This window comes from Actinophytocola sp. (assembly GCF_036378875.1).
GTDB lineage: Bacteria > Actinomycetota > Actinomycetes > Mycobacteriales > Pseudonocardiaceae > Actinophytocola.
Map to the genome: position 1 here is coordinate 1 of NZ_DASUVO010000115.1, position 49,154 is coordinate 49,154.

Sequence of the window (49,154 nt, forward strand, 5' to 3'; positions counted from 1 at the left end):
GACCTGCAGCACCGGCCAGGGTTCAAGCGCGGCATCAGTCCAGGCTGCTGTCCTCCGGACGTCCCCTCGCCAGCTGAGCCAAAGCGTCCACACTGGACTCCAGCACCTCCACCGGCGGTGCGGAAACCGCCAGGCGGACCGCGTTCGGGGCGCGGCCCTGGCCGACCGTGAAGGCGGCCGCGGGCGTGACCGCGATGCCCTGCCGCGCGGCGGCGGCCACGAAGGTCTCCGCACGCCACGGTTCCGGGAGTTCCCACCAGCAGTGGTAGGCGCGCGGGTCGGACCGCACCGTGAAGCCGGCCAGCCGGTCGGCGACGATCCGTTGGCGGGCAAGGGCATCGGCCCGCTTGGCGGCCTGGATCGTGGCCGCGGTCCCGTCCGTGACGTACAGGGTCGTCGCCTCGATGGCGAACCGTGGGGCCGACCAGCCGCCGGCTCGCAACGCGCTCGCCACCCGTTCCCGCAATGCCGGTGGCGGAAGGGCGAAGCCGAGCGTCAGGCCTGGCGCGATGCGTTTCGACATGCTGTCGACCAGCACGACGTGGTCCGGGGCGTGCGCGGCCAGCGGTGGCTGGTCGGCGTCCGACTCGCTGTGCAGGAACGCGTAGATACCGTCCTCGATCGCGGGCAGGTCACGCTCGGCCAGCACCTCGGCGAGCGCCGCGCGGCGGTGCGGCGGCATGGTGACGCCGAGCGGGTTGTGCAGCGTGGGTTGGAGGTAGACGGCACGGACCGCGGCACCTCGCACCGCCTCCGGCGCCAGACCGTGCTCGTCCATCTCCAGCGGTACCAGGGTGACGCCCAGCCGTGCGGCCACCGCCTTCACCACCGGGTACGTCAGCGCCTCGACGCCGAGCCGGCCGCCGACCGGTACCAGTGCGGCGATCGTGGCGGCGATCGCCTGCCTTCCGTTGCCGGCGAACAGGATCCGCGCGGGGTCGGGGCCCCAGCCCGCACGGGCGAGCAGCGTGGCCGCGGCCTCGCGGGCCGGCGCGGTGCCGCTGACCGTCACCGGCGGCAACGCGCCAGCCAGCAGTTCTGGCCGCAGCAGACGCACGAGGCTGGCGGACAGCAGCGCCCCCTGTTCCGGCAGCACGGAGAAGTTCAGCTCCAGGTCCACCAGGGCGCCGCCGGGTTCGGCCGTCGCGGGCTCCGGCGCTGGGGCGGCCGCACGCACGTACGTGCCCCTGCCGACCTCACCCACCGCGAGGCCGCGCCGCACCAGCTCGCCGTAGACCCTTGCCGCGGTCGACGTCGCGATCCCGCGTTGGCGCGCGAACCTTCGCTGCGGCGGCAGGCGCTCACCCGGCCGCATCCGCCCGGCGGCGATGTCGGCGGCGAGAGCGTCCGCGATCGTCAGGTAGTCCATGCGACCTCGCATTGCACCGAGTGCATTTGTTTCTATTGCACCGAGATTGTGCCGCGTTTAGCCTCGGATCATCAAGGAGAGGAGCGGCTTTCGTGACTACCGCCGACCTGAACGGCATCACCATCGGCTACGACGACGTCGGCACGGGCCGGGACGTGCTCGTCCTGGTGCACGGCCACCCGTTCGACCGCTCGATGTGGCACCCGCAGCTGACGCAGGTCGCCGACCTGGGCTGGCGCGTGATCGCCGCGGACCTGCGTGGCTACGGCGAGACCACGGTCGTGCCGGGCGTGACGCCGCTCTCGACGTTCGCCGGGGACATCGCCGGGCTGCTCGACCACCTCGGCGTCGAGCGGTTCGTGCTGGGCGGCCTGTCGATGGGCGGGCAGATCGTGCTCGAGTGCCACCGGCTGTTCCCGGCGCGGATCCGCGGGCTGGTGCTGGCCGACACCTCCGCACAGGCGGACACTCCGGCTGGGCGCCGCGGCCGCACCGAGATGGCCGACCGGCTGCTGCGTGAGGGTATGGCCGGTTACGCCGCCGAGGTGCTGTCGAAGATGGTGGCGCCGCGCAACCTCGCGGAGGTCGGCGAGCACGTGTCGCGGATGATGCGGAACGCGTCACCCGAGGGTGCGGCCGCGGCCTTGCGTGGCCGGTCCGAGCGGCCGGACTACACCGACACGCTCGGCACGGTGAACGTGCCCACGCTCGTGGTCGTCGGCAGCGACGACGAGTACACCCCGGTCGCGGACGCCGAGTACATGGCCGACCGAATCCCAGGCTCTACGCTGGCGGTGATCGAAGGGGCCGCGCACATGCCGAACCTCGAACGGCCGGACGAGTTCGGCAAGGCGCTGGCCGGGTTGCTGTCGGAGGTGAGTCGATGAGCCCAGCTTGCGGAGCGAATCATCAGGGTCCAGGACGGCGCCGGGCCCGCGGAGGGCGCCGGTGGAGCGGAGCCTGCGGAGCCATGAGCGGAGCTTGCGGAGCGCATCATCGAGCACTGCGGCGCCACGCAGCGGGAACGGCGGCGTCATGATTGTGCTTGTCACCGGTGCGAGCAGTGGGTTCGGCGCGGCGATCACCCGCCGCTTCGCCGACGATGGCGCCCACGTCGTGGCCGCCGCCCGCCGAGCCGACCGGATCCCCACCGGTGAACGCGTGCTGCCGCTCGCTCTCGACGTGCGCGACGGCGACGCGGTCCGGGAGGCGATCGACGGCCTGCCGGCCGAGTACACGGAGATCGATGTGCTCGTGAACAACGCCGGTCTGGCAAAGGGACTCGAACCGGCGCACCAGGCCGACCTCGGCGACTGGGACCAGATGCTGGACACCAACTGCCGGGGGCTCGTGCACTGCACCAGGGCCGTGCTGCCCGGCATGGTCGCCCGCGGCCGGGGCCACGTGGTCAACATCGGGTCGGTCGCGGCCACCCACGCCTACCCCGGCGGGAACGTCTACGGCGCGACGAAGGCGTTCGTGCACCAGTTCAGCCGCAACCTGCGCAGCGATCTGCACGGCACGGGCGTACGGGTCACGTGTGTCGAGCCGGGCATGTGTGAGGGCACGGAGTTCTCCCTGGTCCGCTTCGACGGTGACGCGGGCCGCGCGGACGCGGTGTACGAGGGCCTGCAGGCCCTGACGGCGGAGGACATCGCGGAGACCGTGCACTGGGCGACCAACCAACCACCGCATGTGAACGTGAACATCATCGAGCTCATGCCGGTGGCACAGTCGCCCGGCCCGTTCCAGGTGTACCGCAAGCCGGTCTGACGGAGGACCGGTCCGTGTCGACGGCTGACCGTTACCGCCGCTTCGCCGACGCCGAGGCACGTGGCGGGTCGCCGTGCTACGAGGAGTGGGCGCTCGGCGTCGCGGCCGACGGCGAGTTGCTCGCCCTCCTCGATGACCTGCCGGTCGCCAAGCGGCAACCGAACCTGCTGTTCGCGGCCGCCCGCTACAGCGGCATCCCCGCCGGCCCGTTCCCGGACTTCCGGCGTGCGCTGCTCGCGGACTGGCCCGCCGTGCGGAAGGTCATGCTCGCCAGGCGGACGCAGACCAACGAACCGGGCCGCTGCGCCGTCCTGCTGCCCTTACTGGCCGCCCTCCCCCAGCCGCTGGCCCTGCTGGAGGTGGGCGCGTCCGCCGGGCTGTGCCTGTACCCGGACCGGTACAGCTACCGCTACGGCGACCACCCGCGGCTCGACCCACCCGCCGGGCCCGCGAGAGCGGTGCTCGACTGCGAGATCACCGGCCCGGTTCCGATCCCCGCGGCACTCCCCCGCGTCGTGTGGCGGGCAGGCATCGACCTGAACCCGCTCGACGTGGCGGACGCCGACGACGTGCGCTGGCTGGAGGCCCTCATCTGGCCGGAGCACGACCACCGTCGCGCCAGGCTGACGCCGGCGATCGAGATCGCCAAGGCCGAACCGGCACACATCGTGACCGGTGACCTGAACGAGAAGCTGACCACGCTCGCCGCGGCGGCGCCACGCGAAGCCACGCTCGTGGTCTTCCACAGCGCCGTTCTCGCCTACCTGGACGCGGAGAGCCGGGCCGAGTTCGTCGACACCGTGCGGGGCCTGAACGCGCGGTGGATCGCCAACGAGGGACCCGGCGCCCTGCCGGTGACCGCACCACCGTCACCCGAGCCGGAGCGGGCCCTGTTCCTGCTCACGCTCGACAGCGAGCCGGTCGCCTACTCCGCCGGGCACGGCCAGACGCTGCACTGGCTCTAGCCGATCGCGGCGAGCAGGTCACGGCAGGCCTGCTCGCAGTTGCGACACGCCTCCGCGCAGACCCGGCAGTGCTCGTGCATCGCCGCGTGGGAGCCGCACTCGTCACCGCACGACCCGCACACCGTCACGCAGGCCGCCAGCAGTGCGCGGCTGATGTTCGCGTCGTAGCCGGTGTGGCGGGAGAGTACTCGTGCCGTCGCCTCGCACACGTCCGCGCAGTCCATGTTCGCGCGTATGCATTTGGTCAGGTCCGCGACCGACTTCTCCGACAGGCAGGCATCCGCGCAGGAAGTGCACGTTTCGGCACAGGCGATCAGGGCGTCGATGGCCACCGCGAGCTTGCCGCGGTCCACGTTGATCTCGGCGGGGTGGGTCTCGAGCATTGACATGGTTGTCGTCGTCATGGGCAGGTGGCTACCCACCATCCGCGAGGCGCATACCCTGGCGCTCAGCGCCGGGACATAGGATGTTCTACGTCCACGACGGAGGGGCGACCATGGGGCCAACTGATCTGCGTGGCGTGTGGGCCACGGTGCTGCTTCCGCTGGAAGCCAACGACGACATCGACTTCGGTCGCCTGGAGGCCGAAGTCGATGTCCTGCTCACCACCGGTGTGCACGGGATCTACACCAACGGGAGCGCCGGCGAGTTCCACACGCTCGGCGACGCCGAGTACGACCGGCTGCATGACCTCGTCGCCACCCGTTGCCGTGCCGCCGGGATGCCCTTTCAGCTGGGCGCGGGCCATCCCGGCGGACACCGCTCGCTGGAGCTGATCCGCCGCGCCGCCGCGTTGGAGCCGGACGCCATCCAGGTGGTGCTTCCCGACTGGCTGCCGTTGACCACGGAGGAGGTCCTTGCCGCCGTCGACCGGATGGCCCGAGTCGCCGACGGGTCCCGCTGGTGCTCTACAACCCGCCCTGCGCCAAGACGCGGCTCGACCCGACGTCGTTCGTCCGGTTGGCCGACGAGGTGCCCACACTGATCGGGATCAAGGTGCCCGGCGGGGACGACGCGTGGTTCGGCCGGATGACGGACGACCTCGGGACGCGGCTGGCGATCTTCGTCGCCGGACACGCGCTCGCCTCCGGGGTCGCCAGGGGTGCGGCCGGCTCCTATTCGAACGTCGCGTGCCTGAACCCGACCGGCGCCGTTCGGTGGTACGAACAGATGCTCACGGACCTGCCCGCCGCACTGGACGTGGAGCGGCGGCTCCAGCGGTTCTTCGCCGACCACATCACGCCGCTGTCCCGGCAGGGTTACTGTGACCCGGCCCTGGACAAGGCACTGGCCGCGATCGGCGACTGGGCGCCGGTCGGCACCCGGGTGCGCTGGCCACATCGCTTCGTTTCGGCCGACGTCGTGCCGGCGCTGCGCGACGCGGCGCGTCAGGCCGTGCCGGAGCTACTCGAACACGCGCCCGGTCAGTAGCCATTTCCGTTGCGGGGCAGCGGAGTTTCGGCGATGTGTCCCCGACTCTTGACCTCCCGGCGACACCGCCCTATGGTTCTGCCATTCATAGGACGTCCCATGTCCTATGTCGTCCAACGAAGTACGTGCGCTCAGGAGGTGCGGGTGTCGAAAACTCCGCCCGGGTCCGGTCAGTCCTTCAGCCGTCGGGACATGTTGCGTTTCACCGGCATGGCCGGGGTCGCGGCCGCCTTCTCGTCCAGTCTTGCCGCGTGCGGTGGACCAGCCTCCACGAACGCCACGGGCAACACGGTTGACTCGATCACCGCGGTGATCGGGTACGGCAACAACCAAACATGGGACCCGTTACAGTCGGCGTCCGCGTTCTCAGTCGCCGCGTTCCTGCACACCTACGAGTCCCTTGTGGAGGGTGACCCGATCAGCCGGGAGTCCTACGCGGGCCTCGCCAAGGAACTCCCGAAGGACGTGACCGGCACCAGCTTCGACGTGGTGCTGCGGGACGGCGCGAAGTGGCACGACGGCCAGCCCGTCACCGCCGACGACGTCGTGTTCACGTTCACCCGCGTGCTCGACCCGACCGAGAACGTGCTCGTGCGCACCTTCTTCACCCCGTGGCTGAAGGAGGTCACGAAGACCGACGACAAGACCGTCACGTTCACGCTCAACCAGCCGTTCCCCTATGTGCTGGAACGGCTCCAGTCCGTGAAGATCTGCCCGAAGCACGTCTTCGAAGGTAAGTGGGCCGACGCGGCCGCCGGCAAGGTGGTCGGCTCCGGACCGTACAAGGTGGTCGAGCAGGCCCCGTTGTCGTTCACCAGCTTCGAGAAGTTCGCCGAGTACAACGGCCCGCGCCCGGCCGTGTACAAGAAGATGCTGTGGAACTCGATCGTCGAGGCCGCCCCGCGCGTCGCGAAGATCTCCGGCGCCAAACCGGCCGCGCAGATCGTCGAGAACATCCCGGCGGCCAACGCGGAACAGTTGCAGAAGGACGGTCGCACCGTCCAGTTCGCCGACGGCGGCAACAACCTGTGGCTCATGTTCAACACCACACACGCACCGTTCGACAACAAGCTGGTGCGCCAGGCACTGCACCACGCCGTCGACCGCGAGAAGATGATCAAGGTTGGTCTGAAGGGCAAGGGCACGGCCGGCACCGCGTTCATCAACCCCAAGCTGCCGGAGTCCCAGCCCGCGGCCAACGACCTCGGCTACGACCCCGACAAGGCGAAGGATCTGCTGAAGCAGGCCGGTGTCACCAACCTGTCGGTGACGCTGTCCACGTCGAACACCACGCTCGTCGCCGACTGCGTGAACGTCATCAAGGAGGGCTGGGACGCGATCGGCGTCACGACCACTCTGGACTCACAGGACACGAAGGCGCTGTTCTCCAAACTGGACGGCGGGTTCGACTTCCAGGTCGTGGCCACCACCTCCAACCCGCAGCAGTTCGGCAACGACCCGGACCTGCTGGTGCGCTACTACTACAACACGGGTGCCGGCGTGGCGGCCAAGTACGCGAAGTGGGCAGGTCCCGACCAGCAGTCGCTTCTCGCGCTGCTCGACGAGGCCGCCGAGGAGACCGACGAGGGCAAGCGGAAGAAGACCACCAAGAAGGTGCTCGACGTACTGGCCGACCAGGCCGTCGTGTACCCGCTGGTGTTCACACAGCTCGGCACCGCGTGGGACCCGAAGGCCATCTCCGGCGTGCGGGCGCAGGGCTACCCCGGCATCAACCTCAACCAGGCGAAGCCAGGGACAACCGCGTGATCATCCTGCGGATGCTGCTCGGGCGTGTGCTGTCGCTCGTGCCGCTGGTGCTGGGCGTGACGTTGTTCGTGTTCATCGTGATGCGCTTCTCTCCGGTGGACCCGGCGGTCGCGGCGCTCGGCGACACCAATCCCACGGACGCGCAGCTCGAGCAGTTCCGCAGGGACAACGGCCTGCTCGATCCGTGGCCGATCCAGTATGGACGGTTCGTGTGGCAGCTGCTGCACGGCGACTTCGGGGTCAGCGTGATCACCAAGCAGTCGGTGGGTGACACGATCGCGACGGCGTTGCCGCTGACCGTCCAGTTGACACTGATGGGCCTGGTCATCGCGATCGTCCTGGGACTGCTGTTCGGCATCACGTCCGCGCTGTACCGGGACCGGTGGCCGGACCAGCTGATCCGGGTCGTGTCGCTGGCGGGGATCGCGGCACCCGCGTTCTGGATCGCGTTGCTGCTCGTGCAGTGGCTCGCGGTCGGCGAGGGCCTGTTCCCCACCAGCGGCTACATCAGCCCGCAGGACTCGTTCTCCGGCTGGCTGAACTCGATGACATTGCCGGCGATCGCGCTGGCCGGGCCGGTGACCGCCCAGCTGACCCGCATCATCCGCACGTCCATGGTCGAGGAACTGGACAGGGACTACGTGCGGACGGCACGCGGCGGCGGACTGTCGCCCGTCGTGGTGGTGGGCCGGAACGTCCTGCGCAACGCGCTGGTCACCCCGCTCACCGTGCTGGGCCTGCGGGTCGGCTACCTGCTCGGCGGCGCGGTGGTCATCGAGACGATGTTCGCGTTACCAGGCATGGGGCAGAACATGATCCAGGCCGTCACCGACGGCGACACCTCGAAGGTGCAGGGCTTCGTGATCACGATCGCGCTCATCTTCGTGCTGGTCAACCTGATCGTCGACATCCTCTACGTGATCGCCAACCCACGCCTGCGGAGCCACTCGTGATACGCCCCGGCCTGACCGAACGACTCAGCCGGGGCGCCCGGTTCCGCCGCCTCAACCTCCTGTCGTGGGTGTCGGTGGCGATCCTCGCGCTGCTGGTCCTCGCGGCGGCGCTCGCGCCGCTGATCACCAACCACGACCCGTACCTCACCGGCGACGACGTCACCGGTCCTGGCGGCGAGTACTGGTTCGGCACCGACTCCTCCGGCCGCGACATCTACACCCGCCTGATCTACGGCGCCCGGTGGTCGCTCACCGTCGGTCTCGGCGCCGTCGCGATCGCGCTGATCGCCGGCGCGGTCATCGGCGCCGTCGCCGCCACCTCGAACCGGCGGGTCGACGGCGTCATCATGCGGGTGCTCGACGTGGTGATGGCGTTCCCCGGCATCGCGCTCGCGGCCGTGCTGGTCGCGGTGTTCGGCCGGGGGCTGCCGGTGCTGATCCTCGCGATCGGCTTCCTGTACACGCCACCGATCGCGCGGGTCGTGCGCGCCAACGTGATGGCCCAGTACAGCGAGGACTACGTCGCCGCCGAACGTGTCATCGGAGCCAAACGCCAGTACATCCTCACCCGGCACGTCGCGGTGAACTGCGCGGCGCCGATCCTGGTGTTCTGCACGGTGATGGTGGCCGACGCGATCGTGTTCGAGGCGTCGCTTTCGTTCATCGGCGCGGGCATCCAGGCCCCGGACCCGTCGTGGGGCGCGGTGCTGTCCAACGGCAAGGAACTGGTGCTCACCGGCGGCTGGTGGGCGACGCTGTTCCCCGGCCTGCTGATCCTGATCACGGTGTTGGCGCTCAACATCCTGTCCGAGGGCATCTCCGACGCGTGGGCGACCCCGTCGGCGCGACGGGCGAAGGCCGGCCGTGCGGCGAAGAAGGCCGCCGCCGCACCGGAGGCGACCGAGGAGCGGGCCGAGCCGGTGCTGCCGATCGCGGGACTGCGTGAGGCCGGCGAGCGGCTGGCCGAGCACGCTCGCGACCTCGACGACAGTCCGAGCGTGCTCGACGTCGAGCACCTGTCGATCGCGTTCGCCGACCGGCACGACGGCGTGCGCGTGGTGGACGACGTGTCGTTCTCCGTGCGGTCCGGCGAGGTGCTGGGGCTGATCGGCGAGTCCGGCTGCGGCAAGACCATCACGTCGCTCGCGATCATGGGCCTGCTGCCGGACACCGCTCGGATCTCCGGCCAGATCCGCTTCGCACAACAGGACCTTCTCGCGCTGAGTTCCCGTCAGCGACGCCGCCACCTCGGCCACGACCTGGCGATGATCTACCAGGACGCGCTCAGCTCGCTCAACCCGGCGATGACGATCCGCGCGCAGCTCAAGCAGTTCACCCGGCGCGGCGGCACCCGCACGCCGGCAGAGCTTCTCGAGCTGGTGAACCTCGACCCGGAACGGACGCTGCGGTCCTACCCGCACGAGCTGTCCGGTGGGCAGCGGCAGCGGGTGCTGATCGCGATGGCGCTGTCCAGGAGCCCCAGGCTGATCGTCGCGGACGAGCCGACCACGGCACTGGACGTGACCGTGCAGGCGCAGATCATGAAGCTGCTGCTGCGGCTGCAGGAGGAGCTCGGGTTCGCGCTCATCCTGGTCTCACACGACCTCGCGCTCGTGTCCGAAGTGGCCGATCGCGTGGTGGTGATGTACGGCGGGCAGGTCGCGGAGACCGGCACCATCGCCCAGGTCGTCGGCGAGCCACGCCACCACTACACCCGAGGCCTGCTGTCGGCGGTGCTGTCCCTGGAGGAGAACCAGGCACGGCTCACCCAGATCAAGGGTGTCGTGCCCTCCCCCGCCGACTTCGCGCCCGGCTGCCGGTTCTCCGACCGGTGCCCGGCCGCACGCGCGATCTGCCACGAGAAACCGCCGGCCCACGACGGAGATCCGCTCAGCCACGTGTTCGCCTGCCACTTTCCCGCCGAGCAGCCGGTGGTGACGTCATGAGTTTGCTGGAACTGGACGGTGTCCACGTCGTACACCGGATTCGGGCGCGCCGGTTGTTCGGGCACGACAACGTGTACGCGCTCACCGACGCGCACCTGTCGCTGGACGCCGGCGAGACCGTCGGCGTGGTCGGCGAGTCCGGCTGCGGCAAGTCCACTCTGGCCAAGGTGATCGTCGGACTGCAGCGCCCGACCCAGGGCACCGTCCGGTACGAGGGCGAGTCCCTGTGGGAGATGACCGCCTCGGCGCGGGCGGAACGGTTCGGTCGCAACGTCGGCATGGTGTTCCAGGACCCGACGACCGCGCTCAACCGGCGGCTCCCCATCGCGAAGATCATCCGGGATCCGCTGGACGTGCACCGGGAAGGCACGCCAGAAGAGCGGGACGACCGTGTCCGCGAGCTGATGTCGTTGGTGGGTCTGCCGGACAGCGTCGCCGACGCCGTGCCGGGACAGCTCTCCGGCGGCCAGCGGCAGCGCGTGGCCATCGCGCGGGCACTCGCGCTCGGGCCCAAGCTGCTGGTCGCGGACGAGCCGACCTCCGCGCTCGACGTGTCGGTGCGGGCCCAGATCCTCAACCTGCTGATCGACCTGCGGGAGCGGCTCGGCCTCGCGATGGTGTTCGTGTCCCACGACATCCAGACCGTCCGCAAGATGAGCGACCGGATCATCACGATGTACCTGGGCCGGGTCGTCGAGGAGGCGCCTGCCGCGGCCGTGCCCGCGAGCACACACCACCCGTACATGCGGGCGTTGTTCTCCGCCACGCCGAGCCTGCGACACGCCGTACAACCCATCGTCCTGAGTGGACCCGTGCCGTCGGCGACGAACCCGCCGAGCGGCTGCAACTTCCGCACCCGGTGCTGGAAGGCCACCGACGAGTGCGCGGCCGAGCTGCCACCACTCGCGACGGCCGGCACCGGGCACACCTATCGCTGCGTTCACCCCGAGCAATACCAAGGAGGCCGAAAGTAAGCGAAAACCCTGTCAGCAGGCGGCCGAACTACGTTTCGCCGATGGGCAAAATTTCGGCCGGATTGGTATCTACAAGCACTGTGAGGACGTGGTCCGTGAAAGCACTTCTCACCGCTCTGTTGTCGGTCGTGGTGGCCGCGAGTGTCACCCAGTCCGTTGCCGCCGAGCCGGCGCCCGCGCCGGCCTTCGACCAACAGGTGCTGTTCAAGGCGGCCAACGAGCAGGGCTACGGCTGCTTCCGCATCCCGGCGATCGTCAAGAGCAAGAAGGGCACGCTGTTGGCGTTCGCCGAGGGGCGGGTCGACAACTGCGGTGACACCGGCGACATCGACCTGGTGCTCAAGCGCAGCACCGACGGTGGCCGCACCTGGTCGCCGCTCCAGCTCGTCAACGAGGGCGGCGGCGACACGCACGGCAACCCGGTGCCCATCGTGGACAGGGTGACCGGCCGGATCTTCCTGTTCACCACCTACAACGCGGGCCGGGACGACGACAAGCCGTGTGCGACCCCGTGCCCGCGCTTCCCGCACCTGCAGTACAGCGACGACGACGGCGCGACGTGGTCGACGCCCGTGGACATGAGCAGCAAGGTCAAGCTGCCCGAATGGGACTGGTGGGTCGCCACCGGTCCGGTGCACGGCATCCAGCTGACGAGGGGACGCCACGCCGGCCGGCTCGTGTTCGGGATCAGCGGCGAGGTCGCAGGCGGCACGCAGGCGTACGCCAACGACGCCGCGCTCGTCTACAGCGACGACCACGGCCGCACCTGGCAGGTCGGTGCCAACGGCCGGACCGAGTTCCCGCCCGGCGGACGGTTCACGCAGAAGCCCCAGGAGATCACGGTCACCGAGCTGGCCGACGGTTCGGTGTACGCGAACGGCCGCGACCAGGGCGGCACCTCGGTCGGCAACCGGTCCTACGCGGTCAGCCGGGACGGCGGCAAGACCTTCAGTACACCGTGGACACCGATTCCCGACCTGGTGACCCCGACCGTGCAGAGCGCGGTGCTGCACCTCGAACGACCCGGTCCGGACCGGGTCCTGTACTCCGCGCCGTCGGACACCGACCGCCGCCGCTGGATGATGATCCGCTCGTCCTACGACAGCGGCCGCAGCTGGGAGAGCGCCGAGCAGGGCACAAGGATCACGAACGACTGGTCCGGCTACTCGGACATGGTGCAGATCAGCTCGGAGCGCGTCCGCAACGCCGAGATCGGCCTGCTGTACGAGGGCGGCCCGGTCGACGCCCGCGACGAGATCAGGTTCGCACGCTTCACGGAGGACTATCTCGGCTACCGCAAGCCGGTGGGACCGACCACTCCGGACACGTCGAAAACCCGTGCTGACACGTACGTCCTCGGTGGCGCGACCCCGGTCGCCGGGAAGTTCGGTCCCGGCCTGGAACTCGACGGCGTCGACGACTACCTGCGGGTGCCGTACGACCCGGCGCAGCTGCCCGGCGACGGCGACCTCACCTACACGGCGTGGTTCCGGTACGGCGCGTCCACCGGCCAGCAGGCGCTGCTGTGGTTGGGCGGCATGGGCACGACCGCGCCGCAGCTGTGGCTGCGTGGCGAACCGGCCAGCAACCGCCTCGTGGCGAACCTGACCACGGCGAACGGCAGCTCGCAGCTCACCACCACCTCGGCCTACAACGACAACCAGTGGCACCACGTGGCGTTGCAGCGTGCCGGCGGACAGCTGCGGCTGTGGATCGACGGCGCCGAGGTGGCGTCCGGCCCGGCCGTCGCGGGGTCGGTGAGCGAGCGGGTCGCGTTCCAGATCCACCTCGGTGAGCGACAGGACTACCTGCAGCGGTTCGACGGCACGTTCGACGAGGTCCGCCTCTACCGACGCGCGCTGTCCGCCGACGAACTGAACCAGATCCGGGCGTCCAATGCGGACATTCGCGACGGCCAGGTGCTGCGCCTGCCGCTCGACTCGGTGAAGGCACTGCCAGGTCAGGGTTGCACGTCCGTGCCGTTCATCTCCGGCACCGAGGGCTACCACACGTTCCGCATCCCCGCCGTGGTGCGGGCGAGGAACGGTGACGTGCTGGCCTTCGCCGAGGGCCGGGTCGAGTCGGCGGGCGACACCGGCGCGATCCGGGTCGTGTCACGCCGCTCGACGGACGGCGGCTGCACGTGGGGCCCGCTGACCGTGGTGTCGGAGAACGGCGACGCGACCGCGGGCAACCCCGCGCCGGTTGTGCTGCCGGGTGGCGACATCGTGTTGCTGACCACCCGCAACGGCCGGGTCACCGAGAAGGAGATCATGTCCGGCACGGTGTCCGCACAGGACAGTCGACGTGTTTTCGTCCAGCGCAGCAAGGACAACGGCCGCGGCTGGTCACCGGCACGCGAGATCACGTCCGTGGCGAAGAAGGCGGACTGGCGCTGGTACGCCACCGGCCCGGGGCACGCGATCGTGCTGCGGAACGGGCGGATCGTCGTGCCGGCCAACCACTCGTCGGCGCCGCCTGCCGGCTCGACCGACGTCGGCACCGAGGCCAAGTACTACGGCGGCCACGACCTGATCAGCGACGACGGTGGCCGCACCTGGCGGATCGGGTTCTCCGAGGACCGCGGCGACGCCGGTGTCGCGTCGAACGAGACGACGGTCGCGCAGCTGCCGGACGGCCGGCTGTACTTCAACAGCCGTAACCAGGGCAGCGCCGCGAACCGGGTCGACGCGTACAGCACCGACGGCGGCGCGACGCTCGCCGCGCCGTACCAGCCGCAGCCCGGTCTCTCGATCCCGAAGGTGCAGGCCAGTGTGCTGCAGACCGTGCGGCCGGACCTGCTGCTGTTCTCCGGCCCGTCGAACCCGACGGCGCGGCGCTCGATGGCCGTCCGGGCCAGCTCGGACGGCGGCCGGACGTGGCGGCAGGCGCTGCTCGTCTCCGACGCGCCCGCCGCCTACTCCGACCTCCTGCAGCTGTCCGGCTCGACCGTCGGCCTGCTCTACGAGACCGGCGTGACCGGCACCTACGAGACGATCACGTTCCGGCAGCTGCCGATGCGTGACCTGGGCTAGCCAGATGCGCGACCAGTACTCCTCGACCGGCGAGCCGCTCCTCCTCCGTGAGCGGCTCGCCGGTGAGGGCGTCGGTCGCACCGGCCGGAACCGGCACGGTCACCTCGGTCTCGTTGTGGTTCAGCAGGAACAGCCACTGTCCACGCAGGACGGACTCGACGCCGGCTGGCAGCTCGGGTGTCGGCACCCCGGCGTCTTCGAGTGCGCGCGCCAGCACGGCGGCCATCGCCTGCTCGTCCGGCCGGGTGCCGAGGTAGGTGGCGACACCATCGCCGAACGTGTGGCGCGTGATCGCTGGCCGGCCGGCCAGCTCACCGCCGGTGAACGTGTCGAGCACCTCGGCGCCCTCGGCCGCGATCCACTCCGACCAGAGGGTGCCCGTGGCGCCGGAGCCGAGCGCGACCGTCCCGCCGGCGGGCAGCGGCCAGAACTCCTCGACCACGAGGCCGAGCAGCTCACGGAACGGGCCGGGATAGCCGCCGAGGTGAACGCGCTCATTGCCGTCCACGATCCCGGAGAAGTACGACATGACGAGGTGTCCGCCGGCGCGGACGTACTCGACGAGCCGCGCGGCCACCTCGGTGTCGACCGCGTACAGGTTGGGCACGACCACCAAGCGGTACCTGCTCAGGTCGGCGGTGGGTGCCACCACGTCCACCGCGACGTTCGCGTTCCACAAGGGACGGTAGTGCGCGAAGTTGGTGTCCTCGAACGAGAGGTCCGAGGCCGGCAGGGCGCTTCCTTCGAGGGCCCAGCCGCTGGACCAGTCCGCCACCAACGCGGCATGAGCGCTCACATCCGCGCCCAGCAACGGTTCCAGCTTCGCCAGCTCCGCGCCGAGTGCCGAGCTCTCGGTGAACACGCGGCTGTTCTCGCCGGCGTGCGGCACGATGGCCGAGTGGAAGCGTTCCGCGCCGCCGCGGGACTGTCGCCACTGGAAGTACATGACGGCGTCCGCGCCGCGTGCGACGGCCTGGTGGCTCCACAGCCGCATCTCGCCAGGGGCCTTCGGCGCGTTGCGTTCACGCCAGTTCACCGCGCTCGGGGCCTGCTCCAGCAGCAGCCACGGTCCGCCGTGCAGCGAACGCATCCAGTCGTACATGAACGCCGCCTGGACGACCGTGTCGCGGTCGTGCGGGTCCGGGTAGGAGTCGTAGGACACCACGTCGAGGTGCGGGGCCCACTCCGTCGCGTCGATCCGGTGCCACGCGCCGACGAAGTTCGTCGTCACCGGCACGTCCGGCGTGACTCGGTTCAGGATCTCCTTCTCCATCAGGTAGCACTCGAGCAACGCGGCGGAGGAGAACCGCTTGTAGTCCAGGACCTGCGCGGGGTTGCGGAACGTCGGCGCGGTGCGCGGTGGTGCCACCTCGGCCAGGTCGGTGTAGCGCTGGGACCAGAACGTGGTGGACCACGCGTCGTTGAGCGCGCTCACATCGCCGTATCGGTCGGCGAGCCAGCCGCGGAACGCGTTCGCGGACACGTCGCAGAAGCACTCCGGCACATGGCAGCCGTACTCGTTGTTCACGTGCCACATGGCCAGCGCGGGGTGGTTGGCGTAGCGGGTGGCGAGTGCCTCGACGAGACGGGCGGCGTGCTCCCGGTAGACCGGGCTGGACGGGCAGTAGTGCTGCCGTCCTCCTGGGGACAGGACGGTGCCGTCCTCGCGACGCGGCAGCGTCTCCGGGTGGCGGTGCGCGAGCCACGGTGGCGGGGACGCGGTCATGGTGGCGAGGCAGACGTTGACCCCGTTGGCGGACAGCAGGTCCATGACCCGGTCGAGCCACCCGAAGTCGTACACCCCCGGCGCGGACTCGGTCATCGCCCAGCCGAAGATCCCCACGGACACCATGGTGACGCCGGCCGCCTTCATCAGCGCGACGTCCTCGGCCCACACCGACTCCGGCCACTGTTCGGGGTTGTAGTCGGCCCCGAACCCGAACGCTCCGAGGCGGTGCCGCACGACTGAGCTCACGACGATCCTCATCTCAACTCGCGAATGACATAGGACATAGGACGTAGGATGTTGGGCGACCGTATGCCGGCTCGACTCCGGTCCGCAAGGGAGACACTTTGACACAGCTCTACGGCGGCGTGGTGCCACCCGTGTGCACACCCCTGACCCCGGAACGGGAGCTCGACGTGCCCTCGTTGGAACGCCTTGCCGCGTTCCTGATCGAGGGCGGCATGCACGCGTTGTTCGTCACCGGCTCGACCGGTGAGGTCGCCTACCTGCCGGACGAGACCCGTTACCGGGTGCTGGAGGTCGTGGCGGGGGTCTCCTCGGGGCAGGTGCCGGTGCTCGCCGGCGTCATCGACACCACCACGCCGCGCGTCATCGAGCACGCGAAGGCGGCCAAGGCGGCCGGCGCCGACGCGCTGGTGGCGACCGCGCCCTTCTACGCACCGACGGACCCGGTCGAGTTCCCCGGGCACTTCCGTGCCATCCGAGCAGCGGTGGACCTCCCGCTCATCGCCTACGACATCCCGGTGTCGGTGGGTCACAAACTGCCAACCGACCTGTTGTTGACGCTCACCCAGGACGGCACGATCGACGCGGTGAAGGACTCGAGCGGCGACCTCGACGGCCTGCGGGCGCTGCTGGAGTCGGACGTCCCGGTGCGGTGCCTGACCGGCTCGGAGGTGCTGGCCGACGTCGCGCTCTTCCTCGGCTCCCACGGCCTGGTGCCCGGCCTCGGCAACGTCGACCCGCACGGGTACGTACGCCTGTACGAGGCGGCCCTGCGCGGCGACTGGGACGCGGCGAAGACCGAGCAACAGCGGCTGCGGAAGCTGTTCCGGATCATCTTCGTCGGCGACGGCCGCATGGGTCGGTACTCCTCGGCGATGGGCGCGTTCAAGGAGGGCCTCGTGGCCCGCGGCGTCATCGCGGGCGGCACGACGAGCCACCCGATGATCCCGCTCGACGACACGGAACGCGCGTCGGTGCGAAGCCATCTCGCGGAAGCGGGCCTGCTCTAGAGTTTGGCCAAGGAGGTCTGAGTGACGGAGCAGCAGCACATGCCGGCGAAGCTGGCCACGAGGATGAGCCGGGCGATCCGGGACGAGATCACCGCGCTCATCCTCAACCGGGGCCTGCGCTCGGGCGACCCGCTGCCGACCGAGACCGAGCTCGTCGAGGCACTCGGGGTCAGCCGCAACTCGATCCGCGAGGCACTCAAGGCGCTGCAGGCGTTGGACATCGTGGAGATCCGGCACGGCTACGGCACCTACGTCGGTCGTCTGTCGCTCGACCCGCTGGCCGACGGGCTGACCTTCCGCGCCCTGCACGACATCGGCAAGGACCTCCGCTCGATGGAGGAGATCCTGGAGGTCCGCGAGGCGCTGGAGGCCGCGCTGATCCGCCGGGTGGCCGCGACCGTGCCGGAGGAGGACCTGGTCGCGCTGGACGAGGTCACCAAGAAGATGGCCGAGCGTGCCAGGTCGGGACAGACGTTCGCCGAAGAGGACCGCGAGTTCCACGAGCTGCTGTACCGGTCGCTGAACAACGCGCTCGTGACACAGCTGCTGCGTGCCTTCTGGGACGTCTTCCACCGGGTCAACCACCGGCTCGGCGTCACCGACCCGAACCCGGCACAGACCGTCCGCCGGCACCGGGCCATCGTGACCGCACTCCGCAAGCGGGACGTGGCCCGCGCTGAGCACGCGATGGTCGAGCACTTCCGCAACCTGGACGCCAGGATCGCGCAGATAAAGTCGACCTGAGAGCCGCGGCGGGCCGCCTCCCGGCAAGCGGGAGACGGCCCATGGTGAAACGTCGACTACGGGAGTGACGCGGCAGCGGAGGCGATCGCCGAGGCGAAGGTGCTCACCTGCGTGTACACGCCCGGGGCCTGCGGGCGCGCACAACCGATGCCCCAACTGGTGATGCCGACCTGGACCCATGCGTTGTTGTTGTTGCGGCGGAACATCGGGCCGCCGGAGTCACCCTGGCAGGTGTCCACACCACCGGAGTTCCAGTTGCCGGCGCAGATCTCCTCGGCGGCGATCAGACCGCTGTACCCGCTCGCACTGCGGCACTGCGTGTCGCTGATGAACGGCACGTTCGCCTTGAGCAGGAAGCGCTGCTGCCCGCCACCCTCGGTGGCCGCGCCCCAGCCGGCGACGGTGAACGTGCCGCTGTCGAACGCCGTCGACGTGGCGATCGGCAGCGTGGCCAGGTTGGTGATCGGCGAGTTCAGCTTGATCAGCGCCCAGTCGTCGCCGTTCGGATAGCCGGGCGCCTGGTGGACATAGGTCGACCTGCGGGTGATCCGGCTCGAGGACTGGAGGTCGACGACGCCGGCGGTCGCCGTGATGCTGGTGTTGTTGCCGGTGCCGCTGACGCAGTGCGCCGCGGTCAACACGATGCTCGGGGTGTACAGGGCGCCGCCGCAACCCATCGACAGGCGGACCATGAACGGGAACTCGCCCTGTGCGGCGCGGGTTCCCCCGATGACCTGGACGCCGACGTCCGACGGCGGCGGTGCGGCCACCGCCTGTCCGGCGGCAGCACCGAACACGGCGGCCGCGCCGATGGTGACCAGCGCGGTTCTGCGCAGGGCGGATCTGATTCTGGACACGGGAAGGTTCCTCTCGACAGACCGGATCTCGGACAGCAGGGGTGTCGAAACGGAGGTAGTCGACCGATGACCACTGGCTGTGGCCGAGCAGCGATCCTCCGTATCTGATCTCACCCGGTCAGGGACACCGGCCACAAGACTGCAAAGCGGTCAACTACCGTTCGTCCGAGCGGGTCCGCGACGAAGGAGGGGTGGATGGCCAGAGTCGTCGTCACCGGTGGGAGTGGGAAGCTCGGCCGGGCCGTGGTCGCCGAGCTGCTCGAGCACGGCTGGGAGGTGCACAACCTCGACCTGGTCCCCTCCGGCGCGAGCCAGCACACACGGGTCGACCTGACCGACTACGGCCAGGTCGTCGAGGCGCTGACCGGCATCGACGACCGCTACCACGGGGTGGACGCGGTGGTTCACCTCGCCGCGATCCCGGCGCCTGGCCTCACGGCGAACGCGGCCACGTTCGCCAACAACGTGCCGTCGACGTACAACGTGTTCGCCGCCGCCCGGCTCGCCGGGATCAAGAACGTGGTGTGGTCGTCCAGCGAGACCGTGCTCGGCCTGCCGTTCGAGACTCCGCCGCCGTACGTGCCGGTCGACGAGGAGTACCCCGGCCGCCCCGAGTCGACGTACTCGCTTGGCAAGCTGCTCGACGAGACGATGGCCGCCCAGTTCTGCCGCTGGGACCCGACGTTGAAGATCATCGGCCTGCGGTTCTCGAACGTGATGGACCCGCAGGACTACGCACGGTTCCCCGGCTTCGACGCGGACGCGCGGGCCCGCAGCTGGAACCTGTGGTCCTACATCGACGCCCGCGACGGCGCGCAGGCAGTGCGCCTCGCCCTCGAGTACGACCGGCCCGGGTTCGAGGTGTTCGTCATCGCCAACGCCGACACGGTCATGTCGCGACCCAACCACGAGCTGCTCGCCGAGGTGTACCCGGACGTGCCGCACAAGCGCGAGTTCGGCCAACACGAGACCCTGCTGTCCATCGACAAGGCGAAGCGACTGCTGGGCTTCGAGCCGAGGCATTCGTGGCGTCAGGAGAGCGGTTCCTGACCCGGTTCGACCAGCCGGTGCCGGTAGGCCAGCGCCACCAGCTGGGCGCGGTCGCGAGCGCCCAGCTTGGCGAGCGCACGGCTGATGTGGGTCTTGGTGGTGGCCGGGCTGATCACCAGCTCCCGGGTGATCTCCTCATTGGACAGTCCATGCGCCGCGAGCGCGACCACCTCCCGCTCGCGCGCGGTGAGCTGGGCGAAAACGTCGTGGTTGACCGCACCCGTCGGTGTGGTCGCGCGGGCGAGCAGCCGTCTCGTCATGCCGGGTGACAGGAGCTCCTCCCCACCGGCGACGACCCGGATGCCGTGGAGCAGTTGCGCCGGGTCGGTGTTCTTCAGCAGAAACCCGCTCGCGCCAGCGTTCAGGCCGGCGATGGCGTAGTCGTCCTCGTCGAAGGTCGTCAGGATGAGCACGCGCACGGCGGACAGCGCCGGGTTCGCGGCCACGCGCCGGATGCCCTCGATGCCGTCCACACCGGGCATCTGGACGTCCATGAGGATCACGTCCGGCACGGTCGTCGCCGCCAGTTCCGCCGCCGCGGCGCCGTCGCTCGCCTCACCGACCACCGTCATGTCCGGTTCGTTGTCGATGAGCATCCGGAATCCGCCACGCACCAGGGCCTGGTCGTCGGCGATCACGACCCTGATCATGAACGTCCCTCCTGGACCGGTAGCACGCACCGCACCTCGAACCCATCCTCCACTCGCCCGGCGGTCAGGGTGCCGCCCAGTTTCTCCGCGCGGGCCCGCATGCCGTCGATGCCGTGACCACCAACGGTGGTGTGCTCCGCGTGCGGCTTCCCGTCGTCGCGCACCACGATCTCCAGCGCGTCACCGTAGACCAGTTCGAGGCGCACCGAGGTGGCACGCGCGTGCCGGCGCACGTTGGTGAGCGACTCCTGGATGATGCGGAACGCCGCCAGGTCCACGGCCACCGGCACGGTCCGGTTCTCGCCACGCACCACCAACGTCACGCGCATCCCCGCGGCGTCGAGCAGCTTGTCGAGCTTGGCGAGGCCGCCGGTGGCCGTGCGCATGTCCGGTGACCGCATCGCACCCAGCAGCACCTGCACCTCGGCGAGGCCGTCGTCGCTGATCCGCTTGATCGTGTGCAGTGCCTCGGTGGCCTTCTCGGGGCGGCGGCCCACGATGTGCGCGGCCACCCCGGCCTGCACGCTGATCGCGGCCATGGTGTGGCCGAACACGTCGTGCAGCTCGCGCGCGATCTCGAGACGTTCCTCGGCGGCCTGCCGCCGGGTCTGGTCCGAGCGGGCCTCGGCGATCCGTTCGGCCCGCTCCCTGGCACCCGCCGCGAAAGCGCGGTGGGAGTGGACAGCGGCGCCAAGGGCGGTCGCGGCGGCTTCCAGCGGCACGGCGTTGAAGACCTGGTCGCCGAACCACTCCCCGTCGAGCGCGAACCGCACCGTCAGCACCGTGACGGTCGCGGTGAACAGGCCGCCGACCACGCCCGCCTTCCACCCCCGGTGCGCGGCGAGGGTGTAGCAGCCGATCAGCGACGCCGTGCTGATCAGCCGGCCGGGGTAGAGGAGGAACCACCCGACCGTGATCATGTTGACCGCCACCAGGCAGGCGACGGGACAGCGCCGCCGGACCGCGATCGCCGCCCCGGCCGCCACCGCGAGCGCGACCGCGCCCCAGTCCAGCGCGCCCTCCGGTCCCGGCGGGCCCCAACCCAGCAGGCCGGTCAGGAGCACGAGGGCCGCGATACCGGCGCCCAGTGCGGTGTCGAGCACGTCACCCCTCCACTGTGATCAGCGCGCGCATGCCGCGTGCCGCGAACATCGTGCCAGTAGCCACATCCCGGACCCAGGTGACCAGCGCGTACTCCCCCGGCGGCAGGTCCGTGGACAGGACCGCGGACCGTCGAGGCGAGAGCGGCACGACACCCGTGGGGCCGCCGGTGAACAGCGAACCGGCCGGTCGTCGACCCGCGTCGACCTCGGTGAAGAACGCGTCGAGGTCGACGAGCGTGGTGCCGGCGCGGACGGGCATCAGCATGGCCTCGTTGTGCTGGCACGACTGGTTGATCACCTGGACGGGACCGGACAACGTCGCGGGCGTTTCGAACACGCCGTCGCGCAGGACGATCCGCGCCGCCGGTGCCGGTGTCCGCCCCGCCTGGCTCGGCAGGACCCGAACGCGGTGCACGCGCTCGGCGAGGTCCGGCAGCCCGACGTCCCGAAAGTCGATCAGGTAGTGATCGCCGGGCGCGACCCGCAGCGTCGCCGAAGCCGGGACGTGTGCGACGGCGACACCGCCGAGCATCTCGACATCACGGGCGACGGCCCGGCCGCCCTCGACCGGATCGTCGCCCATGGCGCGGGCGAGGGCGTCGAGGTACCGCTCCAGGGTGACCCCGGGACGCGGGCGCACGAGCCCGACCCACGCCCCGCCTGGATCGGTGGATCGGACGTGGAGGGTCACCGGCCCGGCCGGCAAGGTGGCGGGCGCGGCGAACCCGTCCGGCGTGACGGCGATGTGCACGTCCCGGACCGGGGCGGCCTGCGCGGCGGGGGCGACGGCGACGAGCGCACCGAGAAGTGCGGGGATCAGAAGAAGTCGTTTCATGGCGACGACTCTGCTGTTCCGCACCGGGTAACCGCGTCAGCCCGACGCCGACACCGCGGCCGTACCGCTGGGGTATGACGCTACCGCCCTGGTCGTACGCGAAGGTTGCCGCGCCGGGCCGACGCGCCGACGTGCGCTTCTCCGCAGGATTCTCGGCATGAGACGACGCGACTTCCTCGCCCTCACCGGGCTCCTCGCCGGACTCGCGCTGACCGGATGCGGTGATGTGGAAGGCAACGCCGGCAGCCTGACGTTCCGCAACCCGCTGCGCATACCGCCCCTGCTCGACCCGCGAGCCGACGGCGACGGCGTCAAGCGGTTCGCACTCGAGCTACGCCAGGGCAGCGCCGAGTTCCTCCCCGGTAAGCGGGCGAGGACCTGGGGCATCAACGGTGACTACCTCGGCCCGACTCTGCGTGCGCGCCGCGGTGACCGGGTGGCGATGGCCGTGACGAACACCCTCGGTGAAGCGACGACCCTCCACTGGCACGGCATGCGGCTGCCCGCACGCATGGACGGCGGTCCACACCAGATGGTCCAGCCCAGCGAGACGTGGAGTCCGGAATGGACGATCGACCAGCCGGCCGCCACGACCTGGTACCACCCGCACCCGCACGGCGAGACGTCAGAACACGTGTACCGCGGCCTGGCCGGCATGTTCATCCTGGACGACGACGAGGACGTCGACCTGCCATCGGACTACGGCACCGACGACGTCCCGCTGATCATCCAGGACAAGAAGATCACCGCGGACGGTCGGCTCGACGAGGACTTCGGCGGCACGTGGGGCCTGCTCGGCGACCAGATCCTGGTCAACGGCACGTACGACCCGCACTTCCGGGTCACGACCACCCGAGTCCGCTTCCGCCTGCTCAACGCGTCCAACGCGCACGTCTTCCACCTGGGCTTCGCCGACGACCGCGAATTCCACGTCGTCGCGAGCGACGCGGGCCTGCTGGCGAAACCCGCGCCGCTGAACCGCCTCCGGATCAGCCCGGGCGAGCGATTCGAGATCGTGGTGGCGTTCGAGCCGGACGAGCAGGTGGTACTGAAAGCCTTCAGCGGCGACGAGACCATCGACAGCGGCGACTACGACATCCTGAAGCTCGCCGCCGCCGCGCGCCTGGCCCCGTCCCCCGAGCTGCCGCGCGACCTGGTCGCGCTCACCCCACCGGTCGCGGGCAGGAAGGTCCGCCGCTTCCGGCTCGGTGGCTCGAACATCAACGGGCAGAACATGGACATGAACCGGATCGACGAGGTCGTGCCCGCCGGCGCCCGCGAGCTCTGGGAGCTGGACAACGTCACCTACGAGCACAACTTCCACATCCACGAGGTGCGGTTCCGGGTGCTCGACATCGACGGCGCACGGCCTCCCGAGCACCTAAGCGGCCCGAAGGACACCGTGTTCGTGCCCGACGGCGCGCGGATCCGGCTCGCCGTCGAGTTCGGACACCACGTCGACCCGAAGACCCCGTACATGTACCACTGCCACATCCTCAAACACGAGGACAACGGCATGATGGGCCAGTTCGTGATCGTCGAGCCGGGCACGGAAGACGAGGTGCCGCGTCCGTCACCCAAGACGGGCCATGGCCACTGACGGCCACGCGTGCCACCCCGCCTACTCGATCTCCGCTCGGACGAGCGGTAGTTGACCGATTTGCAGTCTTGTGGCCGAGGCCCTCAACAGGTGAGATCAGCAACGGAAGATCGCTGACCGGCCACAGCCAGTGGTCATCGCGCCGTCCTCCGCCTTTCTCGACACCCCTGCTGTCCGGATACCGGACTGTCGAAAGGACTTCGCCGTGACAAGATTCAGAGCCGCCCTGCGCAGAGCCACCCTGGCGACCGTTGGCGTCGCCGCCGCGCTCGGCGCCGCCGCCGGACAGGCGGTCGCCGCCCCCGAGACGCCGTCGAACGACGTACAACCCCAGGTCATCGGCGGCACGCGTGCCGCGCAGGGCGAGTTCCCGTTCATGGTCCGCCTGTCGATGGGCTGCGGCGGCGCCCTGTACACCACCGACGTCGTGCTCACCGCGGCGCACTGCGTCAGCGGCACCGGCAACAACACCAGCATCGGGGTGACCGCCGGCGCCGTCGACCTGCAGGACCCGAACCGCGTCACCCGCACGTCCACCTACGTCTACCAGGCGCCGGGCTACAACAACCCGAGCGGTGACGACTGGGCGCTGATCAAGCTCAACGCGCCGATCACCAACCAGGCCACGCTGCCGATCGCCACGTCGACGGCGTTCGACAGCGGCACGTTCACCGTCGCCGGCTGGGGCGCCGCCGTCGAGGGCGGCGTCCAGCAGCGGTACCTGCTGAAGGCGGACGTGCCGTTCATCTCCGACTCGCAGTGCGCCAGCGCCGGTGGCAGCTACGCCGACCTGGTGCCGGCCGAGGAGATCTGCGCCGGCAACTGGAGCTCCGGTGGCGTGGACACCTGCCAGGGTGACTCGGGCGGCCCGATGTTCCGCCGCGACAACAACAACGCATGGGTCCAGGTCGGCATCACCAGCTGGGGCATCGGCTGCGCCCGTCCCGAGAACCCGGGCGTCTACACCCAGGTGAGCAACTTCGCGTCGGCCATCGCCGCGGCCGCCGCGTCGCTGCCGGGCACCCAGCCGCCGCCGGGACGCACGTTCGAGAACACGAACAACGTCAACATCACCGACAACGCCACCGTGTCCAGCCCGATCACGGTGTCGGGCGCGACGGGCAACGCGTCGGCGAACACCAACATCGAGGTGCACATCGTGCACACCTACCGCGGTGACCTGGTGGTCGACCTCGTCGCCCCGGACGGCTCGGTCTACAACCTGCTGAACCGCTCCGGCGGCAGCGCGGACAACGTGGACCAGGTGTTCGTGAGAAACGTGTCGAGCGAGGTGGCCAACGGCACCTGGAACCTCCGGGTCCGGGACGCGGCCACCGCGGACACCGGCTTCATCGACAGCTGGAAGATCAGCCTGTAGCACTCTTGTCGAGGGCCGCTTCCGACACCGGGAGCGGCCCTCGGCCCCAGCAGTCCACGGTCACTGCGCGGCGGCCTCCCGCAGTGGAAGACGGACCTGGAAGTGCGTGTCGCCCGGCTCGGACTCGATGCGCATGTCGCCGCCGTGGCGGTTGACGACCACCCGCCACGACACGTCAAGGCCCAGGCCCGTCCCCTTGCCGACGCCCTTGGTCGTGAAGAACGGCTCGAACACGCGCCGCTTCAGGTCCGGTGGCACGCCGGGGCCGGTGTCGATGACCTCGACGAGCACGTTGTCGCCGTCGCGGGCGGTGCGGATCGTCACCGTGCCGTCGCCGTCGACGGCGTGCAGCGCGTTGTCGATCAGGTTGGTCCACACCTGGTTGAGCTCCGCCGGGTAGGCCGGCACGTGCGGCAGCGACCGGTCGTAGTCCTTCACGATCCGCACGCCGGGGCCGATCTTGCCCGACATCATGACGAGCGTCGCGTCCAGACCCTCGTGGACGTCCACGTCCTGGTGCGGGGTCCGGTCCAGCTGCGAGTACTGCTTGGCCGCGCCGATCAGTTCGGAGATCCGCTTCGTGCTCTCCTTCACCTCGATCAGCAGGTTCTCCGTCTCCACCGTGTAGGCGAGCCAGCGCAGCGCGGGCTCCAGGAACCCGGGGTCGACCGCGTTCGACAGCTCGTCCAGGTCGGAGGTGGTGATCCCGGCCGCCACGAACACGGGGGCGAGGTCCCAGCCGCCGTTGACGTCGCGCTCCTCGAGCCACTCGCCGAGCTCGTCCTCGCGGTCGGCCACCTGCATGGGCGTCAGCTCCTCGGTCGACGCCATCCGCTCGATGAACTTCTCCTGGATCTTCGTGAGCCGGTGCAGCTGCAGCCCGTCGAAGTGACCGTCCGCCAGCATCGCCAGCTTGTGCCGCATGCCGGCGAAGCGCTCCCGCAACGTCCCGGTCGCCCGCACGGCCGCCGCGGCCGGGTTGTTCAGCTCGTGGGTCAGACCGGCGGTGAGCTTGCCCAGCGCCAGCAGGCGCTCCCGCTGGGCGATCAGCTCGTTCGCGTTGTTGAGGCCGACGAACATGCCCTGCAGCAGGTGCACGGCCATCGGGAACCACTGCCGGAACTTCGCCGCGAACTCCGTCGCCGGCAGCGCGAGGAACTCGCAGTCGGTGACCGCGCGGACCGTCGCCCCGTACACCTGGTCGACCTGGTCCTCGAGGTAGAACTGCGTCGCGCCGGCGTAGACCCCCGGCTGGTCCGTGCGCGTGATCTCCACCTCGTCGCCGCGGACCTTGCGCAGGAGCGTCAACGTGCCGGACAGCAGCACGTAGAAGCACTCCGCCTGCGCGCCCTCGGCCAGCACCGTCTCCCCCGCCTTGTAGGAGACGACGTCGGCGCTCTCGACCAGCCACGCCAGCTGCGCGTCGGTCAGGTGCTCGAACAGGAACAGCTCGCGGAGCTGAGCTGGCGTGGTCACTGCTCCTCCAGGAATCGGTGCACGAGCGTCACCGCCATCGCGCCCTCCCCGACCGCCGACGCGACCCGCTTCACCGACTGGGCCCGCACGTCGCCGGCCACGAACACGCCAGGCACGCTCGATTCAAGGTAGAACGGGTCGCGCTGCAGTGGCCACCCCGCGGGCCGGCTCCCGTCGACGAGCAGGTCCGGGCCGGTCCAGACGAACCCGCGCTCGTCGCGCGCCACCACGCCGTCCAGCCAGTCCGTGCGGGGCTCGGCGCCGATGAAGATGAACAGGTGGCTGGTGTCGACCGTCTCGGACGTGCCGTCGACGTGGTCGAGCCGCAGCCGCTCCAGGTGGTCGTCGCCGTGCACCTCGCCGACCGTCGTGCACGTGCGGACGTGCACGTTGGGGATGGCCTCCAACTGCTGGATGAGGTAGTGCGACATCGACGACCGCAGCGACTCGCCACGCACCACCAGCGTGACCGACCGCGCGTGCCGCGAGAAGAACACCGCGGCCTGGCCCGCCGAGTTCGCGCCGCCGACGATGTAGACGTCGCGGTTGAGGCACTCGGGCGCCTCGGTCATCGCCGAGCCGTAGTACACGCCGCGACCCGACAGCTCGTCGACGCCCGGTGCGACCAGGCTCCGGTACGACACGCCGGTCGCGAGGATCACCGCGTGCGCGGCGATGCTGCTGCCGTCTCCGAACCGCACCACCCGCGCGGAGCCCTGCACGTCCAGCGAGACGACGTCCCGCGCGGTGAGCATCTCCGCGCCGAACTTGACCGCCTGGCGTCGTGCCCGGTCGGTGAGCTGCGCGCCGGACACACCGTCGGGGAAGCCGAGGTAGTTCTCGATGCGTGAGCTCTGCCCGGCCTGTCCGCCCGCGGCCTGCCGCTCCACGAGGACGGTGCGCAGCCCCTCGGACGCGCCGTACACCGCGGCGCCCAGCCCGGCGGGGCCGCCGCCGACCACGATCAGGTCGTAGAAGTCGGTCGCCGGGTCCACGGTCAGCCCGACCGCGGTCGCGATCTCGGCGTCGGACGGGGCCAGCAGCGCGCGGCCGTCGGCCGTGATCACCACCGGGATCTCGGTCGGGTCGGCCGCGGCGGCGTCGAGCAGGCGGCGGCCCTCCGGCTCGTCGATCGTGTAGTAGCGGTACGGCACGGCGTTGCGGGCGAGGAAGTCGCGGGCGGCATAGGTCGGCGCCGACCAGCGGTGGCCGACGATCTTGATCTCCTCGACGGCGGCGGCGCCGGAGCTGCGCCACGTCTCGATCAGCGCGTCCACGACCGGGTAGAGCTTCTCCTCCGGCGGGTCCCACGGTTTGAGCAGGTAGTGGTCGACGTCCACCAGGTTGATGGCCTGGATGGCGGCGTCGGTGTCGGCGTAGGCGGTGAGCAGCGCGCGGCGGGCGCGCGGGAACAGGTCCATGGCCTGCTCCAGGAACTCGATGCCGTTCATCTCCGGCATGCGGTAGTCGGCGAGCATGGCCGCCACCTGCTCGCCCCGCAGCTTGAGCTCCTTGAGTGCCTCCAGGGCCTCCTGACCGGACGACGCCCGCACCACGCGGTGCCCTTCGCCGTACCGGCGGCGCAGGTCGCGCGCCACCGCTCTGGACACGCCAGGGTCGTCGTCGACGGTCAGGAGTACCGGTTTGTTCACTGCGCTATTCACTCACACAGCCACTTCGTCCACGTAGCACCACCGCCAGTCCTCGCCCGGCTCGAACGACTGGACCACCGGGTGCCGGGTGTGCGCGAAGTGCGCGGTCGCGTGCTTGTTGGGGGACGAGTCGCAGCAGCCGACGTGCCCGCAGCTCAGGCACTCCCGGAGGTGGACCCACTGGCCACCGACGGCGAGGCAGTCCGTGCAACCCTCGGTCGAACTCGGCGAGACGTCGCGGATCTCGGCGACGTGCGTGCATTCAGCCATGCCCCCATCCTTCCACCGCGCCGGGGAGTTGATACCCGGCGCGCGGGTTGCCAAGGCTCCGGCGGCGGACGTACAGTCCCGCTGTAAACGTTCTCGTAAACGTTTACAGCCACTCACAGGGCACCTGCCAACGACGCGAGGAAACCCATGGCCGAGGCCAAGAAGTCAACGCTGGCGCTGGTCGCCGAGCGGGCCGGGGTGTCCATCGCGTCGGTGTCTCGAGTGATGAACGGGTTGCCGGCGTCGCAGCGGGTCACCGACCAGGTGCGGGCCGCGGCCGAGGAACTCGGCTACGTGCCCGACGCGTCGGCGCGATCGTTGAAGATCGGCAAAACCGAGCAGATCGCGCTGGCCGTCGCGGACGTCGGCAACCCGGTGTACGTCGCCATGATGCGGGAGATCTCGCGGGTCGTGACCAAGGCCGGCTACCGGCTGGTGCTGTCGTCGACCGGGAGCGACCCGGCCGACCAGATCGACCTGCTGGTGAGCCTGAACAAGGGCTACGCGGACGGGCTGATCATGAGCCCGCTGCGGGTCCCGGCGGAGTTGGGCGCCCAGCTGCGGTCGAGCCGCTTCCCCATCGTGATCATCGGGTCCCTGCCCCCCGGGGTCGAACTGGACAACGTACGGGCCGACTCGGTCACCGGCATGGCGCTGGCCGTGAACCACCTCGCCGAGCTGGGACGTGAGCGCATCGCGTTCGTCAACGGCCCGGTCGACACCGTGCCGGGGTCGGCCCGCCTCGGCGGCTACCTGAAGGCGCTGGCCGCCCTCGGCCTGCACCACAACGCGGACGCGCAGGTCAGCGCGAAGGACTTCACCTACAAGGCCGGCCTGAGGGCCGCCGCCACGCTCCTGGAACAGTCCACTCCGGACGCGATCGTGTGCGCGAACGACCTCCTGGCCGTCGCCGCGTTGAACGTGGCCACCCGTCGCGGCCTGCGGATCCCCGCCGACGTCGCGATCGTCGGGATGGACGACACGGACATCGCCGACCTCGCGAACCCGGCGATCACCAGCGTGGACCTCGGCGCGACCAAGCGCGCGAAGGCCGCGGCCAAGCTCCTGCTGCGGCGGCTCGCGAAACCGGACGCCCCGGTGCGGAAGATCGTCATCGAGCCGACCCTCACCGTCCGGGGGTCCACTGTGGAGCCTGACCGGTGACCGCCGTCGCCGCACCGGCACGCCGCCGGCGCAGGCGAGGCGACGGGCGGGACGCGTGGCTACTCGTACTGCCGGCGCTCGTGCCGGTCGTGCTCGTCAGCGTCTACCCGCTGGCGCAGGGCATCCTGCTCGGTTTCACCGACGCGCGTGCCGGTCTCAACCAGGCCGTGCACGTCAACGGCGTGGACAACTACACCCGGTTGCTGGGCAACGAACTGTTCTGGAGCTCGTTTCGCATCGGGCTGATCTGGGCGTTCGGCGTCACGATCCTGCAGTTCCTCGCCTCGCTCGGGCTCGCGCTGCTGCTCAACCTGAACCTGCGGCTGCGGTGGCTCGCCCGCACGCTCGCGCTCGTCCCGTGGGCCATGCCGCCCGTCGTCATCGCGATCATGTGGCGGATGATGCTCAACCCGACCTACGGGCCGGTGAACGACGCGATGCGGACGCTGGGGCTGCCAGGGGACATCAACTGGTTGGGCGACTTCTCGACCGCGCTGCCCGCCGTGATCGTCGTCGGTGTGTGGGCCGGCATGCCGCAGACCACGGTCACCCTGCTCGCCGGCCTGCAGAACGTGTCGCCCGAGTTGCACGAGGCCGCGGCCATCGACGGCGCGGGAGCATGGCAGCGGTTCTGGCACGTCACCATGCCCGCGCTGCGACCCGTGGCCGTCGCCATCACGTCGCTGGACCTGATCTGGAACTTCAACTCGTTCGCGCTGGTGTTCGTGCTCACGTCCGGTGGGCCGGGCGGTGAGACCATGCTGCCCGCGCTGTTCGCCTACAACGAGGCGTTCAAGTACGGCAACTTCGGCTACGCGGCGGCGATGGGCAACGTCATGGTGATCGTGATCGCCGCGTTCCTGTTCGTCTACCTGCGTGGCCAGGCAAGGAGCCGTGAGTCGTGACACGGAGCGCAGCTTGCGGAGCGAACAGATGACACAAACCCTCGCTCCGCCCAGCCCGCCGCGGCCGACCGTGCGCAAGGTGGCCGAGCCGCCGGCGCGCCGCACGAGAACGTTCACCAGGCCGCTGCAGTATCTCGCACTGTTGGGGTACATGGTCTTCCTCGGCTTCCCGCTGCTGTTCCTGCTGTCCACGTCACTGAAGACACCGCGCGAGCTGCGGTCGACGGACTCGTCGTTCCTCCCCGAGAAACTCAACTGGGACAACTTCGGCAACGCCGTCGAGAAGGCGAACCTGGCACAGGCGGCCGGAAACAGCCTCTACGTGGCAGCGCTCACCACGGTGATCGTCACCGTCATCTCGCTGCCCGCGGCCTACGCGCTGGCACGGTTCCGGACCAAGCTGCGGGGCGTCGCGACCGTCTGGATCCTGCTCAGCCAGGTGTTCCCGTTCATTCTCATCGTGATCCCGGTGTTCCTGGTGCTCAAGCAGGTCGGGCTCGTGAACAACCCGCTGGGACTGGTGCTGGTCTACACGGTCTGGTGCCTGCCGTTCGCGTTGTGGATGCTGCGTGGCTACGTGGCCGCGATCCCGGTCGACCTCGAGGAGGCGGGCGCGATCGACGGCGCGGGCCGGCTGCGGGTGCTGCGCTCGATCGTGCTGCCCCTGCTGGCGCCCGGGCTGGTGGCCACGAGCCTGTTCACGTTCATCTCGTCGTGGAACGAGTTCTTCTTCGCCCTGGTGCTGATCCAGGACCCAGGCCTGCAGACCCTGCCACTGACCCTCGCGCGGTTCTTCGGCGCCGAGGGACAGGTACAGCTCGGGCAGCTCGCGGCGGCCTCGCTGCTCGCGACCATCCCGAGCCTCGTGTTCTTCCTGATCATCCAGCGCCGGCTCACCTCCGGGCTGATGAGCGGCGCCGTCAAAGGCTGACGAGTTGAAGGAGAAAACCCATGAAGGGTAAGGCGTTACTCGGCATCGGTGCCGTGGCCGCCCTGGTGCTGTCGGGATGCGCGCTGAACGGCGGGGAAAGCTCGAACGAGGGCGAGTCGACCAGCGGTCCGGTGACGCTCACCTTCCAGAGCCTGGCGTACCAGGACTCCACGGTGGCCGCGGTGAAGGACATCGTGGACACGTGGAACTCCGACAACCCCGACATCCAGATCAAGCTCACGCAGGGCACGTGGGACAACGTGCACGACCAGCTCGTGACCCAGTTCCAGGGCGGCACGGCGCCGGACATCATCCATGACGAGTCCAGCGACATCATGGGCTTCGCCGAGCAGGGCTACCTCGCGGACATCGGCAAGTACCTCAGCGCCGACGTGAAGAGCGCTGTCAGCAAGGACGTCTGGGACACCGTGACCACGGCCGACGGCAAGGTCATCGCCGCGCCGACACTGCTCCAGACCTACGTGGTGTTCGCCAACACCGACGCGTTCACGACGGCCGGGGTCGAGGTCCCGTCCGGTAAGGAACTGTCCTGGGACGACTTCCAGGGCGTGGCGAAGCAGCTGACCGCGAACGGGAAGTTCGGCGTCGGCTGGGGTCTGAAGCAGCCGACCGCCGCGGTGATGAACACCGCGCTCGGCTTCGACGGCACGTTCTTCGACACGAAGGACGACGGCTCCGCGACGATCCATGTCGGCGACAACGAACTGGCCGTGCCGGAACGCATCCACGCCATGGCGTACGACGACAAGTCACTGGACCCGGTGTCGCTCACACAGTCCGGCACCGACGTGCTGCCCAACTTCCTCGGCGGCAAGTACGCGATGTACGTGGGCGGCAACTTCCTTGCCCAGCAGATCACCGAGTCGGCACCGACCGGTTTCAAGTGGACGGTGCTGCCGCCGCTCGCCGGTTCGGCCGGCGCGACGCAGGCGGCGAACCCGCAGACCATGTCGGTGTCGGCGCAGAGCAAGGCGCCCGCGCAGGCGGCGAAGTTCATCGACTACTTCTCCTCGGCGGAGAACCAGGCGAAGCTCGCGCAGGGTGACTGGCTGATCCCCGCGTCCAAGCCGGCGCGCGACGCGGTGGCGGCGGAGACGAAGAGCACTCCGGTGTGGACACCGATCCTCGCCAGCGGCGAGGACCTGGCCGGCGCGCCGTTCCAGAAGGCGAAGAACTATCCACAGTGGAAGGATCAGTTCGCGACTCCCGCGCTGCAGCAGTACCTCGCCAACTCGATCAGCCTTGACGACCTCAAGAAACAGCTGACCGACGGTTGGTCGTCGATCGGTTGACCACGAAGGGGGAATTCTCATGAACCTGCTCGAGGACAAGGCGACGGGCGCACTGTCCGGCGCCGCGGTGGCCGACGCGCTCGGCGGCGCGGCGGAGGGCAACTCACCGGAAGCCATCCGCGAGCGGTACAACGGGTTCATCGAGGGCGTCGTGCCGCCGTTCCTCCCGGACTGGCGGCACGCCCGCCCGATCGCGCCCTACCACAAGGGCGACGGGCACGTCACCGACGACACGCTGATGACCACGGCGCTCGTCGAGGTCTACGACCGCGTGCGTGACCACCTGGACGCGCACGCCATCGCCGACCACCTCGTGCCACTGCTTATCGGCGAGCGCCGGTGGATCCCGGAGCTCGAGACCGAGACGATCCTGCTCCAGCGGATCTTCCTGGCGGAGAAGTGGCTGGTCGCGCGTCTGCACTACGGTCACATCGACCCGCGCGAGGCGGGTGTGGGTAACATCGTCAACTGTGGCGCGGCCATGTATGCCGCCCCCATCGGCATCGCGAACGCGGGCTCACCGGCCGGCGCGTACGCCGAGGCCATCGACATCGCGGGAGCGCACCAGTCCAGCTACGGCCGTGAGGCGGCCGGTGTCTACGCGGCCTGCGTTGCGGAGGCCATGCGTCCTGGCGCGACGGTCTCCTCGGTGGTGGAAACCGCGCTGCGGCTGGCGAAGGACGGCACGCGGGACGCGATCGAGGCGGTGACGGCGGCGGCGAGCAAGCTCACCGACTGGCGCACGTCACTGGCCACGATCCGGGCGTCCGTTGAACCGTTCGACACGGTGGGGCCGAACTACCGGGCACCTGCCCGCGACGCCCGGATCCCGAGCCGCACCAAGTCAATCGAGGAGCTGCCGGTGGCCCTGGGCATGCTGGTGGTGGGCGGCGGCGACTACCGGGAAACGGTGCTGGGCGCGGTGAACTACGGCCGTGACTCGGACTCGATCGCGGTCATGGGCGGCTCGATCGCCGGCGCGCTCGGTGGGCGGGCGGCCGTGCCGTCCGACTGGGTCACGACGATCAGCGAGGCGAGCCGCATGGACATCACGGCGACGGGTCCGACCATGGCCGAGGTGGCGAAGGACGTCTGGGCCAAGGACCAGGAGCGCTTCGCCCAGCGCGCCTCGCTGTTCGGCTCACTGGTGGACGCCGCGTAACGATGCTCCGTCTCACGTGGACCCAGCCGGAGGACCTGGTGCCGCACGCACTGCGGGCGGCACTCCTGGACGGTGTGGACATCGACGACCTGGCGACGCGCTGGGTCGCGGCGGGCGGCACGCGCGTCGCGCCGGTGTCGGGCGCTTCCCCGGACCCGGCGCCGCCGGCTCTGCGCGCACTGGCTCGTGAGGTTCTGTCGCAACTCGACGAACGGGAGGCGCCGGAGGCGCTGCGCCGTGCGGAACCCGATGGTCTGGAAGAGATACTGACGCTCGCGCCGCCGGTCGATGCCGTCCCACCGCCGGCCGACGATCTCGCCGACCGTGTCCACGGCGCGTGGCTCGGCCGGGCCGCCGGCTGTCTGCTCGGCAAGCCTGTCGAGAAGATCCCCCGCGAGGGCATCGAGGCCATCGCCCGGAGTACCGGCAACTGGCCCATCTCCCGGTACTTCACCGAGATCGGTCTCGACGGCGAGGTCGCCGCCCGCTACCCGTGGAACCGGCGCAGCCGGCCCACCAGTCTCGCCGAGAACATCGACGGGATGCCCGAGGACGACGACCTCAACTACCCGCTCATCGCGCTCGACCTCCTCGAACGACACGGCGACGCGTTCACCACCGACGACGTCGCCAACTCGTGGCTGTCGAACCTGCCCGGCGGGCGGGTGTTCACGGCCGAGCGGATCGCCTACCGCAACCTCCTCCTCGGCCACGAACCCGAGGTCGCCGGCGCGGTCGGCAACCCGTTCCGCGACTGGATCGGCGCCCAGATCCGCACCGACGTCTACGGCTGGGCCCACCCCGGCGCCCCGATCACGGCGGCCCGTCTCGCATGGACGGACGCCCGGCTCTCCCACGGGCGCAACGGTGTCTACGGCGCGATGTTCGCGGCCGCCGCCTGCTCGGCCGCGGTGACGGCGGACGACGTGCGAACGGTGATCGAGACCGGACTTTCGGTCGTGCCCGCGGCGTCCCGCTTCACCGGGGCGATCCGCATGGGCGCGGAACTCGGCGCCACCGCGATGTCCACAGCGGACGCTCTGGACGCGATCCACGCCCGCTACGGCGAGTTGCACTGGGTGCACGTGCTCAACAACGCGGCCGTGTTGGCGTTCGCGCTCGTCCGCGGCGCGGGAAACTACAGCACGACGATCACCACGGCGGTCACCGGTGGCTGGGACACCGACTCCACGGCCGCCACGGCGGGCTCACTGGTGGGAGCGCTCACCGGCGCGAAGGCCCTGCCCGCCCAGTGGACCGACCCGCTGCGCAACCGGCTGGCCACGAGCGTGCCCGGCTTCGACGGCATCGGCTTCGACACCCTCGCCACCCGGACGTTAGCGCTCACCGGGCGGGCTCCATGAGCGGAGCTTGCGGAGCGAATCGTCGATGTCCAGGACGCCACCGAGCCCGCGGAGGGCGCCGGAGTAGCGGAGCCTGCGGAGCGTTCCGGCGCCACGCAGCGGGTGAGGTGGCGTCATGAGCATGGTGGTGGTTGGTAGCGGCAACGTCGATCTGGTCAGCCAGGTCGAGCGGATCCCGTCGCCCGGCGAGACCGTGCTGTCGACCGGGTTCGCCACTCATGCCGGCGGCAAGGGCAACAACCAGGCCACCGCGGCCGCGCGTGCCGGCGCCCACACCACGTTCGTCGGCGCGTTCGGCGACGACGACAACGGCAACCGTCTCCGCGCGAGCCTCGCGGAAAGCGGCGTGCACCCACTCGTTCGCACCTCGACCGAGCCCACCGGGACGGCACTCATCACGGTCGCGGCGAGCGGAGTGAACTCGATCGTGGTCAACGCGGGCGCGAACGCGACGCTGACCGGCCTCACCGCGGACGAGCGGCAGGCCGTCGCCGGCGCCAGGGTCGTCCTGCTGCAGCTGGAGGTCCCGCTCGACACGGTCATTGAGGCCGCTCAGGTCGCCACGGGCACCGTCGTGCTCAACGCCGCCCCCGCCCAGCCGCTCCCCCGCGACCTGCTCGACGCCGTCGACCTGCTGATCGTCAACGAGCACGAGGCCGCCCTCCTCGGTGGCGCGGACCATCTACTCACGGTCGTCCCGCGGCTCGTCGTCACGCTCGGCGGCAAGGGCGCGTCGATCCGCACCAGGGACACCAGCGTCGAGGTGCCGGGCATTCCCGTCGACGTCGTCGACACCACCGGAGCCGGCGACACCTTCTGCGGGGCGCTCGTCGCGAAGCTCGACGAGGGCGCCGAGCTGGAACCCGCGGTCCGGTTCGCTACCGCCGCGGCCGCGCTGTCGGTGGGCCGCGCCGGCGCGGTGCCCGCAATACCGACCAGGCGGCAGATCGACGACCTCCTGCGGCGCACCGACCCGGACGAGGCCAGCACGAACCTGCGCGACCCGCTGGTCCCCCGCCCGATCGACCTGCCCACCACCCTGCCTCTCGACGGCGAGCTGGATCCCGAGGTCGGCGACATCGCCAAGATCTTCGCGGCGCCCAGCGCCCCGGCGGACTGGCCGGCGTGGCGGGCGGCGCTGACTCGCTGGCGCGAGGAGGCACACCGTCGCCTCGCCTACCGCGGTTCCCAATACGACCGACCTGAGACCGCGTGGACGGCGTCCTGCTACAGCGTCGCCCTCGTGTGGTTGTGGGACGAGCGGCTGTTCGACCGCGCAGCCGGGCGGTTCGACGTCGCCGGCTTCCTCGAGCGGACCGCCGACCACGGCGGCTTCGACGGTGTGGTGCTGTGGCACGCCTACCCGGTCATCGGCATCGACGACCGCAACCAGTTCGACTTCTACCGGGACGTGCCTGGACTGCGGGACGTGGTCGCCGACTTCCAGGCCCGCGGCATCCGGGTGTTCCTCGACTACAACCCGTGGGACACCGGCACCCGACGCGCGCCGGGGGACGACGCCACCGAGCTGGCGCGGCTGGCCACCGAGCTTGGCACGGACGGGATGTTCCTCGACACCATGAAGGAGGGCGACTCCCGCCTGGTGTCGGCGCTGCTCACCAACTCCCCGCCGCAGGTGCTGGAAGGCGAGTCGCGGCTGCCGAACGCCCGGATCGAAGACCACCAGCTGAGCTGGGCGCAGTGGTTCGCCGACAGCACGGCACCCGGCGTCCAGCGGGCCCGCTGGTACGAGCGGCGACACATGACCCATGCGACCCGGCGCTGGAACCGCGACCACAGCGACGAACTGCAGTCGGCGTTCATGAACGGCACGGGGATGCTCGTGTGGGACGCGGTGTTCGGTGTCTGGGTCGGCTGGAACGAGCGCGACAAGGCAACGCTGCGCCGGATGCTGCGCGTGCAGCGAACGCTCACCTCACTGCTCGTCGCCGGTGAGTGGACGCCGCTCGTGGACGCCTCGGCCGAGGCGATCGCCGCCGGCGTGTACGCGTCGCGGTTCACCGGTCCTGGCCTGACGTTGTGGACGCTGGTGAACCGCGGCCACACCGACTTCACCGGGCACCCGCTCACCGCTGTGACAGGGGGCAGGCAGTGGTTCGACCTCGCCGCGGGACGGCGGCTCGGGCACGATGTGAACGCTCCCGCGATCACGGTGCCGGCACGCGGGGTAGCCGCCGTCCTCGCGGTGGAGGGAGCCGAGCCCGACTGGCTGGGCGACCTGCTCGACGCCGCCGCGGCGGACCCAGGAGGCGACAGCACGACGTTCCCCGCCCGCACCGCCCGGCGTGTGCACGTTCACCCGACCACCGCACGCCCGACCGTCCCGACCGTGCGCGTCGAGGGCGGACCACGCTCCCTGCTCATGACCTATCGGCGCCGCGAGACCGGCGGCTACCAGGGCGCGCCGTACATCGAGGAGTGGAAGCCGCTCCCGCCGCGCCTGCACGATCCGAGACGGGAGCTGTCAACGGTCACGCTCACCGACGTCGAGGTCGCGGCACACGAGGTGACCGGGCGGGAGTTCGCGGAGTTCCTGGCGGACACCGGCTACCGGCCGGCGTGCGAGAACCGGTTCGCGCCACCGGCCGGCGACGGACCGGTCACGATGGTGGGCCTCGACGACGCGCGTGCGTATGCGAGGTGGGCGGGCGCGCGGCTGCCGACGGAGTTCGAGTGGCAGGTCGCGGCAGGGCAACCCGGGTTCCGGCGGGCCACTCCCCTGGTCTGGAACTGGACGGAGAGCGAGCACACCGACGGGATCACCCGATTTGTCATGCTCAAGGGCGGCAGCGACCATCAGACGGTTGGATCGGAATGGTATGTCGACGGCGGTCCGCGCGACCCGTCGTTCAGCCTGAAGTTCCTGGTGCCGGGCCTCGGGGTTGAGCGTTCACCGTCGATCGGCTTCCGACTCGCGTGGGAGGTTCGATGACCGAACTGCCGCTCGCCGGTATCCGGGTGCTGGACGTGTCGACCCTGTTCGCCGGCCCACTGGCGGCGACGTTCCTCGGGGACTTCGGCGCCGACGTGATCAAGGTCGAACACCCGCGCAAACCGGACGCCGCCCGCAACCACGGCCCCGCGAAGGACGGCGTCAACCTGTGGTGGAAGACGCTGGGCCGCAACAAGCGCACGATCACCCTGGACCTCGGCAGAACGGACGGCGCCGAGCTGTTGTTGGCGCTCGCCGAGGAAGCGGACGTGCTGATCGAGAACTTCCGGCCGGGCACGCTGGAGCGCTGGGGCCTCGGTCCCGCACAGCTCCACAAGGCGAACCCTCGGCTGGTGATCGCGCGGGTCACGGCGTTCGGCCAATTCGGCCCGTACGCGGCGCGGCCCGGGTTCGGCACGCTGGCCGAGGCGATGAGCGGGTTCGCCGCGCTCACCGGCGCCCCGGACGGCCCGCCGACGCTGCCCCCGTTCGGTCTGGCCGACGGCATCGCGGCGCTCGCGACCTCCTACGCGGTCATGATCGGCCTGCGTACCGGCGTGGGCCAGGTGATCGACACGGCGATCATCGAGCCGATCCTGATGCTGCTCGGCGGCCAGATCACGGCGTACGACCAGCTGGGTGTGGTGCAGCCGAGGACGGGCAACCGCTCGGTGAACAACGCGCCCCGCAACGTCTACCGCACGCTCGACCGCCAGTGGCTCGCGGTGTCGACCAGCTCGCAGTCGATCGCGGAGCGCGTGATGCGTCTGGTGGGGCGCCCGGACGTGGTCGAGCAGCCGTGGTTCGCCTCAGGCCACGAGCGGGCACGGCACGCCGACGAGCTGGACGCGGCCGTGTCGGCGTGGATCGCGGCCCGGCCGGCAGACGAAGTGGTCGCCGAGTTCGAGAAGGCCCAGGCGGCGGTCGCGCGGGTCTATGACGTGCGCGGGGTCGTCGCGGATCCGCAGTACCAGGCGCTGGGCACGGTGCAGACGGTCCCGGACGACGAGCTAGGCCCGGTCAGGATGCAGAACGTGCTGTTCCGCATGTCGGCGACGCCGGGCCGCATCCGCTGGGCTGGCCGGCCGCACGGCGCGGACACCGAGGAGATCCTCGCGTCGATCGGCGTGACCCGGGAACAGGTGGCCGCTCTACGAGAGAGCGGGATCGTGTGAGCGTTCCTATTACCGGGCTTTACGTGCCCGGTGACCGGCCTGACCGCTTCGACAAGGCGGTCGCGACCGGCGCGGACCTGGTGATCCTCGACCTGGAGGACGCGGTGGCGCCGGACCGCAAGGCGTTCGCGAGAGACGCGGTCGCCACGTGGCTGGCACAGGCGAGGGTCGAATGCGTTCTCCAGGTGCGGGTGAACGCGCACAACGCCGAGGATCTGGCCGTGCTGCGCGAGCTGACAGGATTCGAGGTACGCCTGCCGAAGGTCGAGTCCCCGGCTCAGGTCGACGAGGTCGTGGCCGCGCTTCCGGGTGTCCCGGTCACCGCGTTGGTGGAGAGCGCGTTCGGTGTCGAGCACGCGACCGACCTGGCCGCCCACCCGGCGGTCACCCGGCTGGGCCTCGGCGAGTCGGACCTGGCGAGCGAGCTGGGCACGCGGACGGACGCGGTGCTGGACCACGCCCGGGTGCGTCTGCTGTACGCGGCACGTGCGGCCGGGCTGCCTTCACCCATGCTGTCGGCCTACCCGGCGATCAAGGACCTGGCGGGGCTGCGGGCGGACACTGTGCGTGGTCGTGATCTCGGTTGGGTGGGCCGGGTCGCGATTCACCCGACTCAGCTACCCGTCATCGCCGAGGTGTTCCTGCCGTCCGAGGAGGAACGCCGCTGGGCCACGGAAGTGCTGGCAGTGGGCTCGCGCGGGGTGTCGACGCTCGCGTCCGGCGAGATGGTGGACCCCGCGATGCTGGGCCGCGCGCGGGCCATTCTTGCCCGTTTCGAACAGAAATTTGCACACCGCAGGTGACCGTTCACGCCGCCCATGACAAAGTTCGGGTATGCGGGGTGACGTACGTGAGGTGTTGACGCACTGGCTGGGGGCCGACGTGCACGCGGTCGAGGAGCTGTCCGACGAGGCGCTGGAGGAGCTGCGCGCCGTGCTGGTGAGCGCGAAGGAACGCCAGGCGGCGTCGCTGCGGGCGGCGTCCGACGAGGCGTTGCGGCAGATGCCGCCGGTGCTGCGGGGCACGGTCAGCAAAATCCTGGGGCGCTGATGGGTGAGGATCTCGCCACCAGAGCGGAGCTGGTGAAGCTCGCCCGTGCGCTCGGCGCGTCCGCCGACGAGGTCGCGTTCGCGGCGGCCCTGCCGCACACGGCGATCCGCCGGCTGCGGGAACGCGCGGTCGGTGTTCTCTACGACGAGCACCGGTCGGCGTTCCGGCGCGTCGCCGCCATCACCAGGCTGCTGCCGACGGCGGTGAACGTACGCATCACGCTGCGGGCGTTCCCGCCGCTGCTGGCCGCCAGGGTGGCCGGCGAGATGCCCCCGGAGCGCGCGGCGGAGCTGGCCAACCGGATGCCGGTGGACTACCTGGCGGAGGCGTGCCTGCACCTGGACCCGCGCCGCGCGACGGCGCTCGTGCAGCTGGTGCGGCCGGACAGCGTGCTGGCGATCGTGCGTGCGCTGGTCGACCGCGGCGAGTTCATCACCCTGGGCCGCCTGCTGGACTCGGCCACCGCGTCACTCGTCCGGGACGTGGCCGCGACCGTGCCGACGGACGCCCTGCTGCGGATCGGCTTCTACGCGGAGTCGGACGAACAGCTCACCCACGCGGTGGCCCTCCTCCCACCGGCCCGAATGCGCGCGATCGTCCGCGACGCACTCTCCGGCCCACCCGAACTGCGAGCGGCGGGCCTGCGCCTGGTTGGCCGCCTGACGGACGACGAACTTCGCGGCCGCCTAGCCGAATACGCGACGGAGTCGACCGACGAGACGCTGATTTCGATACTGCAGACCGCCATCGACACCGGCGCGGTGCGGGAACTGCTGGTCGCGGTGGCCGCCATGGGCGAACCGGCCCAGCGCCGGGTGCTCGCACTGTCCGCGCTCGCGGAGCCCCGCACGCTCGGCCACCTGGTCCGCGGGGTGGAGCGGCACAACCTGTGGCTGCGCATGGCCCCGACGATCACTCTGATGGACCCGGACCTACGCCGCCGCTTCGCCGAAGCGGCCAACCTCGGGTAGGTCCCGCTGAAAGCGACGCGCGCCGAGGCGGCCGGTCACGTCTCGGCTACCGAGGCCCGGCACCTCTCGCGGCTCCGGGATCATTGTCTTTCCGGCGGATCCGGCTCACCTTCCGCGGCCACCGGCTGAAGTCCGATCGGCTCAGGCGCCGCACACATCCGCGCCGCCATCCCACAGCTCCTGCATCGGACCGACCTCACGCATGGCCACACCGACCCGACAGTCGCGCGGGACGCCGTGCTCGACCGGCTCGGCATCCCGCCGGTGCTGCTGTCGACGGCGACGTTCGACCCGGTCTTCGACTCGACCGAGACCCGCAAGGCGCTCGCCGGCTCCGGTGTTCACATCCTCAACCGCCGCTACCACCCGCGGTGCCGAGCCGGCCAGCCTCGGGTAGGGCGATCCTTCTCGCCCACCGAGCCTCCACCTTTCGCGGCCCCTGGACAGACTCACGCATGGCCACACCGATCCGACAGTTCACATCCTCAATCGCCGCCACCACCCGCGGTGCCGAGCCGGCCAGCCTCGGGTAGGTCGACCCTTCTCGCCCACCGAAGCCTGCACCTTTCGCAGCCCCTGGACCGACCTCACGCATGGCCACACCGAGAGTTCGCATTCTCCGTCGCCACCCGGCTTCGCCGACCCGGCCAGCCTCGGGTAGGGCAGCGCTTCTCGCCTACCGAAGCTACCGCCTCCCACCGCGAAGCGCGGCCGACCTCGGACAGCTCACGTCTCGGCTACCGAGGCCTGCACCTCTCGTGGTCCCCTCGACAAGCGCGGTTCCGGGATCGCCGTCCGTCTCGCGGGTTCCGCCTCCCCTTCGGCGGCCACCGGCTGCAGCAACGGCCCCGCATCTCCCAGCAGCTCGCGCGCCGCGGTCAACCGCTCCGCCATCCGCCCACGCAGCTCACGCAAACGACCGACCTCCCGGGTGGCCGCCGTGATCCGGCAGTGCGCGTCCTCCTTCGCCGCCGCCACTCGCTGTTCCGCCTCGGCCGTGCCGTCGCGGACCAGCCGTTCCGCCTGCTCGGTGGCCTCCCGCACCTGCCGTTCCGCCTGCTCGGTGGCCTCCCGTACCTGCCGTTCGGCTTGCTCGGTGGCCTCCCGTACCAGGCGCTCGGCCTCGGTCTCCGCGGTGACGCGTTGTTCCGCCAGCTCCCGCATGGCCTCCGCGCGTCGGCGGGCCATGGCGATCTCGAAGTCCGACTCGACCCTCTCCCGGCGCCGGGCGGCCTGTGCGTCCAGCTCGGTGCGGCGGCGGTCGGCCTCGGTGGTCATCCGCGTCGCGTCGGCACGCGCCTGTTGCAGCAACGTGCGGTGTTCGATCTCCGTCTCGCGGCGGGCGCGGTCCATCTCGGCGAGCGCGCCGGCGTAGCGAGCCCGTAGCCGGCCGGCCGCTTCCTCCGCGACGGCCCAGCTGTGCTCGGCGGCCGCCTGCGCCCGCGCGGTGATCTCCGCGGCTTCCTCCTTGGCCAGCTCCACCATCCGCCGCAGCCGAGGCGGCACCGCCTCGGGGGACACCGGCGTGCGGGACATCTCGTCGACCTGCCGGGCAAGCCGGGCGTTCTGCGCACGCAGCTGCTCGACCTCCCTCGCCAGCGACGCGGCGAGCCCGGCGTTCGCGTCCCGGTCGGCGCTGACGAGCCGCAGCTCGTCCTCGACGGCACGCACGTACGCCCGCACCTGTCCTCGCCGGTAACCACGGAGCACGACGTCGAAGTCCGTGCGCAACGGCACCAGTTCCTGGACGTCACTCACCCGGCCATCACAACCTTTCGCCACAGGGCAAACCAGGGCGTTCGTCCATTATGGACAGTGCACGGTCGAACACCTTCTTGCTCCACCTTTACCAGCCATCACCGCAGGCAGTAAAGGCCCTTCGCGGCCAGAGTCGATCTCCGGGCGACGAACGGTGGTCAGTCCTCCGCCGGTTTCAGCGGATCGTGCCCCAGTGACATCAGGCGGTGGCGCCAGTGCGCCTCGCCCTGAGTGGGCTCCAGGTCGTCCCGGCGTTCGGCGTGGACGCGCTCCACCACGTTGCGCATGACGCGAACGTCGTCGGGGTTCAGGTCGGTCTTCCGCTTGCCCAGGATCGACAGCACGTGCTGCCCGGTGGCGGTGCCGGCCTGGTCGGGCAGTTCCTCGGTCTCGTCGTCGGCGGACCGCACGCGAAGCCACTCGGAAAGCTCCCGCGACGACATGTTCACCACGCGATGGAACTCGTTCCACAGATCCTCGTCGACAGCTGTGTGTGCCAACCGTCTCGCCTCCTCCCGTGTCACTAGCGGGCTACCCGGAGTGCGCTACGCCAAACGGCGGGGTTTACATCGTTGGCACAACGTTGTAAAAGCAGTACATGGCCACGTTGAAGGACGTCGCGGTGCTCGCCGGCGTGTCCGTCAAGACGGTGTCGAACGTGGTCAACGGGTACGGCTTCGTGAAGCCGGAGAACCGCCGCCGCGTGGAGGACGCACTCTCCGCGACCGGCTACCGGCCCAACATCGGCGCCCGCAACCTGCGTCGAGGGCGCACGGGGTTCATCGCGCTCGTGGTGCCGGAGCTGTCCATCCCCTATTTCGGTGAGCTGGCCGGCGGCATCATCGCGGCGGCGGCCGAGCACGACTGGAACGTGCTCATCGAGCAGACCCAGGGCGACCGGGACCGCGAACGCGAGACGATCGCCGCGCTCGGCCCGCACATGGTCGACGGGGCGATCATCTCCCCGCAGGCCGTCGAGACCGCCGACGTCGCCCTGCCGAGGGTGCCCGCGGTGCTGCTCGGCGAGCACCCGCTCGCGCTGCCGCTCGACCACGTCGGCATCGACAACGTCACCGCCGCCCACACCGCGACCCGGCACCTGATCGACGCGGGTCGCCGCCGGATCGCCGTGATCGGCCAGCATCCGACGCGTGGCACGGCCGTCCAGCGACTCGCCGGCTACCGGCAGGCCCTGCGGGAGGCGGGGCTACCCGAGATCGTCGCGCCGGCCCTGCGATACCACCATCATGACGGCGCCGAGGCCATGGCCGCACTGCTGGCGGAAGGCGATCCGCCCGACGCGGTCTTCTGCTTCAACGACATGCTCGCCTTCGGCGCGATCCGCGCGGCGGTGGACCACGGCCTCTCGGTCCCGCACGACATCGCCGTCGTCGGGTTCGACAACACCGAGCACAGCGCCTACAGCGTGCCGGCGCTGACCACCATCGCGCCGGACAAGGCGGCGCTCGCGAAGGCGGCGGTCGACCTCGTGCGCCGCCGCGCCGGCGGCGACACCGACCTCCCACCCCAACATGTCCAGATCCCGTTCGTCTTGGAGGTGAGGGAAAGCACCCGGTAACCGCACCAGGAACCCCTGCCCTGGAGCAAGAAATGCCAGTACACCGGCGTACTTTTCTCGTGCTTACCGCGTTTACGCGCGGGGCACCCTCCTGCCATGCCCCGGCTTCCTCGGCGCGCTCGCGACAACCCCTGCAGGAGTGATCATGCTCAGACGGATTCTCGGCGCAGCAACGAGTCTCCTCATCGCGGCCGCCACGGTCGCCACGGTCGCCACGGCGGAACCGGCCACGAGGGCCGCGATGTGGCAACCGACGGCGCCACCGCTCACCACCCCGTGGACCAGCCAGGTCTCCCCCACCAACGCCCTGCCGGAGTATCCGCGTCCCCAGATGGTCCGCTCGGAGTGGCAGAACCTCAACGGCCAGTGGGAGTTCAGCGGGGCCTCGAACATCAACACCCCGCCCGTCGGGCAGACCCTTCCCGAGACCGTGCTCGTGCCGTACCCGATCGAGTCGGGGCTCTCGGGCGTCCAACGCCACCACGACCACATGTTCTATCGCAGGACCTTCTCCGTACCGTCCACATGGGATGGTCGAAGGGTGCTGCTGAACTTCGGCGCGGTCACCTGGGAGACCAGGGTGTGGGTAAACGGCACCCAGGTCGGCACACACACCGGCGGCTTCGACGCGTTCTCGTTCGACATCACCAACGCCCTGCGGACAGGCGCGAACGAGATCATCGTCGGCGCGTACTCACCGGTCGACGGCAACCGCTTCCCGATCGGCAAGCAACGCCGCGACCCCAGCGGCATCTGGTACACGGCGGCGTCGGGCATCTGGCAGACGGTGTGGCTGGAACCGGTGTCCCCCAACCACATCACGCGGCTGGACACCACCCCTGACGTCTCCGCGGGCGTGCTCGACCTGGTGGTGCAGGGCACTGCCGGGCAGCCGGTCCGCGCGGAGGTGACCGCCGGCGGGATCGTGGTCGGCTCGGCCACCGGCACCATCGGCTCACACCTGCGGATCCCGGTTCCGAACGCGCGGCTGTGGTCCCCGAGCGACCCGTTCCTGTACGACCTGCGGGTCACGATGCTCACCGACGTGGTGACGGGCTACTTCGGCATGCGCTCGCTCGGCAAGGCCGTCGTGGGCGGGGTCATGCGGCCGCTGCTGAACGGGAAGTTCGTGTTCCAACTCGGCACGCTCGACCAGGGTTACTGGCCGGACGGGATCTACACGGCGCCGACGGACGAAGCGCTGCGGTTCGACCTGGAACGCCAGAAGGCGTTGGGGTTCAACATGGTCCGCAAGCACATCAAGGTCGAGCCCGCCCGGTGGTACTACTGGGCGGACCGGCTGGGCCTGATGGTGTGGCAGGACATGCCGTCACTGGAGGCGGTCAACGCCACCCCGGTGGCGAGCCACGCGAACTTCGAGCAGGAACTGCGGCGCATGCTCGACCAGCTGAAGGGGATCACGTCGATCGTGCATTGGGTCCCGTTCAACGAGGGCTGGGGAGAGTACGACAACGCGCGGATCACCGACCTGGTGCGGTCAATCGACTCGACGCGCCTGATCAACCACAACTCGGGTTCGAACTGCTGTTTGTCCGACCCCATGGCCAACAACGGTGACGTGATCGACGACCACGCCTACCAGATGTCCGGCGGCACCCGCCAACCGGACGCGACACGGATCGCGGTGCTCGGCGAGTACGGCGGCCTCGGCCGGCGGGTGAGCGGGAGCGAATGGCAGCCGGGCAACGGTTTCGGCTACGGCGATCTCTATCCCAACGAGGAGTACCTGACCAACCGGTACGTCACGATCACGGCGGAGGTCGCCCGTTTCGTGCAGACCCGCGGCCTGTCCGCGTCGGTGTACACCGAACCGTACGACGTGGAGAACGAGGTCAACGGCTTCTACACCTATGACCGCCGCGTGCCGAAGATGACGGCGTCGCGCGTGCTGGCGGTGAACCAGCGGGTGCTGGCGGCGGCGTCGGGCACGGAGGTCCCGCGCGGCGAACTGGTGTCCCTGCGGGTGACGACACCGGGCTTCACGAACCGCTACCTGCGGCACCAGGACAGCCTGGCGAGGACGGACGTGGACAACGGCACGGACGTGCTGAAGCAGGACGCGACCTACTGGGTGCGGCCGGGGCTGGCGAGCGCCACGTGTCTGTCGTTCGAGTCGAGGAACTTCCCAGGCAGGTACCTGAGGCACGCGAACAGCCGTATTCGCATCGACGCGAACGACGGCACAGCGGCATTCGCGGGCGACGCGACATTCTGCGCCAGGGCGGGCTGGGGCGCCACGGCGCTGGAGTCGTTCAACTCGCCGGGCGCCTTCATCCGCCACCACCTGGAGGCGGTGTACCTGGCGAGACAGGGCGGCCCGAACCCGTGGGACACGGGAACGTCGTTCACGGAGGACACCACCTGGGCGGCGACGATCCCGCTGTGGCGCAGTGCCGCCGACCTGCCACGGGACCAGGCGCGCTCGTTCCAGGTGACCACACCGGGCTTCACGAACCGGTACCTACGACACCGCGACAGCCTGGCCAGAACGGATGTCATCACCTCGGCGAGTGATCCACTGTCCAAAGCAGACGGAACGTTCTTGGTCCGCCGCGGCCTCGCAGACCCGAGCTGCTACTCACTGGAGGCCCGCAACGTCCCCGGCAGCTACCTGAGACATGCGGACTTCCGGGTCACCCTGTCCCCGAACAACAACACAGACCTGTTCCGCCGCGACGCGACCTTCTGCGCCCAACCAGGCACGGGAGGCGTACGCCTGGAGTCGCTCAACGAACTGGGCACGAACGCCCGCCACTTCGCTGAAGAAGTATGGGTCTCCGCGAACGGCGGCGCCCACGTGTACGACAACCCAACCAGTTACGCGGAGGACGTGAGCTGGGCGGTAACCAACCCCTGGGCTCCGTAACCAAATTCCCGTGGCGGCCGCCCTCCCGCAGACGGCCGCCACGGTCCCCTCCCCACTAGGTGGCTCTGCTCCCCCGCACGATGTCCACACGGGACCGCACTTCGAGCTTGGTGAGAATGTGCGAGACATGCGACTCGACCGTACGCGTGGAGAGCACGAGCCGCTCGGCGATCTGCCGGTTCGACAACCCGTCAGCCACCAACGCGGCGACCTTCGCCTCACTGGGCGTGAGACTGTCCCACCCGACCTGAACCCGCCGATGCTTGTTCCGCGGCCCCCGCCGAATCCCCAACTGCCGGAACACCGCCCGCAGCCGAGCAAGATCCCAACTGGCCCCGAGCCGCTCGTAGATATCGTCAGCCCGCACGAACGCCGACCGCGCCGACCCCCGATCCCCCTGCCCAGCAAGGTTGACCGCCGCCGCCTCCAACGCCTTCGCCTGCCACAAAGGCCGCCCAGCCTCCCCATACTGCTCAGCGGCAAGCAACAACAGCGAAGAACTACCACTCAACAACCCACGACAGTAGGCGACAGTCCCCAACCGATGCGGCACCCCCGACCGCTGCGCCAACGTAGCCGCCTGCGCCGCGACCTCGTTCAGCACGCCGATCTCCCCCGTCAACGCCGCCAACCGCGCCGCCTCCGGCAGAAGATCCTCCATCTCGTCCAGTTCCTCGGCGCGCCCCTCGCCCCATACCTCCAGTACGGAGAGCGCTTGATCCAACTCTCCTGCGACCTCTTGCTCGAGACTGCGAGCGAGCACGAGCGAAGAGACCACTCGCGTGCCGATCTGCTCCGCACTCGCCGCCGCGGCATCCAGGTGCCGTCGAGCTGTAGTCGCGTCGCTGTGGTGAAACGCGATCATCGCAGCGAACCCACGGTCACAGCACGTGGTGCCGGGATCCTTCACATCGTCAGCCAACGCCTCGATCTCTTCTTGCGCGGCAGCCCATTGCCCAGCTTCGAACAACAGCTCTCCCAAAGCACTTCGCGCCTGCGCCAGCCGAACCATGCTGCCAGCGTGGTCGGCCAGTTGCCGAACCTGGGTCGCCGTACTCACCGCCTCGTCATGCCGGTCGAGATCACCCAGCGCCACTGATTGGTTAATCTGTAGAAGCAACTTCAGATCCGT

The 49,154-nt window shown here is 70.0% G+C and carries 41 protein-coding genes and 1 pseudogene; 29 read left to right on the forward strand and 13 right to left on the reverse strand.

Annotated features, from left to right (window positions below; all coding sequences use genetic code 11):
- Positions 1-34: 34 nt before the first annotated feature.
- Positions 35-1,381: an aminotransferase-like domain-containing protein gene (locus VF106_RS33700; protein ID WP_330843967.1), complete on the reverse strand. Its 1,347-nt coding sequence runs from the start codon at positions 1,379-1,381 to the stop codon at positions 35-37.
- An 80-nt stretch (positions 1,382-1,461) separates the two neighbouring features.
- Between VF106_RS33700 and VF106_RS33705 the strand changes: the two genes are divergently transcribed.
- From VF106_RS33705 to VF106_RS33715, 3 genes are all read left to right on the forward strand, one after another.
- Entirely contained in the window at positions 1,462-2,256 is a 795-nt protein-coding gene (locus VF106_RS33705; protein ID WP_330843968.1) for an alpha/beta fold hydrolase, read from the forward strand.
- 148 nt (positions 2,257-2,404) lie between these two features.
- Positions 2,405-3,142, forward strand: a complete 738-nt coding sequence (locus VF106_RS33710) for an SDR family NAD(P)-dependent oxidoreductase (RefSeq protein ID WP_330843969.1) — start codon at positions 2,405-2,407, stop codon at positions 3,140-3,142.
- Positions 3,143-3,156: 14 nt separating this feature from the next.
- Complete coding sequence (locus tag VF106_RS33715; RefSeq protein ID WP_330843970.1) at positions 3,157-4,107, forward strand: DUF2332 domain-containing protein; 951 nt, start codon at positions 3,157-3,159, stop codon at positions 4,105-4,107.
- Here the strand turns inward: VF106_RS33715 and VF106_RS33720 are convergent.
- Positions 4,104-4,511 carry a four-helix bundle copper-binding protein gene (locus VF106_RS33720; protein WP_330843971.1) on the reverse strand — a complete coding sequence of 136 codons (408 nt, stop codon included), beginning with the start codon at positions 4,509-4,511 and terminating at the stop codon, positions 4,104-4,106. The genes VF106_RS33715 and VF106_RS33720 overlap by 4 nt on opposite strands.
- Before the next feature lie 92 nt (positions 4,512-4,603).
- Between VF106_RS33720 and VF106_RS33725 the strand changes: the two genes are divergently transcribed.
- The 7 genes from VF106_RS33725 to VF106_RS33755 all read left to right on the forward strand — a co-directional run bounded on the left by VF106_RS33725 (position 4,604) and on the right by VF106_RS33755 (position 14,213).
- Positions 4,604-5,092, forward strand: coding sequence for a dihydrodipicolinate synthase family protein (locus VF106_RS33725; protein ID WP_330843972.1), 489 nt, complete (start codon positions 4,604-4,606; stop codon positions 5,090-5,092).
- Positions 5,011-5,538, forward strand: coding sequence for a dihydrodipicolinate synthase family protein (locus tag VF106_RS33730; protein ID WP_330843973.1), 528 nt, complete (start codon positions 5,011-5,013; stop codon positions 5,536-5,538). The genes VF106_RS33725 and VF106_RS33730 overlap by 82 nt, the downstream gene beginning before the upstream one ends.
- A 144-nt stretch (positions 5,539-5,682) precedes the next feature.
- A complete protein-coding gene (locus tag VF106_RS33735) occupies positions 5,683-7,305 on the forward strand; it encodes an ABC transporter substrate-binding protein (protein WP_330843974.1) in 1,623 nt (540 codons plus the stop codon).
- A complete protein-coding gene (locus VF106_RS33740; protein ID WP_330843975.1) occupies positions 7,302-8,258 on the forward strand; it encodes an ABC transporter permease in 957 nt (318 codons plus the stop codon). Before VF106_RS33735 ends, VF106_RS33740 begins: the two co-directional genes overlap by 4 nt.
- A complete protein-coding gene (locus VF106_RS33745; RefSeq protein WP_330843976.1) occupies positions 8,255-10,204 on the forward strand; it encodes a dipeptide/oligopeptide/nickel ABC transporter permease/ATP-binding protein in 1,950 nt (649 codons plus the stop codon). The genes VF106_RS33740 and VF106_RS33745 overlap by 4 nt, the downstream gene beginning before the upstream one ends.
- Positions 10,201-11,178, forward strand: coding sequence for an oligopeptide/dipeptide ABC transporter ATP-binding protein (locus VF106_RS33750; RefSeq protein ID WP_330843977.1), 978 nt, complete (start codon positions 10,201-10,203; stop codon positions 11,176-11,178). Before VF106_RS33745 ends, VF106_RS33750 begins: the two co-directional genes overlap by 4 nt.
- 95 nt (positions 11,179-11,273) lie before the next feature.
- Positions 11,274-14,213 carry an exo-alpha-sialidase gene (locus tag VF106_RS33755; protein ID WP_330843978.1) on the forward strand — a complete coding sequence of 980 codons (2,940 nt, stop codon included), beginning with the start codon at positions 11,274-11,276 and terminating at the stop codon, positions 14,211-14,213.
- Here VF106_RS33755 and VF106_RS33760 read toward each other — a convergent pair.
- Entirely contained in the window at positions 14,176-16,188 is a 2,013-nt protein-coding gene (locus tag VF106_RS33760) for a beta-galactosidase (RefSeq protein ID WP_330843979.1), read from the reverse strand. The genes VF106_RS33755 and VF106_RS33760 overlap by 38 nt on opposite strands.
- Positions 16,189-16,286: 98 nt before the next feature.
- On the opposite strand from VF106_RS33760, the gene VF106_RS33765 reads away from it, so the two are divergent.
- Both VF106_RS33765 and VF106_RS33770 read left to right on the forward strand, forming a co-directional pair.
- On the forward strand, positions 16,287-17,195 hold the full coding sequence (locus tag VF106_RS33765) for a dihydrodipicolinate synthase family protein (RefSeq protein WP_330843980.1): 909 nt from the start codon (positions 16,287-16,289) through the stop codon (positions 17,193-17,195).
- Positions 17,196-17,216: 21 nt separating this feature from the next.
- Entirely contained in the window at positions 17,217-17,939 is a 723-nt protein-coding gene (locus VF106_RS33770) for a FadR/GntR family transcriptional regulator (protein WP_330843981.1), read from the forward strand.
- A gap of 56 nt (positions 17,940-17,995) precedes the next feature.
- Here VF106_RS33770 and VF106_RS33775 read toward each other — a convergent pair whose 3' ends face one another.
- Complete coding sequence (locus tag VF106_RS33775) at positions 17,996-18,796, reverse strand: S1 family peptidase (RefSeq protein WP_330843982.1); 801 nt, start codon at positions 18,794-18,796, stop codon at positions 17,996-17,998.
- Between the two features lie 195 nt (positions 18,797-18,991).
- Between VF106_RS33775 and VF106_RS33780 the strand changes: the two genes are divergently transcribed.
- Entirely contained in the window at positions 18,992-19,846 is an 855-nt protein-coding gene (locus VF106_RS33780; RefSeq protein ID WP_330843983.1) for an NAD-dependent epimerase/dehydratase family protein, read from the forward strand.
- Here VF106_RS33780 and VF106_RS33785 read toward each other — a convergent pair.
- From VF106_RS33785 to VF106_RS33795, 3 genes are read right to left on the reverse strand one after another with little or no spacing between them, the layout of a single operon-like run.
- Positions 19,828-20,496: a response regulator gene (locus VF106_RS33785; RefSeq protein WP_330843984.1), complete on the reverse strand. Its 669-nt coding sequence runs from the start codon at positions 20,494-20,496 to the stop codon at positions 19,828-19,830. The genes VF106_RS33780 and VF106_RS33785 overlap by 19 nt on opposite strands.
- The gene (locus VF106_RS33790; protein WP_330843985.1) at positions 20,493-21,599 is read right to left on the reverse strand and encodes a sensor histidine kinase; all 1,107 of its coding nucleotides are present in this window, start codon (positions 21,597-21,599) and stop codon (positions 20,493-20,495) included. Before VF106_RS33790 ends, VF106_RS33785 begins: the two co-directional genes overlap by 4 nt.
- A 1-nt stretch (position 21,600) precedes the next feature.
- A complete protein-coding gene (locus VF106_RS33795; RefSeq protein WP_330843986.1) occupies positions 21,601-22,434 on the reverse strand; it encodes a hypothetical protein in 834 nt (277 codons plus the stop codon).
- 157 nt (positions 22,435-22,591) lie between these two features.
- On the opposite strand from VF106_RS33795, the gene VF106_RS33800 reads away from it, so the two are divergent.
- The 3 genes and pseudogenes from VF106_RS33800 to VF106_RS33810 all read left to right on the forward strand — a co-directional run bounded on the left by VF106_RS33800 (position 22,592) and on the right by VF106_RS33810 (position 25,412).
- Entirely contained in the window at positions 22,592-24,034 is a 1,443-nt protein-coding gene (locus tag VF106_RS33800; RefSeq protein ID WP_330843987.1) for a multicopper oxidase family protein, read from the forward strand.
- A gap of 205 nt (positions 24,035-24,239) precedes the next feature.
- Positions 24,240-25,049 (forward strand): annotated as a pseudogene (locus VF106_RS33805) (S1 family peptidase); the annotation flags it as partial.
- A 135-nt stretch (positions 25,050-25,184) separates the two neighbouring features.
- Positions 25,185-25,412 carry a proprotein convertase P-domain-containing protein gene (locus VF106_RS33810; RefSeq protein ID WP_330844008.1) on the forward strand — a complete coding sequence of 76 codons (228 nt, stop codon included), beginning with the start codon at positions 25,185-25,187 and terminating at the stop codon, positions 25,410-25,412.
- Between the two features lie 60 nt (positions 25,413-25,472).
- Here the strand turns inward: VF106_RS33810 and VF106_RS33815 are convergent, their stop codons facing one another.
- The 3 genes from VF106_RS33815 to VF106_RS33825 are packed head-to-tail and all read right to left on the reverse strand — an operon-like array spanning position 25,473 to position 28,810.
- Positions 25,473-26,888, reverse strand: a complete 1,416-nt coding sequence (locus VF106_RS33815; RefSeq protein WP_330843988.1) for an ATP-binding protein — start codon at positions 26,886-26,888, stop codon at positions 25,473-25,475.
- A complete protein-coding gene (locus VF106_RS33820) occupies positions 26,885-28,540 on the reverse strand; it encodes an FAD-dependent oxidoreductase (protein WP_330843989.1) in 1,656 nt (551 codons plus the stop codon). Before VF106_RS33820 ends, VF106_RS33815 begins: the two co-directional genes overlap by 4 nt.
- Positions 28,541-28,552: 12 nt before the next feature.
- Complete coding sequence (locus VF106_RS33825; RefSeq protein ID WP_330843990.1) at positions 28,553-28,810, reverse strand: UBP-type zinc finger domain-containing protein; 258 nt, start codon at positions 28,808-28,810, stop codon at positions 28,553-28,555.
- A 147-nt stretch (positions 28,811-28,957) separates the two neighbouring features.
- Between VF106_RS33825 and VF106_RS33830 the strand changes: the two genes are divergently transcribed.
- From VF106_RS33830 to VF106_RS33880, 11 genes are all read left to right on the forward strand, one after another.
- Complete coding sequence (locus VF106_RS33830; protein WP_330843991.1) at positions 28,958-29,974, forward strand: LacI family DNA-binding transcriptional regulator; 1,017 nt, start codon at positions 28,958-28,960, stop codon at positions 29,972-29,974.
- Positions 29,971-30,879, forward strand: coding sequence for a carbohydrate ABC transporter permease (locus VF106_RS33835; RefSeq protein WP_330843992.1), 909 nt, complete (start codon positions 29,971-29,973; stop codon positions 30,877-30,879). Before VF106_RS33830 ends, VF106_RS33835 begins: the two co-directional genes overlap by 4 nt.
- 28 nt (positions 30,880-30,907) lie before the next feature.
- A complete protein-coding gene (locus VF106_RS33840) occupies positions 30,908-31,810 on the forward strand; it encodes a carbohydrate ABC transporter permease (protein ID WP_330843993.1) in 903 nt (300 codons plus the stop codon).
- A gap of 20 nt (positions 31,811-31,830) precedes the next feature.
- Positions 31,831-33,123 (forward strand): ABC transporter substrate-binding protein, encoded by a 1,293-nt coding sequence (locus VF106_RS33845; RefSeq protein WP_330843994.1) that lies wholly within the window; start codon positions 31,831-31,833, stop codon positions 33,121-33,123.
- A gap of 19 nt (positions 33,124-33,142) precedes the next feature.
- Positions 33,143-34,285, forward strand: coding sequence for an ADP-ribosylglycohydrolase family protein (locus tag VF106_RS33850; RefSeq protein WP_330843995.1), 1,143 nt, complete (start codon positions 33,143-33,145; stop codon positions 34,283-34,285).
- Between the two features lie 2 nt (positions 34,286-34,287).
- On the forward strand, positions 34,288-35,649 hold the full coding sequence (locus tag VF106_RS33855) for an ADP-ribosylglycohydrolase family protein (protein WP_330843996.1): 1,362 nt from the start codon (positions 34,288-34,290) through the stop codon (positions 35,647-35,649).
- Between the two features lie 115 nt (positions 35,650-35,764).
- Complete coding sequence (locus tag VF106_RS33860) at positions 35,765-38,602, forward strand: PfkB family carbohydrate kinase (protein ID WP_330843997.1); 2,838 nt, start codon at positions 35,765-35,767, stop codon at positions 38,600-38,602.
- Positions 38,599-39,777, forward strand: a complete 1,179-nt coding sequence (locus VF106_RS33865) for a CaiB/BaiF CoA transferase family protein (RefSeq protein ID WP_330843998.1) — start codon at positions 38,599-38,601, stop codon at positions 39,775-39,777. Before VF106_RS33860 ends, VF106_RS33865 begins: the two co-directional genes overlap by 4 nt.
- Positions 39,774-40,580, forward strand: a complete 807-nt coding sequence (locus VF106_RS33870) for an HpcH/HpaI aldolase/citrate lyase family protein (protein ID WP_330843999.1) — start codon at positions 39,774-39,776, stop codon at positions 40,578-40,580. The genes VF106_RS33865 and VF106_RS33870 overlap by 4 nt, the downstream gene beginning before the upstream one ends.
- Positions 40,581-40,611: 31 nt before the next feature.
- Positions 40,612-40,827, forward strand: coding sequence for a hypothetical protein (locus tag VF106_RS33875; RefSeq protein WP_330844000.1), 216 nt, complete (start codon positions 40,612-40,614; stop codon positions 40,825-40,827).
- A complete protein-coding gene (locus VF106_RS33880; RefSeq protein ID WP_330844001.1) occupies positions 40,827-41,798 on the forward strand; it encodes a hypothetical protein in 972 nt (323 codons plus the stop codon). The genes VF106_RS33875 and VF106_RS33880 overlap by 1 nt, the downstream gene beginning before the upstream one ends.
- Positions 41,799-42,524: 726 nt before the next feature.
- Here the strand turns inward: VF106_RS33880 and VF106_RS33885 are convergent.
- Together VF106_RS33885 and VF106_RS33890 are read right to left on the reverse strand one after the other, a co-directional pair.
- Positions 42,525-43,556 carry a coiled-coil domain-containing protein gene (locus VF106_RS33885; RefSeq protein WP_330844002.1) on the reverse strand — a complete coding sequence of 344 codons (1,032 nt, stop codon included), beginning with the start codon at positions 43,554-43,556 and terminating at the stop codon, positions 42,525-42,527.
- 158 nt (positions 43,557-43,714) lie between these two features.
- On the reverse strand, positions 43,715-44,056 hold the full coding sequence (locus tag VF106_RS33890; RefSeq protein ID WP_330844003.1) for a DUF3140 domain-containing protein: 342 nt from the start codon (positions 44,054-44,056) through the stop codon (positions 43,715-43,717).
- A gap of 98 nt (positions 44,057-44,154) precedes the next feature.
- Here VF106_RS33890 and VF106_RS33895 point away from each other — a divergent pair, with 98 nt between their 5' ends.
- Positions 44,155-45,135 (forward strand): LacI family DNA-binding transcriptional regulator, encoded by a 981-nt coding sequence (locus VF106_RS33895; protein ID WP_330844004.1) that lies wholly within the window; start codon positions 44,155-44,157, stop codon positions 45,133-45,135.
- A 145-nt stretch (positions 45,136-45,280) separates the two neighbouring features.
- Positions 45,281-48,022 carry an AbfB domain-containing protein gene (locus VF106_RS33900; RefSeq protein WP_330844005.1) on the forward strand — a complete coding sequence of 914 codons (2,742 nt, stop codon included), beginning with the start codon at positions 45,281-45,283 and terminating at the stop codon, positions 48,020-48,022.
- A gap of 55 nt (positions 48,023-48,077) precedes the next feature.
- Here the strand turns inward: VF106_RS33900 and VF106_RS33905 are convergent.
- The coding region (locus VF106_RS33905; RefSeq protein ID WP_330844007.1) for a LuxR C-terminal-related transcriptional regulator at positions 48,078-49,154 on the reverse strand (1,077 nt) is incomplete at its 5' end.

Coding starts and splice junctions, on each gene's coding strand:
- VF106_RS33725 (WP_330843972.1), top strand. CDS start 4,604: ATGGGGCCAACTGATCTGCGTGGCGTGTGGGCCACGGTGCTGCTTCCG.
- VF106_RS33840 (WP_330843993.1), top strand. CDS start 30,908: ATGACACAAACCCTCGCTCCGCCCAGCCCGCCGCGGCCGACCGTGCGC.
- VF106_RS33785 (WP_330843984.1), bottom strand. CDS start 20,496: ATGATCAGGGTCGTGATCGCCGACGACCAGGCCCTGGTGCGTGGCGGA.
- VF106_RS33825 (WP_330843990.1), bottom strand. CDS start 28,810: ATGGCTGAATGCACGCACGTCGCCGAGATCCGCGACGTCTCGCCGAGT.
- VF106_RS33800 (WP_330843987.1), top strand. CDS start 22,592: ATGAGACGACGCGACTTCCTCGCCCTCACCGGGCTCCTCGCCGGACTC.
- VF106_RS33780 (WP_330843983.1), top strand. CDS start 18,992: ATGGCCAGAGTCGTCGTCACCGGTGGGAGTGGGAAGCTCGGCCGGGCC.
- VF106_RS33900 (WP_330844005.1), top strand. CDS start 45,281: ATGCTCAGACGGATTCTCGGCGCAGCAACGAGTCTCCTCATCGCGGCC.
- VF106_RS33795 (WP_330843986.1), bottom strand. CDS start 22,434: ATGAAACGACTTCTTCTGATCCCCGCACTTCTCGGTGCGCTCGTCGCC.
- VF106_RS33845 (WP_330843994.1), top strand. CDS start 31,831: ATGAAGGGTAAGGCGTTACTCGGCATCGGTGCCGTGGCCGCCCTGGTG.
- VF106_RS33880 (WP_330844001.1), top strand. CDS start 40,827: ATGGGTGAGGATCTCGCCACCAGAGCGGAGCTGGTGAAGCTCGCCCGT.
- VF106_RS33720 (WP_330843971.1), bottom strand. CDS start 4,511: ATGACGACGACAACCATGTCAATGCTCGAGACCCACCCCGCCGAGATC.
- VF106_RS33860 (WP_330843997.1), top strand. CDS start 35,765: ATGAGCATGGTGGTGGTTGGTAGCGGCAACGTCGATCTGGTCAGCCAG.
- VF106_RS33700 (WP_330843967.1), bottom strand. CDS start 1,381: ATGCGAGGTCGCATGGACTACCTGACGATCGCGGACGCTCTCGCCGCC.
- VF106_RS33710 (WP_330843969.1), top strand. CDS start 2,405: ATGATTGTGCTTGTCACCGGTGCGAGCAGTGGGTTCGGCGCGGCGATC.
- VF106_RS33750 (WP_330843977.1), top strand. CDS start 10,201: ATGAGTTTGCTGGAACTGGACGGTGTCCACGTCGTACACCGGATTCGG.
- VF106_RS33855 (WP_330843996.1), top strand. CDS start 34,288: ATGCTCCGTCTCACGTGGACCCAGCCGGAGGACCTGGTGCCGCACGCA.
- VF106_RS33865 (WP_330843998.1), top strand. CDS start 38,599: ATGACCGAACTGCCGCTCGCCGGTATCCGGGTGCTGGACGTGTCGACC.
- VF106_RS33830 (WP_330843991.1), top strand. CDS start 28,958: ATGGCCGAGGCCAAGAAGTCAACGCTGGCGCTGGTCGCCGAGCGGGCC.
- VF106_RS33850 (WP_330843995.1), top strand. CDS start 33,143: ATGAACCTGCTCGAGGACAAGGCGACGGGCGCACTGTCCGGCGCCGCG.
- VF106_RS33895 (WP_330844004.1), top strand. CDS start 44,155: ATGGCCACGTTGAAGGACGTCGCGGTGCTCGCCGGCGTGTCCGTCAAG.
- VF106_RS33875 (WP_330844000.1), top strand. CDS start 40,612: ATGCGGGGTGACGTACGTGAGGTGTTGACGCACTGGCTGGGGGCCGAC.